Origin of the sequence: Rummeliibacillus sp. SL167 (assembly GCF_007896505.1) — a bacterium.
Taxonomy (GTDB): domain Bacteria; phylum Bacillota; class Bacilli; order Bacillales_A; family Planococcaceae; genus Rummeliibacillus; species Rummeliibacillus suwonensis.
Genome location: NZ_VCBM01000001.1, coordinates 1297756 through 1355426 on the forward strand (window position 1 = coordinate 1297756; position 57671 = coordinate 1355426).

The 57671-nt window shown below is 35.0% G+C and carries 47 protein-coding genes and 1 tRNA gene (1 of these 48 running past the window's edge); 12 read left to right on the forward strand and 36 right to left on the reverse strand.

Annotated features, from left to right (window positions below; translation table 11 throughout):
• Positions 1-171 precede the first annotated feature (171 nt).
• Positions 172-1272, reverse strand: coding sequence for an iron-containing alcohol dehydrogenase family protein (locus tag FEZ13_RS05870; protein ID WP_146551828.1), 1101 nt, complete (start codon positions 1270-1272; stop codon positions 172-174).
• Between the two features lie 446 nt (positions 1273-1718).
• Between FEZ13_RS05870 and FEZ13_RS19385 the strand changes: the two genes are divergently transcribed.
• Positions 1719-1889 carry a YfhD family protein gene (locus tag FEZ13_RS19385; RefSeq protein WP_186725786.1) on the forward strand — a complete coding sequence of 57 codons (171 nt, stop codon included), beginning with the start codon at positions 1719-1721 and terminating at the stop codon, positions 1887-1889.
• A gap of 527 nt (positions 1890-2416) precedes the next feature.
• Positions 2417-2490, forward strand: a tRNA-Arg gene (locus FEZ13_RS05875).
• Positions 2491-2800: 310 nt separating this feature from the next.
• Here the strand turns inward: FEZ13_RS05875 and FEZ13_RS05880 are convergent.
• Entirely contained in the window at positions 2801-7087 is a 4287-nt protein-coding gene (locus FEZ13_RS05880; RefSeq protein WP_146551829.1) for a DUF559 domain-containing protein, read from the reverse strand.
• Positions 7088-7201: 114 nt separating this feature from the next.
• Positions 7202-7402, reverse strand: a complete 201-nt coding sequence (locus FEZ13_RS05885; RefSeq protein ID WP_146551830.1) for a hypothetical protein — start codon at positions 7400-7402, stop codon at positions 7202-7204.
• A 473-nt stretch (positions 7403-7875) separates the two neighbouring features.
• On the opposite strand from FEZ13_RS05885, the gene FEZ13_RS19390 reads away from it, so the two are divergent.
• Together FEZ13_RS19390 and FEZ13_RS05890 are read left to right on the forward strand one after the other, a co-directional pair.
• Positions 7876-8037: a hypothetical protein gene (locus FEZ13_RS19390; protein ID WP_186725787.1), complete on the forward strand. Its 162-nt coding sequence runs from the start codon at positions 7876-7878 to the stop codon at positions 8035-8037.
• 909 nt (positions 8038-8946) lie between these two features.
• The gene (locus FEZ13_RS05890; RefSeq protein ID WP_146551831.1) at positions 8947-9756 is read left to right on the forward strand and encodes a YitT family protein; all 810 of its coding nucleotides are present in this window, start codon (positions 8947-8949) and stop codon (positions 9754-9756) included.
• Positions 9757-9980: 224 nt separating this feature from the next.
• Here FEZ13_RS05890 and nspC read toward each other — a convergent pair whose 3' ends face one another.
• The 3 genes from nspC to FEZ13_RS19395 form a co-directional block, all read right to left on the reverse strand.
• A complete protein-coding gene (gene nspC, locus FEZ13_RS05895; RefSeq protein WP_146551832.1) occupies positions 9981-11108 on the reverse strand; it encodes a carboxynorspermidine decarboxylase in 1128 nt (375 codons plus the stop codon).
• Between the two features lies 1 nt (position 11109).
• Complete coding sequence (locus FEZ13_RS05900; protein ID WP_146551833.1) at positions 11110-12312, reverse strand: saccharopine dehydrogenase family protein; 1203 nt, start codon at positions 12310-12312, stop codon at positions 11110-11112.
• Between the two features lie 748 nt (positions 12313-13060).
• Positions 13061-13231, reverse strand: a complete 171-nt coding sequence (locus tag FEZ13_RS19395) for a hypothetical protein (protein WP_186725788.1) — start codon at positions 13229-13231, stop codon at positions 13061-13063.
• 592 nt (positions 13232-13823) lie between these two features.
• On the opposite strand from FEZ13_RS19395, the gene FEZ13_RS05905 reads away from it, so the two are divergent.
• On the forward strand, positions 13824-14645 hold the full coding sequence (locus FEZ13_RS05905) for a plasmid pRiA4b ORF-3 family protein (protein WP_146551834.1): 822 nt from the start codon (positions 13824-13826) through the stop codon (positions 14643-14645).
• Positions 14646-14740: 95 nt separating this feature from the next.
• Here FEZ13_RS05905 and FEZ13_RS05910 read toward each other — a convergent pair whose 3' ends face one another.
• Positions 14741-15976 carry a D-serine ammonia-lyase gene (locus FEZ13_RS05910; RefSeq protein ID WP_146551835.1) on the reverse strand — a complete coding sequence of 412 codons (1236 nt, stop codon included), beginning with the start codon at positions 15974-15976 and terminating at the stop codon, positions 14741-14743.
• Between the two features lie 120 nt (positions 15977-16096).
• Between FEZ13_RS05910 and FEZ13_RS05915 the strand changes: the two genes are divergently transcribed.
• Positions 16097-16618, forward strand: coding sequence for a TetR/AcrR family transcriptional regulator (locus FEZ13_RS05915; RefSeq protein WP_146551836.1), 522 nt, complete (start codon positions 16097-16099; stop codon positions 16616-16618).
• A 513-nt stretch (positions 16619-17131) separates the two neighbouring features.
• Here FEZ13_RS05915 and FEZ13_RS05920 read toward each other — a convergent pair.
• From FEZ13_RS05920 to FEZ13_RS05995, 17 genes are all read right to left on the reverse strand, one after another.
• Positions 17132-17281 (reverse strand): YvrJ family protein, encoded by a 150-nt coding sequence (locus FEZ13_RS05920; RefSeq protein WP_146548991.1) that lies wholly within the window; start codon positions 17279-17281, stop codon positions 17132-17134.
• Positions 17282-17652: 371 nt separating this feature from the next.
• On the reverse strand, positions 17653-17913 hold the full coding sequence (locus FEZ13_RS05925; RefSeq protein ID WP_146548992.1) for a helix-turn-helix domain-containing protein: 261 nt from the start codon (positions 17911-17913) through the stop codon (positions 17653-17655).
• A 19-nt stretch (positions 17914-17932) separates the two neighbouring features.
• On the reverse strand, positions 17933-18529 hold the full coding sequence (locus tag FEZ13_RS05930; RefSeq protein ID WP_146551837.1) for a sigma-70 family RNA polymerase sigma factor: 597 nt from the start codon (positions 18527-18529) through the stop codon (positions 17933-17935).
• Between the two features lie 768 nt (positions 18530-19297).
• On the reverse strand, positions 19298-19978 hold the full coding sequence (locus tag FEZ13_RS05935; RefSeq protein WP_186725789.1) for a DUF4956 domain-containing protein: 681 nt from the start codon (positions 19976-19978) through the stop codon (positions 19298-19300).
• A gap of 20 nt (positions 19979-19998) precedes the next feature.
• Positions 19999-20706, reverse strand: coding sequence for a polyphosphate polymerase domain-containing protein (locus FEZ13_RS05940; RefSeq protein ID WP_146551838.1), 708 nt, complete (start codon positions 20704-20706; stop codon positions 19999-20001).
• A gap of 1 nt (position 20707) precedes the next feature.
• On the reverse strand, positions 20708-23815 hold the full coding sequence (gene pelG / locus FEZ13_RS05945) for an exopolysaccharide Pel transporter PelG (RefSeq protein ID WP_186725790.1): 3108 nt from the start codon (positions 23813-23815) through the stop codon (positions 20708-20710).
• 2 nt (positions 23816-23817) lie between these two features.
• Positions 23818-25233, reverse strand: coding sequence for a GT4 family glycosyltransferase PelF (gene pelF / locus FEZ13_RS05950; protein ID WP_146551840.1), 1416 nt, complete (start codon positions 25231-25233; stop codon positions 23818-23820).
• Between the two features lies 1 nt (position 25234).
• A complete protein-coding gene (locus FEZ13_RS05955) occupies positions 25235-27076 on the reverse strand; it encodes a DUF2194 domain-containing protein (protein ID WP_146551841.1) in 1842 nt (613 codons plus the stop codon).
• Positions 27060-27968, reverse strand: a complete 909-nt coding sequence (locus tag FEZ13_RS05960) for a hypothetical protein (protein ID WP_146551842.1) — start codon at positions 27966-27968, stop codon at positions 27060-27062. The genes FEZ13_RS05955 and FEZ13_RS05960 overlap by 17 nt, the downstream gene beginning before the upstream one ends.
• Before the next feature lies 1 nt (position 27969).
• A complete protein-coding gene (locus tag FEZ13_RS05965) occupies positions 27970-30159 on the reverse strand; it encodes an NAD-dependent epimerase/dehydratase family protein (protein WP_146551843.1) in 2190 nt (729 codons plus the stop codon).
• A 530-nt stretch (positions 30160-30689) separates the two neighbouring features.
• Positions 30690-32000, reverse strand: a complete 1311-nt coding sequence (locus tag FEZ13_RS05970) for a right-handed parallel beta-helix repeat-containing protein (RefSeq protein WP_146551844.1) — start codon at positions 31998-32000, stop codon at positions 30690-30692.
• Between the two features lie 752 nt (positions 32001-32752).
• Positions 32753-33820: a WG repeat-containing protein gene (locus FEZ13_RS05975; RefSeq protein WP_146551845.1), complete on the reverse strand. Its 1068-nt coding sequence runs from the start codon at positions 33818-33820 to the stop codon at positions 32753-32755.
• Positions 33821-33894: 74 nt separating this feature from the next.
• Entirely contained in the window at positions 33895-35124 is a 1230-nt protein-coding gene (locus tag FEZ13_RS05980; RefSeq protein ID WP_255473135.1) for an ATP-binding protein, read from the reverse strand.
• A gap of 228 nt (positions 35125-35352) precedes the next feature.
• Positions 35353-35511 (reverse strand): hypothetical protein, encoded by a 159-nt coding sequence (locus tag FEZ13_RS19400; protein ID WP_186725791.1) that lies wholly within the window; start codon positions 35509-35511, stop codon positions 35353-35355.
• A gap of 232 nt (positions 35512-35743) precedes the next feature.
• A complete protein-coding gene (locus FEZ13_RS05985) occupies positions 35744-36343 on the reverse strand; it encodes a GNAT family N-acetyltransferase (protein ID WP_146551847.1) in 600 nt (199 codons plus the stop codon).
• A 319-nt stretch (positions 36344-36662) separates the two neighbouring features.
• Positions 36663-37262 (reverse strand): NADPH-dependent FMN reductase, encoded by a 600-nt coding sequence (locus tag FEZ13_RS05990; protein ID WP_146551848.1) that lies wholly within the window; start codon positions 37260-37262, stop codon positions 36663-36665.
• 110 nt (positions 37263-37372) lie between these two features.
• The gene (locus tag FEZ13_RS05995) at positions 37373-37804 is read right to left on the reverse strand and encodes a MarR family winged helix-turn-helix transcriptional regulator (protein WP_146551849.1); all 432 of its coding nucleotides are present in this window, start codon (positions 37802-37804) and stop codon (positions 37373-37375) included.
• Positions 37805-38030: 226 nt separating this feature from the next.
• Here FEZ13_RS05995 and pdxR point away from each other — a divergent pair, with 226 nt between their 5' ends.
• Complete coding sequence (gene pdxR / locus FEZ13_RS06000; protein WP_146551850.1) at positions 38031-39404, forward strand: MocR-like pyridoxine biosynthesis transcription factor PdxR; 1374 nt, start codon at positions 38031-38033, stop codon at positions 39402-39404.
• Positions 39405-39422: 18 nt separating this feature from the next.
• Here the strand turns inward: pdxR and FEZ13_RS19405 are convergent, their stop codons facing one another.
• The 12 genes from FEZ13_RS19405 to FEZ13_RS06050 form a co-directional block, all read right to left on the reverse strand.
• Positions 39423-39560 (reverse strand): hypothetical protein, encoded by a 138-nt coding sequence (locus FEZ13_RS19405; RefSeq protein ID WP_186725792.1) that lies wholly within the window; start codon positions 39558-39560, stop codon positions 39423-39425.
• A 119-nt stretch (positions 39561-39679) separates the two neighbouring features.
• Positions 39680-40849, reverse strand: a complete 1170-nt coding sequence (locus FEZ13_RS06005; protein ID WP_186725793.1) for an MDR family MFS transporter — start codon at positions 40847-40849, stop codon at positions 39680-39682.
• A 637-nt stretch (positions 40850-41486) separates the two neighbouring features.
• The gene (locus FEZ13_RS06010; protein ID WP_146551852.1) at positions 41487-42146 is read right to left on the reverse strand and encodes an ABC-2 transporter permease; all 660 of its coding nucleotides are present in this window, start codon (positions 42144-42146) and stop codon (positions 41487-41489) included.
• Positions 42130-43014, reverse strand: coding sequence for an ABC transporter ATP-binding protein (locus FEZ13_RS06015; RefSeq protein WP_222434398.1), 885 nt, complete (start codon positions 43012-43014; stop codon positions 42130-42132). The genes FEZ13_RS06010 and FEZ13_RS06015 overlap by 17 nt, the downstream gene beginning before the upstream one ends.
• On the reverse strand, positions 42998-43381 hold the full coding sequence (locus FEZ13_RS06020) for a GntR family transcriptional regulator (RefSeq protein ID WP_146551854.1): 384 nt from the start codon (positions 43379-43381) through the stop codon (positions 42998-43000). Before FEZ13_RS06020 ends, FEZ13_RS06015 begins: the two co-directional genes overlap by 17 nt.
• Before the next feature lie 639 nt (positions 43382-44020).
• Positions 44021-44242, reverse strand: a complete 222-nt coding sequence (locus FEZ13_RS06025; protein ID WP_146551855.1) for a hypothetical protein — start codon at positions 44240-44242, stop codon at positions 44021-44023.
• Between the two features lie 71 nt (positions 44243-44313).
• Positions 44314-45798: an NCS1 family transporter gene (locus FEZ13_RS06030; protein ID WP_146551856.1), complete on the reverse strand. Its 1485-nt coding sequence runs from the start codon at positions 45796-45798 to the stop codon at positions 44314-44316.
• A 35-nt stretch (positions 45799-45833) separates the two neighbouring features.
• On the reverse strand, positions 45834-45971 hold the full coding sequence (locus FEZ13_RS19410; RefSeq protein WP_186725794.1) for a hypothetical protein: 138 nt from the start codon (positions 45969-45971) through the stop codon (positions 45834-45836).
• Positions 45972-46057: 86 nt separating this feature from the next.
• Positions 46058-47344, reverse strand: a complete 1287-nt coding sequence (gene preA / locus FEZ13_RS06035; protein ID WP_146551857.1) for an NAD-dependent dihydropyrimidine dehydrogenase subunit PreA — start codon at positions 47342-47344, stop codon at positions 46058-46060.
• A 19-nt stretch (positions 47345-47363) separates the two neighbouring features.
• Positions 47364-48707, reverse strand: a complete 1344-nt coding sequence (locus tag FEZ13_RS06040) for an NAD(P)-dependent oxidoreductase (RefSeq protein WP_146551858.1) — start codon at positions 48705-48707, stop codon at positions 47364-47366.
• 15 nt (positions 48708-48722) lie between these two features.
• Positions 48723-50126, reverse strand: a complete 1404-nt coding sequence (gene hydA / locus FEZ13_RS06045; RefSeq protein ID WP_146551859.1) for a dihydropyrimidinase — start codon at positions 50124-50126, stop codon at positions 48723-48725.
• Between the two features lie 16 nt (positions 50127-50142).
• Entirely contained in the window at positions 50143-51381 is a 1239-nt protein-coding gene (locus FEZ13_RS06050) for a Zn-dependent hydrolase (protein ID WP_255473059.1), read from the reverse strand.
• 169 nt (positions 51382-51550) lie between these two features.
• Here FEZ13_RS06050 and FEZ13_RS06055 point away from each other — a divergent pair, with 169 nt between their 5' ends.
• From FEZ13_RS06055 to FEZ13_RS06075, 5 genes are all read left to right on the forward strand, one after another.
• The gene (locus FEZ13_RS06055; protein WP_146551861.1) at positions 51551-52720 is read left to right on the forward strand and encodes a PucR family transcriptional regulator; all 1170 of its coding nucleotides are present in this window, start codon (positions 51551-51553) and stop codon (positions 52718-52720) included.
• A gap of 117 nt (positions 52721-52837) precedes the next feature.
• Positions 52838-54211: an aminotransferase class III-fold pyridoxal phosphate-dependent enzyme gene (locus tag FEZ13_RS06060; protein WP_146551862.1), complete on the forward strand. Its 1374-nt coding sequence runs from the start codon at positions 52838-52840 to the stop codon at positions 54209-54211.
• Between the two features lie 11 nt (positions 54212-54222).
• On the forward strand, positions 54223-55368 hold the full coding sequence (locus tag FEZ13_RS06065) for an iron-containing alcohol dehydrogenase family protein (protein ID WP_146551863.1): 1146 nt from the start codon (positions 54223-54225) through the stop codon (positions 55366-55368).
• Positions 55369-55707: 339 nt separating this feature from the next.
• Positions 55708-57093 carry an alkaline phosphatase gene (locus FEZ13_RS06070; protein ID WP_146551864.1) on the forward strand — a complete coding sequence of 462 codons (1386 nt, stop codon included), beginning with the start codon at positions 55708-55710 and terminating at the stop codon, positions 57091-57093.
• Between the two features lie 123 nt (positions 57094-57216).
• Positions 57217-57671: the 5' portion of a DUF4352 domain-containing protein gene (locus FEZ13_RS06075; RefSeq protein WP_255473060.1), read on the forward strand. Its footprint extends 199 nt past the window's final position; only the first 455 of its 654 coding nucleotides appear in the window; its start codon is at positions 57217-57219; the stop codon falls past the right edge of the window.

Below are 57671 nucleotides of genomic sequence, written 5' to 3' on the forward strand. Positions count from 1 at the left end.
AATAATATCCAAATTAATAAACCACCTTTAAGGTAGTATTAACTTTTTGGACCCAAAACCCTAAACGTAAATAGCGAAAATTTTCTTTTATACTAATGCAACACTAGCAGTGCTTTTTAATCAATCGAACCCCATCGCAAACCATTCCACATCTAATATGACTTCCGTATTTTAGTGTAAACTCAGTTGCGTTGAAAATTGTTCTAATTCAACCATTGCTTCACTGACCTTAGCTGGTGTAATCTCCCCAATTGGAATCACATGGATGGATTCTTGTGGGAGCGTTGCTTTTTCGGCTACTTGTTGAACCGCCTTATCCGTTAGCTCTTCAATGCCCAATTCTTTTAAGGATAGCGGTAAACCTAATTGTTGATAGAATGGGATAAGTGCCTTGATTTCATCCCAACGATTTTCCAATACTAATTGAACTAAAATACCATAAGCAACTTTTGCCCCATGCAATGCATGATGTGTTTCATCTAAAACTGTCAACCCATTATGAATCGAATGTGCGCCAGCTGTTCGTCCAAAATGATCTCCAAAGCCGCCGACCATTCCTGCGTAAACAATAATTGTCTCCACGACTTTAATAAAATCTTCATTCAATTTTCCATTTTCAATAGCATGAACAGCCGCAGCCGATGATTGTAACAATATGTCTTTACATTCCTTGGCAGCATAATGAGAAATCATCATTGGTACAGTTTTATGATCAATTGTTTTTAATTGAACATCTCCTTCGTACCATTTTGCTAATGTATCCCCTATTCCAGCTATAAACAAATCAATTGGAGCATGGACAAGTATTTCAGGCTCGATTAACAATAGGCTTGTAGAAACAGGGTAAATTTCAAAACCCTTGAAAGTACCAAAACTATCATATAATACGCTGATTGGGGTCCAAGGAGAACAATTAGAAGCTAATGTTGGGATTAGAATAACAGGTTTGTTGGTTTTATTTCCTGCTGCTTTCACCAAATCTAAAACCTTGCCCCCACCGACGCCAATAATTGCTTCATCATTATGAGCAGTGACTAAGTTTGAAACTTTCTCGATTTCATCCAATGAGCACTCCCCACTATATGTATACTCCTCTGTCTCGATTTCTTTTAAATTTGGCCAGTAATCTTTAGCTGCTGCCCATGATTTTACGCCATGAACGACCAAAACTTTTCTTAAATTTCTTTCTACTAATTTAGATTCTAAAAGTTCTAAAGCACCTTTTTGTAAAATATATTCACTCGGTGCACCATGTACATGAATTGTTTTCAATGCTTTCACTCTTTCTGTTATATAGAATACTTTACCCTACATTATAGAACTTCATTTGTATCTTTCAAAGATTATTTTATATATTTTTAAAATTATTTGATTATTTGAATCAATTTCATAATGCAAAATTCAGATAAAAAAACACGAACATTTCTTCACATATATACATCAATATTCAGATTTGTATGTTTCGTTCCAGACGGCGCTTTCCTTGTGCTTGGCTTCAATCTCCTCGAGTCAAATGAAACTTCACAAAGTTGGACGATTTTTTATCTCTGCTGTACATTAGACCGGACTTTACTGATTCTCTCATTATCTTCTTATTGAAATTTTGCAGTGGATATTTACGACTTTTGATCAATAGTATAGTCGCTTTTCTTATTTGAGTGATAAAAATTCATTTTAAAGCCATATTAAGGATGTTCTAAAAAGAAAGGAGAATTATGATGGGAAGAGACAACAAACAAGGTAAAAGTAAAAATAAGGCTTCATTGCCTCAGACACCTGCCAATCAAAAAATAGCTCCCTCTCAAGCAAGGGAAGAAGTAGCTAAAGAATTAGCTGAGCTAGAAAAATTGACCACTCACACTCACAATAGAAATCAACCAAAAAAGTAGGCTGTTTTCAATTGACGCACAAAGGACATCGTTACTTTACTAAAGGAATATCGAAGTGCTTGCTGCAGTAGATTCTCTGTCTGGATGATAAGGGGAAATTCATACAATCGGAACTTACTATTAAGATAAACCGCTTAGCAAAAACGGCTACAGTATGAAACATTGCCTTGAAGCAAGATCTGAATGAAAAAATGATTTGATACAAAAAAGTATCCCACAGACAATCCGTCTCGTGGGATTTTGTTATGATAAAATAACACTTTCTACAATTCATATTTTTAATAGAAAAAAAACCAATCTTTCCAAAAAGACAGATTACTCCCGTACACATAGTTTTTCGCAAAATTTACTATGTAAACAATAATTATTGCTACTACCTGAAATTTGTCTATAATTTGTGAACAAAACATGTTATAATATTATCTTGTAAAACTGATATAATAGAATGGTTAAGCTTTAATGGATATATTTTTTAGTATATAGCCATTTTGGTGTTCTTTTATATCTATGGTTCATTTACCTATTGAGCCCTTATAGCTCAGCTGGATAGAGCAAAAGTTTCCTAAACTTTAGGTCGCAGGTTCAAGTCCTGTTAAGGGCATCACCAAGCCATTCAAAGTCCCATTGGATCACATCCAATGGGACTTTTTCATTGATCAATCCTTTGAATTTATAAAAATCCACTCTTTCTGTCGATTTATTTGCCAAATAGATCGGCAAATTTATTTGCTCTTTCTCTGCGTTTATTCGCTAGTTTGATAGATTTATTCGCTCTCTCTATCTGTTTATTTGCTCTTTCCATACGTTTATTCGCTCTATTTAAAACTTTATTCGCCCTTACATCCATTTAAGTCATTGTTGCCGATCTAAAACTTTTTAGATTTTTGAAACAGTTCCATGCATTTTATTCTCTACTCAACGATTTTCGTATACCAAGCTGGATTGCCTTTTGTTGTTTGACTTCCTTTGCTCACATAGCGGAATGATACATTGCACGCTTCTAACTTTTCCATAAATGGTTTGATATCCTCATTGGCCACTACCCATAGACTACCATCTTGTAGTCGATAATCGACAATTTCAAAGCCTAAATCTTGTAAAAATTGAACGACTGAAGTTTTCCCTTGTATAACTACATTTTGAATGAGCTCTGACGGTATATCATTTAAATTTGAAATGGAGAAGATTTTAGATTCCTTATTTTTGTTCGTCAAAATGACGGCTGGAATTTTAGAAAGATCTTCTGTTTCTGTTGCGAATGCTTTGTTTAAAATCGCTTCTTCTTTTAGTGTGTCACGTTGGGTTACATGCTTTTGAGGATCTGAAAGTTCTTTTATTTTTTCTCTTGCACTAGATGAATGGGGTTTTTTTGTTTGGATCTGAAATTGTATACTAGGTTCTTGCTCATGTTTAACATTCAAATGGAAATCATGGAGTACTTTTTCATTTTCTTCTTCCCCAATTGGATAGATCCCCAATTTTGAAAGAGCTGCCCAAAGACCTTCCATCGTTTTTTCTTGATCAGCATAGAAATCTTTGCCGCTTACACGCCAGAATACCCAGCCAGCTTTTTCTAACGCCTCTTGTTTCAAGAGATTCTCTTCATATTTTTTGGTTCCTTGCCACTTTTCTCCGTCGCATTCAACAGCTAAGCGTTCACGAAGCCCTTCAATCACAAAATCAATTTTATAGTTTCCCACTTCAAATTGTGGAATCACATAATACCCTTTTGATAAAATCCATTTCAATACGTCGATCTCAAAAATCGATTCACACTGCGGTTCCAGCTGTTCTGCCCTTAATGGCAATTGCTCACGCACGAATGGAATATTTTTTGGAATCGATTGATCTTCGTCTTGTAATGTTAATTTACTGCCTTGCGGGAAACTTTGTTCACCAATCTTGAAAATCGAAATACCTCCATCATATAAAGAATTGTTTGGTACGTCTTGTATATAACGATGAATAAGTCCTGCCACTACATCACGATTAATATCGATTGTGGATGGAGGTGCTGACGTTTCTTTTCCTAAAATAATAGTCTTTTCGCCTCTTACTAAAACATTCAGAGTTGACAGATCATACTGAACGCTGCCATCTATAATAATAAGATCGAATTTTTCACTTTCAATTGGAAATGTTTGCAACACTTGTTGAATTGGCATGATCCAAACAGGAATAGTAGATTGAGCCTTTTTTAATGATTCGCGTGCTCCCTCTATAAACTTAAATGCATGCCTTCCCTTTCCAGATCCTATTTTTTTTCTGTAAAATTTCCAGTCTTTAAGCACGGATTTTTCTTCATCCGTCAAGCGCTCCAATTGAAATGCCCATGTTGCATCCTTGATAATCTTTTGTATTAAATTCTTTTGTGCTTTGCGTTCATATTGAAGCTGTTTTTTCAATGATCTGCTATTGATATCCCCATCCTCTTTTAACCATGTCTCCATTTTCTTCAGTGTAAATGCCTCTTGATAAAAAGTCGGTTCTAATTTGACTTCACCAAAATGATGGGTGATATACTCAACTGTCGATGGCAATTTCTCCGCTAGTTTATCTGCATGCTTTCTCCATTTGTCGATCGTCGGAATTTTTTGGTGTAGTTCTTTCAGATTTCGCAATAAAATTTGCCAAGTTTCAAAATCCTTTTCCAGCAACGCCGTTAAAAATTGATGGGTAATAGGATGAATATTTTCAATTTGCGTTAGATTTTCAAGTTTTTCAATTTCTTCCTCATAAGTTTGTTGCCATTTTGTAAATTTAATATAATTTAATGTATGATCAATTTTGACACTCAAATTTCCGTAAAATACTTCATCGAAAAGATCCCCTAACTGAAGGCCCTCTATTTGAAGCTTTGCAGATAACGCAGCATTTAATTCTACAATATCGATGATTTTTTCTAATATAGCCATTCTTTCTTCCATTAATTGAGGAAATTCCTGAGCGGTTATATCGATTTCTGGAATCCCAACTTCACTCATATTTTGATTGAATAATCTCGCTAACTTTGTAATCAGCCCTTTATATTCTAAATACTTTTCAAGGGTGATGATATCTTCTAATTTTCTAAGAGGCCTTCCATTTAGAACAGCTGTTTGGAATAAATATTTCGTTGATTTTCCTTTTCCAATGAAGAAAAAAGGATTCGGTTTTTTACCAGACAAAATACGTTCTCTCGCTATTTCTAAATCGTAATAAATCTCACTCATTAATTTTTTAGGCAATATGATTCTTTCATGTATTAAATCAGCATATAAAGAAGATGCTTTTTGATTATTTTGTACGATTTCATCAATAAGTTGAACCCAATACTCTTTTCGTTTCTCCGTTGAAAGTAAATCTCGGATAAAGGTTGTATAAACTCCGTCTTCTATTACATGGCGAGTTTCAATTATTTCTTCTACTATGTCCTTCATAATGAGTAATGTAGATTTTTTGGAAAATACGTCTTCAATAGGTAATATATAGTCCGTATCTATGTCTTTCGATATTTTTTCTTCTTCCTCTACTAATGTCCTAAATGCGGGTTTGCTTAAAAGATTATTTTGAATGGACGGTAAATTTATATGGAGTAACAATGCATCTTCTTTTGTCAATGAATTCTGTATCGTGCAAAATTCTGTCCATTCTTCAGAGCTTAATGGGAATTTCATAATAAGTGGGAGTTCATCTTTTAACCATTGATACGCCACATTTGTTTCTGCAAGACGTTTCGCAATATCATATTTAAACAATGGCCGATTGTCATGCAAAATAGGTGTCCCTTCCGATTTTGCATATTGTTTAAGGACTTTTTTACATATTTCTTCATTTTGAACACTTTGCTGTAATAATTGTTGGTTTCTTCGTACTTTTTCTTTCAATTCTTGAATATTGAGTGTTTCTGTCTTATCAGCAATTACTTGCAGAGACTGTTCAATTTCTTGATCAGAACTCTCATCATCTAATAGTGGGACACATAGATCTCGAATTTCTTTAGGTAATTGCTTCTTCAATCCACTCAAAGGGCTATCCTTTTGTGTGGTAATGAGGACCCTTTTTCCCTCCGTTAAATAATGGCTGACTAAATTGGCAACGGCAACCGTTTCGTCTGTATTAGGTGCGATTTGAACCGTCACGCTATGATTTTTTTCCACACGCTTCGCAATTTCCTTTTGTTGTTCAGAAGAAGATAATGGAAAATAGAGTTGATTAGCTAGTGTAGATTGTAGAAAATTAACCTTTTGTGATTTTGTTTTTGAGGCATTTCCTAAAATATTTCGTATGGAATTCGGTAGTTCCAGACTTTCTTGATCGATCGCCTTAATGATTTGCTTCAAATCACCTTTCAGAAGCTTATGATTATTTTGACGAACGATGAAATAGGATTGATCGATAATGACCGGAATATTTTTGCCATACAATCCACCTTCGTTTTCGATAAAACGCCCATTTGGATTTAAAAGCTTCGCTAATTTTTTCCACTCTTCTGTAAGTTCCGCTGTAAAATTTGTATTTTCTATTTTTTTAATAAAAGCCTTGAGATCATCATTATTTGGTATCGGTAGTTCATCCAATAAGTCTTCCTCGAATTTTAATCCTTTTGTTTCTTCTGTTAATACAATCATGTCCGTTTTTGCATTTTTTGAAATCAAAACTTTTGTCGTAAACAAAGGAAGCTCAATATCTTCTCCATCTGCTATCCCGCCCCATTTTAATAACCCTTTCGACAGCACTAATTCAATGCCATCACTTTCCTGTTCCCACTGATTGAAAATTTCAAGAAGTTCAGCATAAAAATGATTCGCACGATCAAACCGTCTTTTTTTGGTTGCCCATTCTTTCCACTCAGATAATTGTTGATCATTTTTGTTGTTTTTGCTTTCTTTAAAAATCTCTTCGATTTTTTTATGGTTTTGGATAGAAGCGATTCCTGATTGTTTATTTAGTTTAAAGTTTGACCATTTGACTAACTCAGGATACGGTCTTGGGCAAACAAGTACAGTATGTTTGAGGGTTGGTTTATGTATTTCCAATAAGTTGGATGGTTGCCCGCATTGATTACCAATCGTACATCCGTCAATTTCCGCTAGTTCATCAAAAGCCCATACTTTCTCATAATCCTGAATGGATCGAACTGTTTTATGATTCAAAGATGAAAGAGCTAATAAATATTCAAAAAAACGTTTCTCTTTATCATTTAATTGTTTCTGCACAATCAACACTCCTATCTTTTTTCAGGCATACACTAGGATCAATCATCTACACCCTTATAACTACTTAAATATATGCTTTAAAAAATGGACTATTCCTTGTTGCAGCGATAAATATCAAAAAGTGAAGTCTTCGTGCTTTATTATGTGAAATATTAATTTGAATAAAGTAAAGCTTCCATCAGTGGAGTTTTCTTCATCCCCCACCGAAATAATAGAGGAACGGAAGTGAAAAGCGCTACGTCCTGTGGCAACACCTGAGGGACCAACATCTTGCCCGACCGAACCAATCGGACTTTTATGGGCAATGGATCTCACCTATCATCTTTCTCGTTTCTTTCCAATCCTTTTGGTGGGAGTCTTACTGCTCGTTAATGCGGGATAAATAAACAACAGTTTGCACCCCGAAATGGTGTTCCTGAATACTTCTTAATATAAGATAAATGTTTACTGGACAAACGCATAGGCACATTTTTTTGTATAACATATCTTATACATATCATTTAAAAAGCATGCTAAATAAGCCATGTTCTTTTTTTAGAAAATTTTCTTTCTAAAGAAGGAATATTGACAAACGGGTAGAATATATTATTATAGTATTCAAAATTTTCTTTCTAATTATGTATTTTTCCATTCACCATGATTTAACCTAATAGCATTTCATCCAGTCATCTAGATGTCATATCAATGTCCATCATTTTTTCACAATCCTGAGTTCTATTTTTACTATTTCTGCAATATCATACATAAACAAATTTCTGTTTATGAAATTATAAAAGGAGATGATCAATATGAAAGTAGTTTTAATCAACGGCCAATATCTCGCAATTATCAATGATTCACAAGTAATCGAAACAAAAGAGTTACCAGAGGGAATGAATCTTGGCGTGATGGGAGAAGTCGAATATGACCACCAAACAGGACAGATCATTGTAGATGGACAGATTTTATAATCTGTATCCATCTTTTTTATTACTGAGGATTCGGCCTCTATCCACGGAAGACTCGGTTCTATCCACGGTTTAGACAATCCTATCCACGGAAAACTCGGTTCTATCCACGGTTTAGACAATTCAATCCACGGAAAACGCACTTCTATCCACGGTTCAGACGATCCTATCCACGGAAGACTCGGTTCTATCCACGGTTGACGATCCTATCCACGGAAGACTCGGTTCTATCCACGGTTGACGATCCTATCCACGGAAGATTCAGTTCTATCCACGGTTTAGACAATTCAATCCACGAATAAGATAGCCCAATCCACAGAATAAGCAAAACCTACAAATTTTTTACATAGCCTTTTCTGAATGTATATCTATCGTTAAAGTAAGCCTCACACAATGGCGATTTTCTTTATTCCTCACTGTATTTGACTCAAACCAATCAGGATCTTATAGGCAACGAACCTATGCTTATTTACTAGAATCCTATATATAGGATTTTACTCCTCACGTAAATGTAAAATAAAGTGAAGCTTCCATCAGTGGGGGTTTTCTTCATCCCACACTGATCTAGAAGAACAGAAATGAAAAGCGCCACGTCCTGTGGCAACGCCTGAGGGACCAACATCTTGCCCGTCCAAACCAATCGGACTATTACGGGCAGTTCATCCCCCATCTATCTTTCTCGTTTCTCTTTATATCTTGAGATTGGGGTCTTACTGTCCATTAAAGCGGGATAAATTGTATACATATCCACCATGATTTACATCTTTTTAAAGTCAATACATCAATCACATTCCAGCGAAAGATAAAGAATTCTTGATTTCAAATAAAAAAATTGGTTATCATAGGAAAAGGATTGATTTTTAACTATGATGTACATCTAAAGGTGTGCGGATAGCAGTTGGGAGAGAATATATGCGCAATATTATTACGATTATAATTTCCTCTATTTTGATGGGGTTTGCTTATAATTTTTTACTAATACCTCATAAAATCTTAAGTAGTGGATTAAGCGGGATTGCCATGATGCTTGGAATCATTACACCTTTCAATACAGGGATATTGAATTTTTTATTAAACTTACCTTTGCTGATTATCGGATACAGGAAATTAGGAAAACGATTTATTACTTATACTATTTTGTCAGTAGTCGTGATTTCTGTCAGTTTATTAGTAATACCCATTCGTGCCATATCAAATGAACCTATTTTAGCCTCTCTTTTTGGTGGTGTTATTATCGGAATAGGTGTTGGGTTGATCTTTCGTGCATCAGGTTCTTCTGGAGGATTCGATATTATTGCGATGTTGTTGACGAAAAAAAGGGATCTCCCTCTCGGCACAATTATTTCAATGATGAATGGAATTGTTGTGTTGATCTCAGGTTTTATCTTTAGTTGGGATGCTGCCTTACTAACATTGGTGTCCATTTACGCTTCTGGCAAAACAATTGATCTCATTCATACAAACAACATCAAACTTACACTTATGATCATTACTTCTAAAGGTGATGATATGAAGGACAAGCTACTCACGAAACTTCATCGAGGCATTACCATTATTAACGGTGAAGGTGCTTATACTGGCGAAAATCGTCAAGTTCTTATTACGGTTATTACACGCTATCAATTGTCAGAAGTAAAACACATTGTTCAAGAAGTAGACCAGCATGCATTTGTGAATATTACAGAAACAAAAGAAGTCATTGGAATGTTTAGTCGAGGATAAGAAGATCATGTGAAACTTCACACAGTGGAGGTCTTCTTTATCCTCCATCGTATGAGCTGAACCATTCGAACAATTTACAAACAATGGACTTCTCTTATTCTTTTGCTCGTTTCTAGAATCTTAACGAGCTATACATGGAAAAGATCGTTTTCCAATTAAAAAGAACCAAGAACTTTGTTGTTCTTGGTCCCCTTATTCTTAAAAGAATTATCACTTTTAGAGCGTTATGAAAGTCTTCCTTTAAAATCCTCATAATTAAACTGATGGACAATACGACAATCTCCATTTTTATCCTTGATCACAAGATTTGGTAATGCCATTCCATTAAATGTGTTCGTTTTAACCATCGTATAAATAGCCATATCTCCAAATACGAGTCGATCACCATTTTTTAAAGGCTGATCGAAAGAATAATCACCAATTATATCTCCTGTTAGACAAGTTGGCCCACCAAGGCGATACGTATAAGCTTTCTCCCCTTTTTCACCTGAGTCAAATAATGGAGGGCGATACGGCATTTCCAATACATCCGGCATATGGCAGCATGCAGAAGTATCCAGAATGGCAATATCCATATCATTTTGAAGCGTATCAAGCACTGTTGTCACTAGGACACCAGCATTTAGTGCAATGGCTTCACCTGGTTCAAGATAAACCTCTACATCATATTTTTTCTGAATTCTTGTGATACACTCTTCCAATAAAGGTATATTATAATCTTCTCTCGTAATATGATGCCCACCGCCAAAGTTGATCCATTTCATTTGAGAGAGCCATGGACCAAATTTTTCTTCAACCGCTTCTAAAGTAGTCGCCAAATCATCCGCATTTTGCTCACAAAGTGTATGGAAATGCAAACCTGAAACACCTTCAAGCCATTCAGGGCGAAATTGGCTGATTGTTACACCAAATCGAGAGCCCGGTGCACATGGATCATAGATCTCATGACCCACTTGTGTTGAGCATTCAGGATTGATGCGCAAACCTATGCTTTTTCCTGCGTTCAATACCTTATCTCGATATTTTGCTATTTGTGAAAAAGAATTGAAAACAATATGATCGCATAATTCGAGTATTTCATCAATTTCATCTTCGCGATAAGCTGGAGAAAAAACATGATTTTCTTTCCCCATTTCTTCATATCCAAGTTTCGCCTCATATAGGCCGCTACCAGCAGTACCACTTAAATATTCGCCAATCATTGGATACAATTCATACATCGAAAATGCCTTTTGTGCGAGAAGAATCTTACATCCCGTACGATCCATGACACCCTTTAAAATTTGAAGATTTTCTTCAAGCAGGTTTTCATCCACTACAAAACTTGGTGTAGGTATTTCATTAAACTTCATCTTAGTCTACAAGCTCCGGATCAAAACTTTCTTTCCATGGAAGTCCCCATTTATTGAGTGCATCCATGAATGGATCTGGATCGAATTCCTCAATATTGTAGACACCTTTTTTATCCCATGTACCTGTCACTAACATCATGGCACCAATCATAGCTGGCACGCCTGTTGTGTAGGAAACTGCTTGTGAACCTACTTCTTTATAGCATTCTTCATGATCACACACATTGTATAAATAGTATGTTTTGTCTTTACCATCTTTTTTGCCACGGAAGATACAACCTATATTTGTTTTACCCTTTGTACGTGGTCCAAGTGAAGCTGGATCAGGTAGCACTGCTTTCAAAAATTGTAGTGGGATGATTTGCTTTCCTTCAAATTCAATTGGTTCAATAGAAGTCATACCAACATTTTCTAGACATTTTAAATGGGTTAAATAGCTTTCGCCGAAAGTCATAAAGAAGCGAATGCGTTTAATACCTGGAATATTCAATGCAAGTGATTCAATTTCTTCATGATGCAATAAATACATATCTTTATCGCCGATTTCGGGGAAATTATAGACACGTTTGATTTCCATTGGCTCCGTTTCTACCCATTCACCATTCTCCCAATAACTACCTTTTGCAGAAACTTCACGAATATTGATTTCTGGATTGAAGTTAGTTGCAAATGGATAGCCATGATCCCCGGCGTTACAGTCAAGAATATCGATATATTCAATCTCATCAAACTCATGTTTTAATGCGTATGCAGCAAATACACTTGTGACACCTGGATCAAAACCGCTACCAAGAAGTGCTGTAATACCCGCTTCTTCAAAACGTTGACGGTATGCCCATTGCCAACTATATTCAAATTTTGCAGTATCTTCTGGTTCGTAGTTTGCAGTATCTAAATAATTTGTTTTCGTTGCAAGACATGCATCCATAATCGTTAAATCTTGGTATGGTAATGCAAGATTCATCACGATATCTGGTTTTACTTCGTTGATCAAAGCAATAAGTTCGTCCACATTATCTGCATCTACTTTTGCAGTTGTAATTTTTGTTTTCGTTTTTCCTTCTAATTTCTCTTTTAAAGCATCACATTTTGCTTTTGTACGGCTTGCAATGCAAAGCTCCTCAAATACCTCTGAATTTTGACAACATTTTTGGATGGCAACGGAAGCTACTCCTCCGCAACCGATAACTAATGCTTTTCCCATTTTTTTCTCTCCCAGCAAAGTAGATTTTCAAAGTATTTATGGAAACATAACAGGTAGAATACACACTGAATATTCCCGAAAACTTACTGTGAAATAGCCTAAAATGGATAATAAAAAAAGCAAATGAAAACGCATCATAGCGCATCACTTGCTTTCGATATAACGATAAGATAAAGAAAAGCATACACATACATGCACGGTACATCGTTCTCTATTTTCACCAAACAATGTTTTAGTAGATTCGCTCTTCTATATCCATTCATATCAATTTATATCATTTTAGATCAGAGTCTATATAGCAAACAATTACTTTTACCACTCTTATTGACCGTTTCACAAGTTGATGTGCATTTGCACTGGTTGTAAAGTAACCAACTTATAAAATTTGAGCATTTGCTCAATCAATAAGGCAACGAAAAAGTTGCCAATCGGCATTTGACCCGGCACACCGTTGCCTTAACTCTCCAAAGGAAAGTGGTCAAAATTATCTGCTTGGAAAACCCTGATACTTCAATATCTGCTTTCCAAAATCATAACTTCATCATCATAACAACTAATCACTCATTTAGCAATAGGAAAATAAATATTCGTTCAGAATAGGGATAAAACCGTTTGGCATGTGTATCAAAGACATTTTAATGATCTATTTTATATGAAATTCATTTTATCTAAGGCTTCATGAAACTCAATTTTGATTCGCAATGAAAAAGTCACTTCCTTATCGAAATAGAAGTGACTTTATCGATTATTAGAAATTTAATTTGTTAAATAATCGGATATGGAAAATTTTATGATAAATTACAAAATAAAGTACAGGTAACGCAATAAGCATCAACATTGAATACTCTACAGGTAATGATGTATTGATCACATTGCCGATGACAATAAATAGAAGCGTAGCAACCATAAATTTGAACATTTTTATTACCTCTTTTCAGTTAGTTTCATATTAACGATCATTTTACTCATGACTCAAATCACGATCATGTTTCAAAAAATTTATATATAATATCTGTATTCGTTTACATTTTACATCATTATGGCTGTTTTGTGAATAAAATGTGTAAAATTTATTTCAAAAAATCGAACATTTTTATTTGTTCTTAAATTTGTCAATAGTCAGGTGCTTGAAGCCATTTCATAATGCGGAATTCAGGTAAGCAATACGAACATTCCCCATCAATATGAACATTCATATTCAGACATATGTGTTCCGCTTCAGGCGGCGCTTTCTACGAGCTTGTTCTTAATCCCCTTGACCTAAGCCCAGAGTTTCTTCCGCATCGACAGCGTAAGCGACAAGACGTAAAGCCATTGTCACAGGACTTTACCAGAGATAGCTTTGAATAGGGTAGTTAATATGTGAGAAAATTAAACGCCTACTTTGTAAAAAACAGGTGATCAATCATTTTATCAAATACTGTAAATATCTATGATAGAATTATTAGCATTCAATCCATTTGCTTGTTACAATGATTTTGTAATGACTAAACTTATAGGATGTGATCCTCTTGATTAATTTGTTGATTTTAAAATTTTTAGAAGACATAAAAAATGCAAAAGAATACAGTCATTTTCCAAAAGCGGATCAGCAACGTTTAGATGAGATTATACAATTCGTTGAAAATGGAAAAGATGTTACATCTCTATTTCAAGAGGTACAATCAAACAATAAACAATTGGCTCAATTGACGCTTGATGATCTATTTAGTGATGAAACTGAAGATTTTGAACCAATTGAAGGCATTATGCAATTAAAGATTACCTTAAATGGAGCTAAACCCCCTATTTGGAGAAGAATTCTCGTTGATCCTAATATGACTTTTGATGAATTGTACAATGTCATTCAAGTATCCATGGGATGGACAAACTCTCATTTATATAATTTTAATTATAAAAATATTTATATCGAACCAGAAAATGATGAGTTTGAGTTTGACTTTGGTTCACCATTCGGTAAAGAGATATTAGATGCAGAAATAACCATAATTGGTGATCTTCTCTCACATGAAGGGGAAAGCTGCATCTACACTTATGACTTCGGAGATAATTGGGAGCATACAATCAAAGTAGAAAAAATAATTTCTGATGAAAAGTCAGAAAATGACGAATTTTTTGTTCCTCGCTGTATCAAAGCAAAGCGTGCATGCCCTCCAGAAGATTGTGGAGGTATTCCAGGATTAACTGAATTAGAAAAAGTGTTGGCTGGTCCACAAACAGAAGAACAAGATTCTCTCAAAATTTGGGTTGGTGAATCTTATGATAGTGAAAAAATAGATCTCGATGACATCAATCAAAATCTACAGAAATTATATAAAGAGCTATTCCTGTAAACTGGTAAACAAAAAACGCCTTCCTATTCTTGAACAATTGGTTCAATAGAGAATGGCGTTTTGATTAAAATCCAAAGTTTGGATGAAATATGCAATCATCCTAAAATGTATTTTTGCTGTTCGTCTTTTGGCACCATACTCCCGCCAGTTGCCCAGACGATATGGGTGGCATTTGGATTGTCGGCTGCGTCCTTCAATTGCTCTAGTCCAATAAATCCAGCCACTGCGGATGGCTCTACAATAATTTTTTCCATTTGATACAATGTTCGAACATATTGGGAAAGCCGTTCATCTGAAATTGTCATGATGCCATCTAGTAATGGTTCCATCTGTTGTCCAACAAACGAGGAAGGCCGCCCCACAGCTAAACCGTCCGCAATGGTTAAATTAGATAAACCAATATCTTGGACTGCGATTTTATCATGTAAACCAGTTGCCATTCCTAAAAGCATACACGGAGACTCTGTTGGCTCTACAAAATAGCCATGTACATTTTCTCCAAAGCTCTCTTTCAAACCATATGTCACGCCACCTGGCCCACCGCCAACCCCACATGGGATATAAACATAAAGGGGATGATTTGCATCGACCACAATGTTCTCTTCTTGAAGTTGTTGCTTTAATCTTCTACCAGCTACCGCATAGCCTGCAAACAATTGTTTAGAATGCTCATCGTCGATAAAATAACTGTTTGGATCTTTTAATGCTTCTTTCCTGCCCGCATCAACAGCTAAAGAAAAATCTCCACTGTGTTCCACAACCGTTACACCTATTTTTCGTAACAATTGTTTCTTCCACTCTTTTGCATCATGAGACATATGTACATTTACTTTAAACCCTAAAGTTGCGCTCATGATTCCAATACTAAGCCCTAAATTCCCTGTGGAACCGACCACAATTGTGTATTGGCTCAATAATTTCTGAATCGGTTTTGTGGTAAAAATCTTATAATTATCCTCTAAACTTACAAACCTATGTTCCATCGCAATTTTCTCTGCTGCATAAAGCACTTCATGAATCCCACCACGCGCCTTGATAGAACCGCTAATAGGCAACGCATCATCTCGTTTTACGTATAGTTTACCTTTAACCCCTAACTTTTGCTGCATGACTGGTACGGCTTGCAATACGGATTCTACTTTCCCATCTTGTTTTTTCGTTTCAGGAAAAACCTCTTGAAAATAAGGGGCAAATCGCTTTAAACGCCCTTCAGCATCATCAATCAGCGCTGAGTCAATTTGATAAATCTCTGACTTCTTTTTATTTTTCCAAACAATCATCTTTTTACTTTTCAATTCATCGATTAAGTTCTGAAAAGGTGATAAATCCATTTTTCATCCCACTCCCTTTCACCTCATATCATCACTTTATGAAAAATAGCCAAAAAAATCTAGTATTTCATCAACATTTTAAGATGAAATACTAGATGACTATTTAAATTTCTATATAAAGTGAAACTTCGCCCAGTAGGGACCCTCTCTATCCCCACTGAGTTAATCCATGAATCAGTCAAACGTTATATAGATGTTTCGATCCAAGATTTTCAGGTGTATATGCAACAAGAAGGTCCCATAAAGGAAAAAATCGAGCGAATGCAATTGCAAAATCAAGAATCATACGGAGTCCTATCTCCCTCTATGATAGAGCGGTTAATCGCTAAAGACGAAGAGATCGCCAGCTATATTCAAGAAGAAACTAAAGAAAGAATTATTCCACTCCTTGTTCAAATGATTGATACAGGGAAGAAAAATGGGGAAATATCCAAAAAAATAACAGCAGAAGGCTTTTTAGTATTTATTAACTTTATGATGCTGCATTATGAGGAACTTCTGGACATTGTTACACAACAGGATAACACCGACTTAATCAACAGTCTCCACCATATATTTTTATATGGAATATGTGGGAAAGAATGGAAATATATTGTCATTACTTACGATAGAACATGCAGTATGTTCTTCATCTCCCATTGAGTGCTAGTAAAACCATCGCCTTTTTAAGGCAGTCGATCCCACATTCTTATACTCTACTTATACTGGAATCTTAAGATAAGGTCCTACTTGCTGCCCATTAATATAGGATAAAGTGAAACTTCTTACATGCCTTACACTATGCCCACGAAATTGATTACATTAGATCAAAAAATAAAAGCGATTGTTAAGAATTTTATTTCTTACAATCGCTTTCTTAATCATATTTTGTTATAACTCTTATCAAATTTTTACAGATCCTTTTCCTTATGACTATTTGACATGATTTTCTACCCTTCTCATAGGATATCTGTATGATGGGCAAAATGGTTACTCCAACATCCACCATATGGCAAGTTATTTTAGGTAACATTGCTTGACGGGCAATCATATCATCTTCTTGTAATCCTATTAGATGTTTCAATAATAATCGATGAGCAATTTTTGAAAGCAGTTTTTGAAAGTTCATGGAAATAGTGAGATCCCTCTATACTGATAATGTTCTATTATTTTAGATTACTCCTTTCCCTTTGATAAATCCAAAATGACATTTTCAAGCTTTTCAAATTTCTTTTCAAAGCGAAGAAACAGATAAATGGTAATGGCAATCGGAAAACCAAAATTTCCTAGTAAGCTGACCCATAATGGGAAATCTGTAGCATTCATCATCTCACCTCCCTCTATGAATGTTGATATATCAACGGTTTGACCCGTTTTACATAATTTTAAAAATTTTTTAACATGACAATTTGGCATCAGGTTTCGCCTTTTCTAAAATTTTTATCAAACATATCAATCAAGAAAAATTAGGATCAATACTGGCTAATCACAAGTCAATAATTCTTGTTTCCAGTTCACTAGTTACGGATTGCTCAACTCTTCGAAAATGCATATGCATTCCCTTCATACGGTATTAATCAAAGAAGTAAATTCAAAGTCCCGCAAGAAAGCGAGCAATCCGCAGCGAAAATCAATTGATGATGCCTTTTATAATGGATAACACCAGATTATCAATATGCATGATTTTTTAAACATCATTACTTAACTACTTTATAACTCTCTTTATAGTGATTTTGCCTTTCGTAAAATCGCCAAAAGCCATCCAACTCATCTACTTCATACATTTTAATAATAGAAATCAGTTTAAGTTCTAGCTCTTGTTCGATATCTACTCTATTCTGGAATTTTGTTTGTTGAAGGGATTTTTTAATTTTAGGTTTGAAAGCTTTTAATATCTTTTCAACTGCTTCAGTGTCATTTTTGGAGTCAATTGCCAACTGATACAAAGTTTTCGCCATGAAATCTCCTCCTTTTTAATTAAAGAATACATTTTTCTAGTGTAATGTTTAAATCTCCTCTTATTCTCTTTAAGGCTTTATTCCGAGATTTTGAAACCGCTTGCTGAGATTTTTTTAAGTGTTTTCCAACTTCAGAATCAGTCCATCCTTTAATATACACAAGATAGAGAATATGTCTTTGATTTGGGGTCAACCTTTTCACTGCTTCATATATTTTGGAATCTGTTATATAATCTAAAATGTTATCTGATTTTAACTCAAAGTCCTCATGATAAATCGTCATATCCTTTAATGACATATCTGAATCTTCTTTTACAGGCTGATCCAACATTATTGGAAACTGATAATTCAATTTACGAATTTTTTTATCTAAATTAATTGCGTGAAAATAAAGTGTTGAAGAGATATACGCCGTAAAACGAATATTGAAATAAAACCCTCGGAATGCCTGATCTAATTGTTCCTTATTTTGACAAGTTGGATCACAAATGGACTGTTTAAGTAATTGATAATTCGCTTTTTTTGATAAAAAATCCTTAATAATTGGATTATTTAAAAACGTTTTGTTTTCCTCAATAAATTTGCGAAATTTATAGCAATCATTATTCTTTTCCAATTTTAATCCCCCTTTTCTAAAAGATCAGCTATCGTAAACACTGCAGCTACTATTTCTTCTCCTCAAAACCAAAATAGCAAATAATTATCAATAAATTATTGAAACCAGTTATTTTGAATTACTTTATTAAAAATAATTATTATTTTTTTTTGAACATTTAATAAATAAAAGAATAATCTAGAAGAAAAATAACAACCTCCCTTCAATACTTATAAATCTCTATAATAACATTTTAGTAATTTTTTTCAAAAACATGCAAGAATATTGGAGTTTTTTATGTTTATTCTTTCATTGATATTCAAATTCCTCCTTAAATGGTTTTTTTTACAAAATAAAACAAAAACGAAACATGTTGCTACTTAAAAAGCAATACTTTCTGACATTTGCTCGCCCTTTTTTCGACCTAATCATGATTCGATCATTTACTCAATCAAAAAACAACACGAACCTATACTCAACTGCACCTCCAATTGTTAGATCGTGTCTAACAATTAGGATGAAGTTCAACTTTACACATAGGCTGTGTTGTTTTTTGTAAATGCTTATTATCATACAATAACAGGCAATAGCCCCTACTCCAACTACTATAGATGCAAGTCAACTTTCATAGCAAATGCCCTACTCCCAATCTGTACAGAAAAAAGTGCAGGATCACTGCTTCCTAAAAGTCGATTCTTTGAACCAGCACCAGAGAAAATGATCACTAGGTGATGAAGTCTCACATAAACCCGATTGAATAGGAAAAACGCTTACTAGGTGAAGTCTCACTTATTGGGCGTAATCACCCGTATAGTTGACTAGTGAACAGGATTGCACACCTGCTGTTTGATCGATTGTTTTCATAAACGCAGTATTGTCATCAACGATATTGATCTCCAAAGTGATCTCTGTAAAACCATTTCGAATAGATTTAGATTTAAGTTTTGTATTAAGTTTTCGCAGTAATACTCGTAATTCATCTGTCGCTTCATCCGTATGACGTACTATTAGCAAATAAGCTTCATGTTTTGTTTTCTTTTTAGACAGCCATGCGATCACAATCCCAAAGACTAACGAGCCAATAATGGATAAGGGATACATTTTTGCCCCTGTTGCAATACCTGCAGCAATCGCCCAAAACATGTAAACAATATCCAAAGGGTCTTTTACAGCTGTTCTAAAACGAACAATACTTAATGCCCCTACCATCCCTAAAGACAAGATGATATTCGTGCTAATAGTCATAATGATCAATGTGGTGATCATTGTCATCAGTACAAAAGAGACATTGTAGTTGTAACTGTATACAACACCGCGAAAATATTTTTTATAAATCCAATAGATAAACATCCCAATTCCAAAAGAACAAGCTAAACCTAATAATATATCAATATAAGATACCGTCCCAAATGATTCAAGATGGAGTACACTTTTTTTAAAAAAATCCTTAAAGCTTAATGTATCATTCATATAAATTCCCCTTCAATTTTCTACTTAAAATTTTGTATGGTCACTTCTCTGCATAGAACATATTTAGAAATGGCTGAACGTACAATCCTTTCTGGCTGCAACAATTGACGGATGACATCAGGCAGAAAATGATCAAATTTCACCTCTAGAATCACTTGTTCAGGAAGCAAGACTTCTTGTGAAATTGGCTTGTCATCAAACAGATCAATTGTATTGACGGTCGCCTTCAATTGTTTATCAAATGTAATTCGGACATTCCCTGGTTCATAAATATATGCCTCTCGAATATAGTCAACGATTACGACAGGTTGAAAATTTCGATAAAGCAACTCTGCATAAAAGTCTCTTAGTAATGGCTTTTCTGTATCTGCAAGTATTTCTACATTGCCTTTTAAAATGGCATTATATTCTTTTTTCGTAAGAGGAGCAGATTCCTTGCATATAAAATCCCCCCTCTTACTTTTTCTTTCTAATGTAATTTTTTTGTCACTGCCATTGTAAATACGGATACGGTATTTTTCTCTATTGAAAATACCATTATTTTTATCATAAATGGCATGCTGATGAATTCCATCAAAATACAAACTAGAGATACGATACCCCTCTTCATCGTTTGAATAAGGGTCGAGCGGCAAAAATTCAGAAATTTTCCTTCTTAGCGCGTTATATTCAAGTGCATTTAAATAATATTTCAATTCATGTCTAAAACTCTTAGCGAAAATACTCATATCAATCAACCTCGAAATCTCTTATTCCATGAAACTCGTTTCCTTCTTCATCTGTATACATATCGAACGAAGATTGCTGATGACCTTTACGATCTCTTACTGTCACTTTCCAAAAATATGGACCTTCAGCAGGCTTTTTCATGATGAATTTATTGGCTCGTATATCTTTTTTCATGGCGATGATCTTTTTCATATATGGATCTTTTGCAACTGTAATCGTGTAGTATAAATCATCGCCCTGTAAATCGAATGAAACATCCCAAGTAAATAGAAGTTTCGTACTCGTTTGTTCGACATCTCCCATATAAAAAGGTTTAGGCTTTTGTAAATCTAGATAGTATCTTTTTTTAGCTCTTTCAGGAGTACTCGTTATTAATTTTATATCCTCTTCGTATTTTGCATTTTCAATCGGTAAATAATTTTTGTCGGGACTTTTTAAGATAAATGGCTTTACAATATCTTTATATTGGCTTATTTGAGCGGAAACGGTATTTTTATTAATCACTTTTGATAATTCTTCTACCTTATTAGAAAGTTTTTGAACATTCTTTTCTGAACGAAAATATCGGTTTAACAGTTTATTTCCCCAATAGTTACTAATACCCGCCTGATAAGGGCGAATACTTTTTAGTTTTCGTTGTAATTCCCATCCGCCATCATAATCCCAAGGTAAGATAAACCACTTCTCAGAATTTAAAGGCGAATACAGGTAAAAATTGTTGGCATCCGTATCCATATTGTCCATCAGAATATTCATAGCTGTCCAAGTTAATAAGTTATCTACATCAAAATGTTTTTCGATCACATCTTCTATCGGCATATTAAAATTATTGACATCATCTAGCATGGAGATTAACTTGTCATGATCTTCTTTGCCCTTAATCTCTAAGATGGATTCAAATTTTTGTTGATCATATTTGGGATCCGTATGCTTTCTAATTTGTTCTGGATACCGATCAAATTCAAAAAATGTCACCTTATACAAGTAGCCATTCGGATCTAACAAATGCGTTCTTAAGAATTTTTTATTGGGTTGCTCGATTTGCGTATATAAACCATAATCTTCATACTTCTTTTTCTCTCCATTCGTTAAATCTTTCACATATAGATGGACAAATTGTGTACGAAGACTTGTCATATGAGGAATATCTTCCATCAGATCAAAGCTCAATTTATTTCTTAAACGGCTTGGATCATCAATATGCTTGTTCAAATCGATCGTACGCTGTTCTTGCCATAACCCTGCATTATCAAATAATTTTATTTTATAGGATTTTTGTGCGGCACTTCTGGATGAGTTCCCGCGAATGCTGATTTTTGCATTGGGTTCTTCCGTATCGTATCCGAATTTACCTTTTTTTGGTCCTATTCCATCTTCCGTTCCCTCCGCGAAAATAATGTCCAACTTTTCTTTACTATAACGATCAGTCATCCGATTCAGAGCATACCAATCTACCTTTTCAGATTGATCAGGAACGATCGTAATATATAATGACTTAATAGAATGATCTTCATCCCGTTCATATAATCGTTTATCATCTTCCAACTTATCATTATTATTGGAGGTTTCAACAGCAACATTTGTTGTTTGTTCGACATCTGTTGTTTTTTTGTCTTTTTGCTCGCTATTTCCGCAAGCAGATAAGAGGATCATAGAAAGAATAATCATAGAAACCATTGATTTCGATTTCAACGAAGGTAATTTTTTACGTTTCTTTCGATTCATGGTCGTTAAAGGTTGTGAGCAAAATGTATAATAATCTATATTTTTGAGTACATAGAGCAATCTAGCCATTGATAAGATTAAGATTAAAAATGATGCAAAGAACATGCCAGTGCCATCAAAATTCAATTTCATCGATCCAAAAGTTAAAATAATATTTAATAAGATAAATGAACCACTAATAGATAAAACTCCCTTTCGATCATCAAAATACATTAGCACATGTAAAATAACAAATAAGATGATAAAGAAAAAGTAGGCCAAGCATAATAAAATGAATAGATCAAGCTGTTCCATCGTAAACCCTATTTTAGGTAAATAAATAATTCCTAAAGCTATGCAAAAAGTTGTAAATAATAATTGAACTTCCACTAGGAAAGTGATTCGTTGCAACAACACATTTTGCATCTTTTTCTTGGCATTGTTCATACTCTCATAAGTTCCACCATCGACAACATTTCGGTAATAATTTAAAAACTTCGCATAAAAATCTGTTTCAACAATGACTACAAACATAACGAGCGAAGGCAATACCGAGATATATGCATAAAAAACTGGAACATCGTAAAAAGGCATCCAAACAAAATGATTGGCAATCGTGAAATGTCGATCTGAGAAAATCCAGTAAACAAAATTGTGAATATACACCCCGGAATAGACAAACAATCCACTAAAAAAAATAGATGGGTACTTTTTTAAGTAGTTCAAAAAAGCAAAATAATATCGTTTTTCATCTCTTGGAAAAACTCGTTCAAAATGATACATCGACATTCCAACAATCACCGCAAACCCCACATCAATCCCAGCTAATGTGTTAATCGTTGGATCAATAGATAAAAACTTAAACAATAAAAAACTAACTACTATAGAAATAATGATGCCAATCGTAAACCCTCGGACAATTCTCTTATAATCCTTTAAAGCCGATAAAAAAACATTTTGAAGCCAGATTATTACTAATTCTATAAAAAATAAATAGGCAACGATTTTATACCAGATGTCTTCTTGTACTCCATGTAAAAATATAGTCGCGATAAGTCCAGCAATTGGCAAAACAACTGTCAATAGACCGTAAAAAGATGAAATAATTTTTTCATACATCTTTTGATAAATCATATCTGCGATGTACCTTGTCACAATCATTGAAAATCCAGATGTAATAATGATTGAAAAGATAAAGCAATAGACCATCGTTGCTATAAACAGTTCATTCTCTAAATAACTACTGTCATTCGCTTTCATCATCAGTTGTTCTACAAACATCAAAATAAGGCATAAGATCATCGGTCCAATGGTTGTTAAAGAAGAATAAACATATGCTCTCACATTTTGAACAAGCCCTTCTTCTCGATATAACTTTCTAAGTTCAAAACCTATTCCTGCCATAGTCATTCCCCTCCTAACGATTGATACAATTGACGATAGCTTGAAATAAATGCTTGTCTTGTATAATGATTTTTGACTCTTTCAAAACCATTTTTTCCTAATTGCATTCTTAATAGCGGATTCTGGCAAAGTTTCATCATATACCGTGCTATTTCTTCATAATGCATAACTGGTGTTATAAACCCAGCCTGACCATACAAATCATCCGGTCCTCCAACTAACAATTCCTTACATCCACCGACATTTGTACAGACAAAAGGTTTCGCACAGGCTAATCCCTCTAGAATGGCTAAAGGTTGTCCTTCACTAATACTCGTTAATAATAGAAAATCCAATTTGCCAAGATATTCTTTGATGTCTACTAAGCCTGTAAAAATGATATGCTCTACACCAAGAGCTGCTACTAGTTGAAGACATTCATCATAATATGTGGGGTCCTCTTCAATTGGTCCCATAATATACAACTCAACATTTGGAATCTCTTTTTCTACTAAAGCAAAACTTTGAATCATTGTTTTAATATCCTTTATAGGGACCACACGAACAATAGCTCCGATTCTAATGACTTGTTCTGCAGGTACGGAAACAATATTTTGATAGTCACTTACATCTACTCCATTGGGAATAATGCGTATTTTTTCTTCAGGGCAACCTAGTTCAATTTCTATTTCTTTATTACGATTGAAAAGTGTAATAACTTGATCAGCAGCAGCGTATATAGCACTTGATAATGTATAAAAGTAATTGATCCAAATATCCTTAAAATATCCTTTTACCCAGTCTGCCTTAATAATTTCTTCTTCCCTTTCACGAGAATAGATACCATGTTCCGTCAACAACAATGGTTTGCCATACAAATGCTTTGCCAATGCGCCAATAATTCCTGCATAACCCGTAGAAACAGCATGATAGACATCCGCTTTAGGGACATCATGTCGGATGATCGACAGTAATGGCAGTAGCATGGAACTTACTGTCCAAAATAATTCTGTAAATGGCACTTGTGTAAATTCTTCTCTTCCAATCCACTCGACAATATCGAAATAATCCTTACTTGATAAAAACTCTCCAACATTTGAAAATTGCTTACTTCTTAAGAAATCAAACAAGTCATTCCAGTTTACATTCTGCTGGTTATTTAATAATGTGATAAGACTTTCCTTTTGTTGTGATGTCAGGTTATATCTTTTCCCCCATTTCTTATCTTCCAATAAATATTCATCCAAAAAGATCTCTTTTAGTTCTACTAGATTAGGTGGCAGTTGATACTTGTACTTTCCTTTTTGTTTTGTTTCTGCTCCAATTGCATAAATGATAAATTCATGTTCTTTCATCGTTGTCATTAATCCATGAATCCAACTGGAAACACCCCCTGTAACATAAGGATAAGATCCCTCAGCAATCAAACATATACGCATTTTAGGATTCCCCCAAGTCTATTTTGAAATCTGCTTTTTTTGCTTCTACTAAATAAGTATTGGTATCAATCTTTGTCAGCTCGCAATTGTATAGTCTTTTAATTTTTTTGTCAGAACGAAAGATATAGTAAAGATTGGGCACATAATTGGTAATATGTCCTGCTATGCTATTTTCTTTCGTTGACCATTTCACTTGAGATTGCAATGTACTGGCCACATCTAAAGCTGCATCTGTCGAAGTCATTGAACGCAACCATGGATAAGTCTTTTTGACTCTTGACATATATTTATCATATTTTTCATACATTTCTCTCCAACCAAGATCATTACTTCTATCAGAACTAATAACATCATCAGGATGCACAAAGTGAGAGAAAAAACCTAATCCTGTCATTGTATTTGCCTCTGCCCAACGATCATACTTCCTTTCAAAATAGCCGGAAGTAACTCTCGGCATTTCTATAATTCCGTCTTTTGCAATTTCAAATTCTTGGACATATGACAAGCCGGTGATATCCTCAGGATAAAGTGAACTGATAACGGTTAGATCAGGCCAAGCAGCTTTTAATGCATTTCTTCCCTCCTGCGAAAGCACATTAGAAGGGGGTATATAAGAAGCCATTTTATAATTAGGAAAAGCATTATTTGCGTAAGACATAAGTTCTTTGATCGATTCCGACATATCCTCTTCACTTTCCCACGCATTATACCCAAAAGAATCTGCCACTTTTGGAACAAGTGTCAAGGATTGGTGGTTAAAGCCATGGAATCCTACTTCTCCTCCTCCTTTTAACAATTCACGACCAAATGCAATCAAATTGTATTTGTCTTTATCTTCTAAGTTGTTAAAAGGTGGTGTTACACGATCTGTGTATGATTCAATGATTCCCCCAGTGTATTTTAGATCATATTTTTTAGCCGTTTTTAGCATATTAGGCCACCAGATTTCGTTGAAAAATGTTGGCATATCCCGTTTATATTCTTGATAAATAGACGCATTCTTCCCTTTTGGAATGGGAGCGGGAAAATCATCAATATAAAATAATTTTTCATTGAATACAGAATAGATAAAATTAGGTTCTAATAAGCTTAAGGCCCCCGTAAAAAATCCACGGCTGATTTTTTCTTGTAAAATCGTACCATTAAAGACCATAAATGCCCCGTCTCCATATTCATTTCTCCATAATAGCGGTGTTCCACCCGCACTCTCCGCAAGCAATTTTGCTGTATCATCAAGATCAACGCTGATCGAGTCATTCGTGATAAAGTCGTTATCAAATTTTAAACCTTTCTCACCGATTAAAACATTGGATACGAGGTGAATTCCTTTTGTCTGGACATAATCACCAAAGCTCGAAATGCCAAGCTTCCTATATAAAATTTGATAACTGGTTTTGCCAATATCAAGGGTAGACATCAGGAGGATATAGCCACCTTTAAATACATAATGCTCAATATCTTCCGGTGTCCCTATGTCCTCCAAATAATCAGTTGTAAGGATTGTTACATGACATTTTCCAAGATTGATATTTTCATGTTCCCCCACATTCAACTCCGTTGTTCTTTTTTTCATATATTCCAGTGATTTCTGCGCATTATTTTTTAATTTTGTACTATACTCATTGTCAGAATTGTATAAAATACAGTAATTTTCCCCTGTCTTTTGTGTTATTTGATTACTTGTACGCATCGCTAAAATTTCATCTTTTTGTTCTATTAACTGTCTATTTTCTTGTGCCTTTAAGACGAATTGTGAACGAGAAACTTGTAAGGTGATGCCACATATAAATACAATCAATAGAATGATATATACTTTTTTTAATTCGCTACCTTTTAATTTCATTTTCTTGTCCTCCCGACCAATATCTAACGATGGTAAGGGCACGATTGGAAAATTGTATCGTTGAATTCATGAGTTCATCCAATACACGTTGCATGCTGATTTTAGATTTCGTTGTGTAATAATAATCCAACAGGCAAATATACGGCTCCTCAATCCCAGGAAAGTATTGTAAATATTGCAATCCTGTTTTTTCAGCATTTGCATACTCATGAAGTTCCATCTCCACTTTCATCTTTTCTTCGAATATGATCTGATCACCCTCTCCATTATCAATCAGTTGCTCTAACACTTGAATATATGTATATTTATACTTTTTCAACGTTTTTTCATCTAAGAAGCCGCTTTTCATATATTCTCTCAATACTTGTGCATACGATCTGGCAATCATCGAATGATAAGGATCCTTTTCAAATTCAACCGAAAAAGTTTGTAATGAAAGTGATAATTTCCGTTTCACTTCCATCACTGCTGCTACAGCAAAATGAGCCGTTTCTGAATCGTCGTTTAACACCGCCATTTTAATAACATCTATATACTGCATAGCATCTTTCTTTAATACATCTAACATGACTTTTCTTCTTGTTGTAAAATCACTTATAACCAATGCTTCCTCAATTGGAATAATGTTCAATTCTTTTTCTCGTTCAATTGTTTCCTCTTTTGCCAATAACTCGATTTCTATATCATCGTTTTGTTTCTTTAGATAACTATCTAAAGTTTCTCCTTTGTTTGGAATCAGCATTTTAGACCATATAATAGGGAAGAACCATCCAATAATAGGAACAAAAGATACAATGATTATTTTTAAAAACCATTCCTTCACACTTTTTTTAGCCATAAAACCAAGAACGATGGCAGAGATGATCATATACAAAATATAAATGTATATCATGTTAAATCTCTCCCTCTTTTAATCGCATTTGGATACCTTTCTCATAAAATCGAGATAACACAAATTGAACATCATTTTGATGAATATTAGAAAGAAGTACCCCGACTTGATGATTATCCAATTGTCCAATATAATCCGTTTCTCTTAAAAGGGCTGACAATTTAGTAGAATATGCGACTAAATCAGTATCCGTATTCGGTTTTTCTCCTTCAAGCACGACATATGGCATACCATACTTTTCCCTCGCTTCTCTCTTACTTTCTAAAATCTTTTGAAATACATCTTGTTTTAATACATCTGTGTTCGCAATAAAACGATCAGCTTCTATTGCATCAATATAGCTTAATGCCCTATCTAATGCTGATCCTGCAAGTTCAGTTGTCACTTTAAAGAGGTTTTCATGATAAAGTGAAATATTCTGAAAATTCAACCGATCGATCATGATGATTGCAGAAATTTGATCGTTATGATAAACAGGCGCAGCCATGATTGGTGTGTTCGGTAATAATTCTTTGTTGACAAAGATTTCACCTGTTTTTAACAATTTTTGGATATATACGGTATCCTCCAATTTCATCGAATTCTTATGGGAAGTTTCCAAAAAATTCGTGTTAGCCACTAATCTTAAAAATGTCTGATTTTTATTAAAAACATATATCGACACATCTTCAGCATCCATAATTTGCTGTACAACTTGTACGGCATTCGAAAATACCTTTTCAGGCTCTAATTCATCTAGTTCCTTTACAATCGAATGAATTTTTCCAAAACTATCTTCCGTATTTAATAGCCGTAATTGTAACTCATCTTTTATTTCTCGAACCTCTGTATGAATACCGTCCAAAAAATGGTAACGTTGCTTTAGCTCATCTATTTTTTGCTGTTGTTCTTGTAGTCGATTTGTTTTTCTTTGTACGGTATAACCAACCACTAATCCAATAAATAAGAATAGAGAAACTTGGAAAAAGAATGATGTATCATAAAGTAGAGATACAAACTCTCTCCCCTCACTCAATTTTTCTACAACTAATAGTCCAATCGATAGCCCGACGGATAAAATCGATTGTTTACTCCCGTAAAGGGCACCCATAATCATGATGTAAAAAGCACTAATATCAGTAGCGTTCAAAACCGATAACCTATGTGAGAGGACGAGCCAAGCAATGATGAGGAAGACAAATAAATTTTCGAGATATGCTTTGAATGGCTGAATAATATGAGTCCATTCCTTTGCCTTTTCTGTTTGGTCAGCAACACTTACAGCAACTTCTTTTTGTGCCTGATCTACTACTGCCCATTGATAAGTCTTTTCCAACCCCAGTTCTATATCATAAATCGGGCTCCAATCTAGGTCATCCATTACTTTTCTATTGCTCAACACGGAATGATCAATATCCCCTTCTCTTGCAGGGGAAAAATGTATATTGACTTCATCATGCATCTTTTTTAATATACTTACGACTTCATTTATAGTTGTTTTCTTGTTCGTGGATAAATTATAAACTCCACTAATGGAAGAATGGGATGCTCTATATATAGCATCTGCTATATCACCGACATAGATAAAATCTCTCGTTTGTTCGCCATCTCCATAAATTTGAAGTGCCTTTCCTTCAAGCATATGATTGATAAATATAGAAACAACGCCCCCCTCTCCATTACTGTTTTGCCTAGGTCCATATACATTTGAAAATCGAAAGCATACACTTTCAAATCCATACATCTCACTCCACTTTTGGCAATATAGTTCTCCTACCCGCTTACTAATGCCGTATGGTGAAATAGGTACACATTGATTTTCTTCTAGCAAAGGCAGTTGATCATTCTTACCATAGACAGCTGCAGACGATGCCAATATAAACTTTTTCACTTTATATTTTTGTGACAGTGTTAACATATTCACCAGTCCAACAATATTAGATTCTGTATCTGTTATTGGATTTTCAAATGATTTTGCAACGCTAACTTGTGCTGCAAGATGAACAACAACATCAAATTGGATTGCCTTAAATATTTCCTCGCAGTTTGGATCTTCAACAGATAGATGATAGTTTTTGTGTTTAAACGAGATATTATGTTTATTTCCCGTTTTCATATTGTCAATGATAAAGACTTCATCATCTTCTTTATAAAACCGTTCTGCTACATGAGAACCGATAAACCCATATCCTCCTGTTATTAATACTTTCATACTAATTCTCCTTTATATTACAGTTTACTGCATCCATAAAAATCTCTATACATGATAGATGTATAGTGAAACAAGCGTGTTGATTTTACAAAAAATAGGGGTGTCTGTTTAGTATAACTCTGTATTTTTAAGACCATTTATATAGATTGGAGCGGAGGCTTGCTCGACTCCCTCTTAAAATGTTGTTATATCAACGTTTGCTAGAGTTTTTTCGTGTGAAAAAAATTTTTTCTTGGCCAAGATAGAGTGAGAACTAGTTTGATATTTCCATTTGTTTAAATAAATAACAATGTTAGTGTACGCTCCCGCGGGAAAAGCGAATAGATGAGACCCCGCAGCGTAGCGAGGAGGCTCAGCATTCGCCCGCAGGAAAGCGAGCAAGCCGTAGCGGAAATCAACGAATCCCCCTATTTTTATGGATTAAATTGGATAATCAACACGCCTGATAAATTTGGTATTCTTATCGAAAGCTTGTGTATATGCCAGCACCCATTTTTCTATGAATAAATCCAATCACAGTTGTCCATATTCTAAAAGGACATTGATCGATAATCTCGAAAAATCGATATTCTGAAATATACCTTGTTGTTGTTAATCGTATTGCTTGTTTCTTTTTGATTCATGGATTGAATGAGCGTTATTGTTTTATTAATATAAAATTCGTTATTGATAAATTGATTCTTTGTTGCCTGGTGTTGGATGGTTATTTCCCCATACCCTTGAATACGTAGATCATTTAGCGAGAATTCATTTTCACGAATGATATTTTTATAGGCACCGCCATTTGAGGTAGATGCCCCACCTATGATTAAACCTGCTCCGTTATTATTAAAAATTTTATTTTTTTCAAGAATAATGTTGCTTGTTTTTTTTCCATAGTTTTCACTCGCTAACTCAATTCCAAAGTCATTTTTGAATACTAGATTATGGCTGATCCTAATATCACTTGCACCATCCGCATATATCCCTCCTGCAGCTAAATGCCCGTTATATGAAGGATTTTCCCCAGAACTATTGTTATAGACAATATTGTTACTGATCGTGCCATTTCTGACTTGGTCAATACAATTTCCTGTGCAAGCATTATAAAATCCAGCTACATCAATCCCAATATTATTGTTATCATGAACTTTATTTTTAGAAATATTGAATCTCTCAACATTGCCACTCAGCGTAAGTGCTTCACTATTTCCCAACGTTAAATGATGGATATGATTATTTTGGATCAAAATATCTTGAATAGGCTTTGATGTGTTTCCATAGATCAATATTCCATGAGCGTTCCCATCTATCGAATGATTTTCTATATGATGGATCTCATTATTAAGGAGTTGAATATGATTACTGTTATTTGAAACTAAAATTCCATCGGGATAATACTCCATACCACTAGCACTTAAATTTCTCATTTCAAAACCGTCAATCATAATATAATTGGCTTCAATAGTGAAAAATGCCGTATTCCCCTTTTTGATCGTTTGCTTTCCTGCATCAAATATTGGCTGCTCTCCAGGATAAGCTTTAAAAGTAATAAAACCTTTCCCTTTCGAACCAGAGTTTTTAATCGTAACAAACTCAGAATAGATTCCATCTCGAACATAAATGATGTCCCCTGGCTCTGCATTATTTGCAGCTTTTTGAACAGTTAACCATGGCTTATCAATAGTACCTGTATTTGCATCGTTTCCATTTTTAGCTACATAGAAAACACGAGAAGTTGAATCTTCGGCATTTACGTGAGTGTGTAATAGCAAAAATAAACACAAAAGAAACACCACTTTTCCCATTGACTTTATGCATTCTTTCATTTTCAAGACTATATTATTGTTTTTTTCAGACATTTATCTCTTCCTTTAAATATAATAATTACTTTTGACTCATTCATATATTAACATTTACATATTATCGTATATCGATGTTTCATAATACCTTTTATTTTTACATTTATTTACTCAATATATATTTTGATCTATTATACTGAACAATTTCTGAACAATGATATATATTTAATAAAATTGCATAAAAAAAGATTCCTTCTTGAAATATAAAACATTTACGAAACTAGGAATCTATTTGGTGGAAACAATATGATCTTCATATAATATATGCTACTCTTTTTAGGTTTGAATTACTGTACTTACCGTTTTAAACACTTTTTCGAGTGGATGGAGAAATGATGGTCGAAGAAAATGCTATATTCCTTTTATATCATTTTACTATTTTTTCAGAGGTGTTGATTAGGAAGAAATCAGGAAATATATTTGACATAATCTTTCACACATGTTGATTTGACAAAAATTAGAGGTGTCTGTTTGACATAGTTTTTGAAAAACTCTATATTTTTAAGACTATTTATATGGATCTTCGCTGCGGCTTGCTCGACTCCGACGGACAAAGCGAATAGCCGAGACCCTGTACGAAGCGATTGAAAGAACGGAATCTAGGAACGCCAAATCCTGCGACAAAGATTCCGTACCCAACATCCTATTGTCCTGAAACTGCTCAGCGTTCGCCGGCAGGAAAGCGGGCAAGTCGTAGCGGAAATCAACGAATTCTTCCTATTTTATGGGTATAATTGGATAATAAACACCTGTTATTTTTTATGAATAATACGGAACTTCGTTTCACCATAGTCGACAGAGCCAACAGCATAGCCATTATAAAAGGTCGAAGCCTGATAATATTTATTTTTTAAAAATGTTTTCTTACCTTTTGCATCATATACCACATTTAACAAATTTCCATTATAGGTACCGAATGCATATCCTTCAGAAAATTCATTGATCAAATTTTTTACTTGAAATAGCGTTTTTCCAGTCTTTAATGAAATATATCCCATAGACATTTTACCGGATGATCGTTGTATGAAGAATGGCGCTACTTCATTATTAAGAGGTAATATTTGGTCGTACTTTATCTCTAAAACGATCTTTCCTTTTTGATTAATAACACCATAAAAATAATTGTTTGCTTTCTGTAACACTACTCTAGCATAACCCTTGCTAAAACTTTCTACATCAATGTATTTATAAGGAATAACCAATTTACCAGACTTATTGATGTAGCCCCATTTTCCTTTACTTTTTACAGGTGCTAGTCCATTTTGAAAGTTATAAGCATCTGTATACTTAGCTGGAATAACCATTTTACCTTTCATATTCATGAACCCGTATTTTCCACCAATTTTAATCGGCGTTAATCCCTCACCAACAGCACAAGTTTCAGCATATTTTAAAGGGATGATGATTTTCCCTTTTTTATTGATAATGCCCCATTTTCCTTTTTTGGCAACCTGTGTATAACCCTCATGAAATGCTGGTGCTGCTTCTTCATATTCAGCCTTCACTATGAACTCCCCATTTGTATCGATATATCCCCATTTTCCATTATTCTTGACAGATGCCAATCCTTCATGAAAATTATGAGCATCTTCAAAAATTGCAGGAATAACGATTTTCCCTTTGGCGTTCATATATCCCCACTTTTCTTCCAGTTTTACTGCTAACAATTTCGATCCAAATGGCCGTACAACATGATCTACTTCCTCTACACTATAAACTTTACTTTCTGTAATAGTCACGGCTTTAGCTGATAGGATAGAAACACTTAATAGGCAAAATAGAAATAGCCCTGCAAACAAAGATTGTCTATATATTTTCAAATGGAATACTCCCCCCTATCTAAATGTTCTACCTCACCACAAAATAGTTTTTTATATGAACAAAACCGGGCTCATTAAACTGGAAAAGTAATCATAAATATTGTCCCCTTCCCTATTTTACTTTCTACTTCAATTGTGCCGCCAGCTTTATGAATGGCATTGTAAACCATGACCATCCCAAGACCTGTACCTTGCTTTTTGGTGGAATAATAAGGTTTCCCTAATGCGGAAATCTGTTCATCCGTCATCCCAATTCCTGAATCTTTTATTTTAATCAAGATATTTCGCTTTTGCTCAGAAACTTCAATTTCGAGTGTGCCTCCCCTTTCTTTCATCGCCTCTATACCATTTTTATAAATATTGATAAAACATTGTTGCATCTGACTTCTATCAAAATATTTATGCAAAGAATTATGGAAATGAATTTGTATATCGACATTATACATATGTGCGTATGGCATCAAAATGTTCTTAGCATACTCTGTTTCTTCTTTCAAATTGGAATCCTTCATATTTTCATATTGTGGTCTAGAGAAAGTAAGAAAATCGCCAACAATTTTCTCTGCACGCTTTAATTCCTGTAGGGAGTAATCGACGTAATTCTTTTCCTGTAATGAAATCGATTTTGATTGGCTCAATAATTGTAGAAATCCGTGAGTGGCAGTGAGTGGATTCCGTATTTCATGTGCCACGCTAGCGGATAATTCACTAATGATTTGAAAACGATCAGATTGCATGATCAATTTTTGCTCTCTTATGTTGGCAATAAGTCGTTCAATCATGCTTACTAAAATAAGCATCACCAATAAATACGTTCCTATTACATAGATGGATAGAATCCAAAACCCATGATTGAATGGAGCCCAAAAACTAAGTGTAAATAGATAAAACACCATGGATAAAAAAGATGCCGTACCAGAAAATAGAATTCGATACTTAATATCTAGAGAAAGAAATTTATGATTACATAAAGACATAACGATTAAAATAACAGTTGAAAACAGAAATGATTCGATTATCCCCTCTCCACCTATCAATAATTGATAAATATTAATAGCTAAATAAGGGATAAGTGCACTTTTAAATCCCCAATAGAGTGCAATAATGATAAAAGGAATATAACGTAAATCAAATATAAATCCACTTTGCAACTGAATAGGAAATAGCATACAACAAATCACTGAAATTGTAGCAAAAATCGAAAATATCAGATTAAAATGACGATAACTACTTGCATCAAAGAATATAAAATAGCCTAAAAAAGGAATCAGTAAAAACAAAAAATTTAGTAATAATATTTGCATCAAAATTACAATACGCCTTTCAAAAATTTTATGTCTTATCTATTTTTACCATATCTCAAGCTAGAATAATATGACTAATAAGTATTCTTAGAAGCCTTTTTAAGAAAATTTTACATTTGAATGAACTTTTTCAAAAATACAAGGATAAATTCTACTTCAGAATCGTTTATTATCCAGTTTAGTCCATATAAATAGGGAGAATTTATTGATTTTCGCTATGGTAATTTTTTACCCTTCTCTAAAATTTAAAGAAGAAATCTTACTGTCCATTTCAGTGTGGTTTTCCTCATCCCACACTGAAATAGAGGAACGGAAGTGAAAAGCGCCACGTCCTGTGGCAACACCTGAGGGACCAACATCCTGCCCGCCCGAACCAATCAGACGCATGCGGAAGTTGATCCCCCACCCACCTATCTTTCTCGTTTTTCTCTAAACCTTGAGGGGGGTCTTACTGCCCCGTTAAAGCGGGATAAATGGAGCTAAAATACCTGTTTTTTAGAATTACACCAAATTTGTCACCTATTTTTTCCTAATCAGCACACCTAATAGTCTTTCTTATACCCTGTTCTTTGTAAATTCTATCATGTACGACTAAATTCCTATGGTGAAGAACATTCATTTACCTTTTCAGCTTCAGCGCATCGTCCTGCCTCATTTTTTCTAATCGTTTCTTTGTATTGTTCCAATCCTTGTAGATGATACTATACATAACCGTATCACGTGTTGTTCCGTCCTTTCGGATCATGTGGCTACGTAAAATTCCTTCTCTTTGTGCACCGATCCGTTCAATTGCTTTTTGGGCTCGTATATTTTCATGATCTGTTTTGATTTCAACACGATTCAAATGTAATTCTTCAAAGCAATATTGTAGTAATAAGTATTTGCAATTAGTATTCATAGCAGTTCGCCAATAAGCTGGTGTCAGCCATGTGAAGCCGATTTCTAACCGATTATGTTTTGGCTCAATAGCCATAAATCTTGTTGAACCAATAATTTCTTGCGTTTTAGGATCTATCATAACAAATGGAAATTCAATTCCCAATTTCTTATTCGTTAACGCTGTTTCCACGTACTTTTGTACATCTTCAAATGTTTCTAGTGTAACAGATAAATAGGGCCAAATTTCTGAATGTATGGCAACTTTGAAGATTCCCTCCATATCGCTTTTTTCCATTGGTCTTAAAAAAACTTGATCATTATGTAACTCTTTAAACTTCATTTTCACTCACTCCTTTCTTTCAATCTATCCCATTTTTGATATGTATAACATAACCAAATGAAATAAAATTGACCATACCAAAAGACAGCAATAAGTAACTACAAAGCCGTAACCACTTTATGATTACAGCCAAAAAACGAGTATGGTTCCATTTTAAACTACAACCGTACTCGTTTTAAGTTTGTTCTATACACTTATTTAAAAAGGCATTCTACCAATTTATATTAAAAGGCATATTGGTTATCTGATTTTATCTAATAACATATAGAATATTCATTGATTTCAACTATGCAGTTAGTAATTCAACTGCATCTAAATATTATCGAATTGTTTTCAATGCTGTAGACCATGCAATGACTTGATCTAGCATCTGGTTGACTGAATTTTCTTGAACGTCTTTTGGTTTGAAGACTGTACCGTTTTCAAAATCTGTGAATAAAGATAATGCTGGATGCACACGAACATCTGCCACTAGCAATTCGCCTAAAATTCCTCGCAAATGTTCTGCTGCACGTGCTCCACCTACAGATCCATAAGAAACGATACCAGCTGCCTTATTGTTCCATTCTTCGCGCAAGTAATCTAAAGCATTTTTCAAAGCAGCTGTAATGGAATGATTATATTCTTGTGCAATAAAGACAAATCCATCACAGGCAGCGATTTTTTGTGACCAAGCGGCTGCACCTGACGCATCGACTCCTGGTTCACCTAATAATGGCAATTTAAAATCTGCAATATCAATAATTTCATAATCTGCATCCCCACGCTTATCAGCTAATTCTTTCACCCATGCACCAACTTGTGGACTTACTCTTCCTTCACGTGTTGAACCTAAAACGATACCGATTTTTAACATTTGATCTCCTCCTAATGTCTTTTCAGATTTATTCTTACCAAATAAATTATTGATAAAACCCATTACGAAAATTCACATCCTTTTTTATTTCTAATACATCTTACAATGAGTATTAGTGAAACCAATAGTTTGAATATATTCATCTTGAATTCAAGATATTTGTGTAAAAAAAATTATATTTTTTCAGCCTGATCGCCAATTTTCCCCATAGATTGAGTGATTTGATCGATTTCTTTTTCTTCAAGACATTCAAATATAGTGTGGATTTTTTCTAGATGTTGGGGCAGCATTTGTTTCATCAACTGTATCCCTTCTTCTGTCAGACTCGCATAAATTACACGACGATCATTCGGACAATCTTTACGAGAAATGAGCTGCTTTTTCTCTAATTTATCCACTACATATGTGATACTACTATTTGCGATTAATATCTTTTTACCAACTGTTTGAATTGGTTGATCTCCTTTATAAAAAAGAAGCTCAAGTACCGCAAATTCAGTTGCATTCAATCCATATGAAGCTGCCTCTTTACGAATGATATCTTGAATAGCTTGTACAGCATGAAATATAGCTGTTACAGCTCTTATTTCTTTTGTTGGTTCCATTCGCTTCACCACTTTTATTATCTTTAATCCAAATATCTTTAATTCGAGATAATAATAGCATGATTTATCGTTGAAAGTCAATTCATATAGTTGAAGAAAATAACGAATCTTTTTCACCACTTAAATTATAGAAGATTACTTTCTTTCATAGATGATTTTCTATGGTATTTGGTATGATTATTTTAGAACGATTTATTTATTTTATCCATACCAGAGGTGAACATATATGGAAATAGCCATTATTCTAAACCATCAATCTCCAAAATATGTTCAAATTTATGAACATATTAAAAATGCAATTATAACCAAAAAATTGTCTGCCCATAGCAAATTGCCTTCTAAACGTCGTTTAGCCGAAGATCTCAATGTTAGTGTACATACCGTAAAAGAATCCTATGAGCAGCTTGAGGCAGAAGGATTTATATACAGCATCGAACGATCAGGTTATTTTGTGTCACCATTTGAATTTGAATGGCAACAATTGACCGATATAACTGCTATTCAGCCAGTTCCCAAAATGAAACCTCCCAAAATAGATATTGATTTTCATAACGGGCATATCGATGTAGACTTTTTTCCTTTTACAACTTGGAAAAAATTATTTAAAAAGCATTTTCAGCCGGAAAATATGGTGAATTCTTCATGGCAAGGAGAATTCACACTTCGACAGGAAATCGCAAAATATGTGCAACGCTCTAGAGGAGTGCAATGCGATACTTCACAAGTTTTCATCTATGGAGGTACACAACATCAACTTCAAGCATTGTGCCACTTTTTCGGTTCTTCCAGTAAAGCAGGGATTGAAGAGCCTGGCTTTAAACGAGCTCGCACGATTTTCCATCAGTATTGCCAACATACCGCTCATATTGTTGTGGACGAATCTGGCGTAACTGTGCCAACTGAAAAGATAGACCTTTTATACGCGACACCAGCACATCAATTTCCATTAGGGATGATAATGTCTGCGGAACGCCGAGCCGCATTATTGCAATGGGCTCAACTAAATAACGCTTATATCATTGAAGATGATTATGATTCAGAATATCGCTTTAAAGGACAGCCTATTCCCTCTCTGGCAAAGATAGATCAATTACAACATGTCATTTATTCTGGCACATTTTCTAAAACACTTACACCATCTATACGTATCAGTTATATGATTTTACCACTTTCACTAGTTGAAGCATTCTCAATCTTTTATAAAGATCAAAAATCGGTGGTATCTAAAATTGATCAATTGGTTTTGGCAGATTTTATGGAGCAAGGATTGTTTGACAAACATCTCGCAAAAATGCGTACCCTCTATCGTAAAAAACAGCGCACATTAGTTGCAGCCATTAAAAACTATCTTCCAAAGACTTTCCAAGTTATTGGTGAAAAATCTGGTTTGCACATTATTTTAAAATTGCCTAACGACCTAACTGAACAACAAGCCATTCAAAAGGCAAACAGGGTCGGTGTGAAAGTTTATCCATGTTCTACTTCTTACTTTCATGCTTTGCATCACCAAATGATTATCATAGGATATGGAGGATTATCATTTGACCAGATTGACGAAGGAATCCAACGATTGAAAAAAGTCTGGTGTGATTCTCATTGAAAATAAAGCGAAACTCCATCAGTGGGGGTTTTCTTGATCCCTCACTGAATTAGAGGAACAGAAGTGAAAAACGCCACGTTCTGTGACAACACCTGAGGGACCAACATCCTGCTTCACCCGAACCAATCGGACGCATGCGGCAGTTGATCCCCCCATCTATCTTTCTCGTTCCTCTAAATCTTGAGATAGGGGTCTTACTGCCCGTTAAAGCGGGATAAAATCAATTACTGTATCTCCATTTACAACCAAATAGCAAACCTTTTCATCACTATAACTTATACAATACTTTTTTTCAAAAATGCTAATCGATAAAAAACAAGACTAAGTAGGAAAATACCAGCCATCACAACATAAAGCTGGGACTCAAAGTGAGCGAGCAGCCAACCGCCAAATACTGGTCCTATAAATCCACCTAGATTTTTAAACTGGGAAGCTCCTAAATAAGTGGCTTTTTGAGTTGCAGGGGCAATTTCCTCGATGAGCGCGTTCATCATCGGGAAAGCAAAAATCTCACCAATCGTAAAAATGATTATTCCCACAACAAATAACCAAGGAGCATTTGCAAAGTTAAAGATGCAAAAGCCCGCTGCAAAGAACAAAATACCTATAATCATGCTCTTCATGATGGAAATTCTTTCTGAATAAATGCCGATTGGTAACTGTAACGCTAATACCACTACCGCATTAAGAGTGATTAATACTGAATAGAGTTTCACCCCATTTTCAATATTTACATTTATGTATTGAGGTAAAGTTGAGTCAAACTGAGAGTAACCAAGACTGACTAACATCCCGCCAGCAAGTAAGTATAATAGTTTTTGATCCGCCAATATAACTTTGAACATTTTCATAAACGTTTGTTTCTTTATAGTCTTTTGAGGTTTTACTTCATACTTATTGAAAACCAAAATTAAAAATAGCCCATAGATGGCATACATCGATCCAGTGATTAAAAATGGAACCTTTGCACTTGATAAGCCTGAAATCCAAACGCCACATAACGGTCCTATAACAGCAGCAATGTTAATCGCTGTATAGCGAACTGAAAATAAGCGGCGACGTTTCTTTTCTTCTGTAAAATCAAGCATTAATGCCTGTGTTGCTGGTTCAAAAAATGAACGGCACAAGCCATTAATCGCATTAAGAAACATAAATAGTAGAACGACATGTACAATGGCAAATCCAACAAATACCGCACTCCAGATAAATATCGTTGTGAGAATGATAAATTTCCGTCCAAATTTATCGGTCAAATAGCCCCCTGTAAAACCACCGAACGTTGCACATAATTGAGCAATCCCCAAGGTCATACCAATCATTAATGGAGATGCATGAAACTCATTTTGCAAATAAATGGCTAAAAAGGGAATTGTCATAAAGCTTGCAATACGGGTAAATATCGTGCCATTTAAAATGATCCATACAATCGGATGGAAATAGGACATAAATCGCATCTCCTTCTATAGTATTTTCAGTGAGATGATTGATTTTTTATTCGTATTAAAATTCATTTGATAGTATCTCTTGTGTGATGATGAGTCCATGAACGTTGACACTCATGCATCATACTAAAGGACTTTTCTTTTTTCAAGCCCTCGAAGGAAATATTTTTAACAAAAGTGATTATTTAAGTATATTAAGGTAAAAAAAGATAGATAATGAAGCTCCCACAGGAAAAGCGAATAGATGAGACCCCGCAGCGTAGCGATTGAAAGGAACGGAATCTAAGAACGCCACTCCTGTCGCAACGATTCCGTGACGAACATCCTGTTGCCCCCAGCATTCGCCCACAGGAAAGCGAGCAAGCCCTAGCGGAAGTCAACAAATCTCCCCTTTTTATGGATTAAATTGGATAATCAACACGTCTGTTAAATTTATTTGATGTAAGTATTTGTTTTCAGTCTGTTTGAAATCATCAACAATCGTTGTTATAGTTTATTCAATTTTGGAGTGATTATCATATTACTTGAATAAGTGATGCTCAACCGATCCTAAATAACCTTTATCCTAAGAATTGTACTTATGTGTAACGAAACTACTAATCTATACTTAGCTAAACAGATTCCTTTCATGTATTCTTTTTTAGAACTCTCTATTTTTGTAAAAGTTTAACGAAAGAATATATGAAATAAATAGAACTATCACTACTGGAATCGAAATTAGCACTGCAATTTGAATATCTGATGATGTATTCAATAAGTTTACGATTTTTTGGCTAAAGATTGAATTCTCGTTTTTGCTAAGGTTATCAACTAAGGACAATCCTCCAGAGATGAATACGAAAAACAAAATTATACTGATTACTCTCGATTTAAGAAATCCATACTTGAATATTAGAGGTAAAGTTATTGAGCAGAATAAAGTTACTGCAATAATTGAGAAGAAAAGCGCATCAGATGTAAAAGGAAGGACTTTTATAGATAGGTTGAATTGATTAACGATTAAATAAATTAAAAAATTTATAAAAACTGCATAAAAAGCAAAAAAATATACAGACATATACTTTGAAAAAACAATGGTACTTTTTTTGATTGGAAGGCTAACGAGCATAATATCACTATTATTTTTATCCTCCACTGCACTTGCGCCTAGAACTAACATGTAAGTCACCGCCAAAATATTAACTACTAACCCAGAAGGTCCAATTTCTGATAAGGTAAAAGCAAAAAAGAGAATAAAAAGCAAAGACAGTCCTATTGTTTTTTTTTGCATTAAAATATCCTTTTTAATAAGATGAAACATGTTGTTCACTCCTCGTGGAAAAGATCATAATATCTTCTAATGTTGGTTTTTCAATAATAACTGAATCTCCAAGGCGTCGAATGACCTCATTCTTATTGTGTGATAATGCTTCAAAACCATATTGATTTTCCTTAATTCCAATGAAAATATTCTCTATTTCTGGAGAAAGGATATCCCTACTTCCTTTTACAATACAATATTCCTCTATGAGTTCTTCTTTACTTTTACTTAAAATGACCTCACCCTTATTAACTAGCGTTATGTAATCAGCAATTTTATCTAAGTCAGATGTAATATGAGTTGAAAAGAAAACAGATTTGTTCTCATCTTGAATTAAAGATTGTAAAACATCTAATAATTCACTTCTTATAAGAGGATCCAAGCCAGAAGTTGGCTCATCCATTATTAATAATTCAGCATTATGAGAAAGTGCAATAGCTAAAGAGAATTTCATTTTCATACCTTTTGATAAATGTTTGATTTGTTTTTTTAAAGGTAATTCGAAATCTTTCACATACTTTTCGAACACATTTTCGTCCCATTTATTGTAAAACGGGCTTATAATACCTTTCATTTCTTGAACTGTTAAATTCTCATAAAAATGGTTTTCATCATAAACAAATCCTATTTTTTCTTTAATAGTTATTTCATCTTTTATATTATCTAAACCCAAAACTTTTATTTGACCACTGTCCTTTTTTATTAGATTCATAATTAGTTTGATGGTAGTACTTTTACCGGATCCATTTGGTCCAATGAAACCCATAATATAGCCTCGATCAAGAGAAATATTTACATTTTTTAATGAAAAGTCCTTATAGCTTTTACATAGGTCCGTAATTTCTAATACTTTATTCACTCTCATCATCCTTATATAAAAGATTAAGCATTTCTTGTAGTTCTTCTAATGTAAGGCCTACTTGCTTTGCGTTTGTAATAGCCTCCATCAATCTTTCTTCTACCATTTTGACTTTAGTTTCACGGTACACTTCTTTGTTTATTGAAGCTACATATGAACCTTTACCAGCAACAGTAACTATAAATCCTTCTCTTTCAAGTTCGTCATAAGCTCTTTTAGTTGTAATGACACTTATTTTAAGTTCCTTTGCCAAATTTCGTATTGATGGAAGTGGTTTTGATTCTTCTAATTTTCCATTTATGATGATTTCCTTTAATTGATTTACTATTTGAAGATAAATTGGTTCCTCTGAGGAATTTGAAATAATAATATTCACATTTTAGCCCCTCAAACTGTTATATCTGTATATATATAATATATACAGATATAACATATGTGTCAACTAAATTTTTCTATATATTACTTTGTTATAAATTGATCTGTTGAAATGATGACACAATTAAAATATCCATAAACTTATAAGGTAAATGCCTAGTAAAATTGCACTAACTGTTAGCGCTTTTATTAATATATCTCTGAAAGTAATCGTTTGATTTTTTACTTTAATAACAACAATGATTAATACTAACAAAAGCATTATTATATAAAAAGGACTCATTTTGAATTCTCTACCTTCTTTTTAAATAGTGGTCTTTTTTAATAAGCTTTGAAGCACTAGTTCTTTATTAGTAAACATTTCCAATTCATCATCATGACTAATGAAAATACAAATTTGATCAGCAAGTAATTCTTCAAGAATGTGTTTAAATGATTTTCGGGTTTCCTTGTCCAAATAAGATGTAACCTCGTCAAATATTAATATTGTATGTTAGAATTTTGCGGGTAGAAGCTACTGCTGTTACAACATGGATTTTGATAAATAATATTCTCCTCTACAATGAAAAAAGTATAACCAGCAAGGGACAAAATCCTTTGCTCATTATACTTAAGGGGGGCGTTTTGAAAAAATGAAATTTTATATGAACGTTTTATACACCTGCTCGAATACTTTGACGGAGGCATATTTTCGCGCATTCGCTGTACCAATATGGATTTCTTGAAAATCTTCGCTTTCTGGATGATAAAATTCAAGCCTTGCGCCATCAAGATTTTCTGTAAAATTCTTCACACGATATTTTTGAAGTAATAATCGGTCAATTTGATCGATCTCATCTATTATTTGTAAGTAATCAGACATATGAATCAACTCCTTTGCCGTAAGAAAAACAGATTGTGCTTAGCCTGTGAAATTATAAACAACGCTATTCTCTAACTGTTTTTTGCACTTAAATTAGGGGAGAGCTCTGGGAGTGTAACTGGTTTTTCAAACGGTGATATTTCCCAATCTCTTCCGACAGTAATTCCCAAATATTTGCTATCACTTGGATCCATCATTTCTTTCTGAGGGTACTTTTTAAACCACCAATATTTAGCTAACACATAATAAAGAATTGCACCAACTGCAAACCCAACTAATGATGAATAAGTTGGCAATAAGTTCGCTATAATCCCCCCAATGATCCAAGAGGTCAATCCAGCTAAATTAAAACCATTCATATATCGATATTGCCCTGCTATTTCATAAAGTTCTTCTACATTTAATCGGCGTTTACGAAGCAGATAGTAATCGGCAAACATGATCCCAACGATTGACGTTAAAATTCCGCCGATAATCAATAAAACCGTGTTTAATATATCGAATAGACTCCAAGGCTGTGCTAATGTACCGATCACTCCAGCAATGACAACACCTATCCAAAAAGGTACTTTTGGTCCGCCGATATTGGAGAAAATCGTTGCCGCTGGGATAACATTTGCTGAGGTATTCGTTGACCATTGTGCTAATACAATCATCAATAGTAAGATTGCTAATATAAATCCACTTGCAGATTCTTGTAATGCGGCAATTGGATCGCCACTTGAAACAGCCATATAACATACAGCACCAATAACAATCATGAATGTATTGACAACAGGCATGACAATCAGGGAACCGATTAGTTGTGTTTTATTGCGCTTGAACCAATTTTTTTCATATTTTGGCGCTTTAAAAAATCGAGAAAGTGAAGGCATATCAGCCGCTAACGTTGCCCAGAAACCCATATTTGCCATGGCCACTACCATAAATGCTGTAAATGTAGCCATACCTGTAGTTGGAGATTCGACCCAAGTCCATACATCCTTGCCCGAAGCCGTGGCTTTGTCCGCAAGCGCTACGTACATCCAACATGAAATGAAAATAATAATAGGAGCAGCTAGATCAGCAAATCGTTCGATCGACTTAATTCCTAAAGAGGTATTCAATAATTGAAAAGCTGCAAAAAATAGGAAACAAATAAACCAGTTATCAAATTCAAATAAGATATTTAATATTCCATTAATCGCTAATGCCCCAAAATACGTATTAATACCAAACCAGCAAGATGCAGTGATCCCCCGCACTAGCGAAGGAAGATGCGTACCAAATGTACCGAATGGCGCTCGCATATAAACTGGGAATGACAGCCCATGTTCAACACCAATATCCCCGATCACTACCATGAAAATCCCAATCATTAAGGAACCCACTAAAGTAGCTAAAATAAGCGTAGGCATGGATAGATGAATAATTCCCGCAGCACCGATAGCGAATGCAGCTAGTACAATCGCCATTCCTACCCAAATGACTGAAAATCCGAAAACACCAATATTTCGATCCTTATAAGAAATAGGCAATAAATCAGGGGACTTTAAATAATCATTTCTTTGTGTCATCGACGAAGCCTCCAATATTTTTAATATCAATCTATTTAAGATAATGTGAAACTTCCTATGTGAGGGTTTTCTTCATCCCCCACTAAACTAGAGGAACTCAGATGAAAAGCGCGACGTCCTGTGGCAACATCTGAGGGACCAACATCTTGCCCGCCCAAACCAATCGGGCGCATGCGGCAGTTGTTCCCCCACCTATCTTTCTCGTTTTTCTCTAAACCTTGAGGTGGGGATCTTACTGCCCATTAACGCGGGATAAAAATTATCCTCCTATTATTTCAGCCGTTGTAGAAAAAGCTTTAAGACATTCTTGTCGTTCATTCCACGTCATAGAAGGTAGAGTATGTTCAACTTCCTTCATTGTAATAGCGCCTTCTTCTGGACAAACGATGGAACATAAATTACACCCTACACAGTCTTCCTCCCGCACCCTTAATTGTGAGAGTCCTGTTGCATCGTGATAAAGATCAATCGCTTGATGTGATGTATCTTCACAAGCGATATAGCATTTATTGCAATGGATACATTTGTCATTATTGATCTCTGCGACAATCTTATAATTTAAATCGAGATCGCCCCAGTCAGAGTATCTTGACACGGATTTACCGACAATATCCATAACGGATAAAATTCCTTTATCATCTAAATAGTTATTCAAACCATCGATCATATCTTCCACAATCCTGAAGCCATGATGCATCGCAGCCGTACAAACTTGAACACCTGCTGCTCCCATTAATAGAAATTCAGTAGCATCTTGCCAGTTCGATATACCTCCTATCCCCGAAATTGGTACGTTAATATGTGGATTTCTCGAACATTCACCTACCATATTGAGTGCGATTGGTTTCACAGCTGGTCCACAATAACCTCCGTGCGCACCTTTTCCACGTACATGAGGAATTGTATGCCATGTATCTAAGTCGACTCCCATTAGGCTATTGATCGTATTGATCATACTAATAGCATCTGCCCCGCCTTTTACAGCTGCTTCTGCTGTTGCCGTAATATCTGTGATATTTGGCGTCAATTTGACAATAACAGGCGTTTTGGCTACTTCCTTGACCCAATAGGTTTGCTTTTCTACAAGTTCTGGTACTTGACCAGATGCAGCTCCCATTCCTCGCTCCGCCATTCCATGTGGGCAGCCGAAGTTTAATTCCAGACCATCTATACCGACATCTTCTACACGCTTTACAATTTCATGCCATTTTTCTTGTTTCGGTTCAACCATCAAGGATGCAATAATGGCGTGATCTGGAAAACGTTTTTTGGTTTCATCCATTTCCTTTAAATTTGTTGCTAATGGACGATCTGTAATGAGTTCAATATTATTAAAACCTGCAACTCGTTGGCCATTGAAACTTGTTGCTGCAAATCGGGAAGAAACATTTAAAATGGGTTCACCTAATGTTTTCCAGACTGCTCCTCCCCAACCAGCTTCAAATGCACGTTGTACTTGATAACCAGAATTCGTAGGCGGTGCTGAAGCTAACCAAAATGGATTTGGTGACTGTATTCCTGCTAAATTTATTCGTAAATCAGCCATAGTATCCCCCCTCTTTCTGTTAGGCAATCTCAGATGTTTGTTGTAGCGCATCATGTAATGCATATGCACAGTCTTTTCCTTGTTGAACAGCTGAAACAACTGTTGCATCCCCATAACCTGAGCCATAAATCACATCACCGCATGCGTAGATCTGCGGACTAGATGTTTGAAATGTAATCGGATCTACGGAAGGAACGCCATTAAGATGTTGTAAGTTCATTTCGTTGATAAAATCCACATGACGTCTTTGTCCAATTGCACGAATAACAACATCTGCTTGTACTATAAAATTTGAATTTTCCACTTCGATCAGTACATCTTGTTGATCGTAGCGATCCATTAAATTCATATGGACACATTCAATCCCTACGACTTTCCCATCCATATTTCCCATTATTTTTTTAGGCATTGTTAGCCATTGAAATTCAATTCCTTCTTGTTTAGCAAATTCATATTCAAATGGATAAGCTGTCATTTCATTGGCAGTGCGCCGATATAATATTTTCACATGGGCCGCTCCTAATCGAATGGCACATGTTGCAGCATCGATCGCTGTATTACCTGCTCCAATAACAACCACTTTCTTCCCTTGTATATTCATTGGTAAAGGTTTTCGCTTAGTTGTTTTCACAAAGTCAATTGCATCTAAAACACCTTCTAACTTCTCCCCTTCTATATTTAAATGGGGGACTTCCCCCATACCAATAGCCATTATGATTCGATCAAATCTCTCCAATAGCTCAGTGCAAGTAACATCTATACCAACTCTCTTTCCTGTTAAAATAGTTGCTCCTAACTGACGCACTTGATCAACTTCCCATTCCACAACTTCTTGCGGTAATCTAAATGATACAATCCCATGCTGACTAAGTCCTCCAGCTTGTTTTTCAGCTTCAAAGATTGTAACCTCATAGCCTAGTCGGCACAATTCACGTGCAGCTGATAACCCTGCTGGTCCACTGCCAATAATGGCAATCTTATGACCATTTGCTGCTCCTCGCTTAAATAAAGAAATATTTTGTTCCTTCAGCCAATCCGTTGCGTATCGTTGAAGTGCACCGATTTTGATTGGTTTTTCATCTTTTTGTAACACACAAGCGCCTTCACAAAGTTCTTCAGTCGGGCAAACTCTCGCACAGCTCGCCCCCATTGGATTCGCCTCTAGGATTACTTTTGCTGAACCCTTCAAATTTGAAGAAGCAATTTTTTTTATAAAACTAGGAACATTGATCGTTGTTGGGCAAGCACGCATACAAGGCGCATCAAAACAATACAAGCAACGATTTGCCTCTTCTATGGCACTAGCTTTTAATAATCTCGGCGTAACTTCTTCAAAATTTTCATCTATTAAGACATTGATCATTCAATCACTCCCAACTTATTGAGCAACAGCTTCTTTTGTCTTCTTTTGAACTTGTCGTTTTATATATTGACCTCGCCCCAACGAACCCACAAATTCCTTATCTTTGATAACAAAGTCCCCTCGACTTAAAACACTGATAGGCTCTCCCGTCACTTTTAGCCCTTCAAATGCACTATAATCCACATTCATGTGATGCGTTTCGGCTGAAATAACACGTTCCTGATTGGGATCAAATAACACTAAGTCTGCATCAGAACCGATCGCAATCGTTCCTTTTTGAGGGAATAGTCCAAAGATCTTTGCTGCGCTTGTCGAGATCATATCGACAAACTCGTTGATTGTAATTCTTCCTTTCGCGACCCCTTCAGAATACAGAACGCTAAATCGATCTTCGATAAATGGACCACCATTGGGAATTTTAGAGAAATCATCAATACCTAATCGTTTTTTACCATTGAAATTAAACGAACATTGATCTGAGCCAATGGTTTGAAGTTGTTTTGCTTTTAATGCATTCCATAGAATTTCTTGATGCTCTTTTGGTCTTAATGGTGGTGACCAAACATACTTCGCCCCCTCAAAGTTTGGTTTTTCAAGTGCCGATTGATCTAATGTCAAGTATGGTGGACATGTTTCACCATATACTTTATAACCTTTTTGGCGTGCAGCAATAATTTCATCAACTGCTTCCTTGCAGGTCACATGCACGACGTATAACGCTGCATCAGCTAAGTGAGCCAGTTCAATTGCCCGTTTTGTTGCCTCACCTTCTAATTGAGGAGGGCGAGTTAGCGCATGATAAATGGGTTCTGTATGACCCAAAGTCTTGGCTTCTTCGACTAATTCATCAATGACTGAACCGTTTTCGCAGTGTACCATAACGATTGCGCCCGCTTCTTTTCCGACTTTGAACGCTTGATATAATGTACGATCAGTTGCTTGAAATTCTTTCGCATAGGCTAGAAATACCTTAATAGAAGAAATACCTTCTTGTTCCAATACTTTTGGCAATTCGACTAAAGTATCTTCGTTTAAATCTGCAATCATCAGATGGAAACCATAGTCGATCACTGCTTTGTCTTTTGCTTTTGCATGCCATTTATCCACCGCATCCATAAGTTTTGTTTCACCAGCTGTTAAGCAAAAATCTAAAACCGTCGTTGTCCCGCCAAAGGCAGCTGCGATTGTGCCTGTTTCCCAATCATCATCTGTTACCGTATTGTTGAAAGGCATATCTAGATGTGTATGCGGATCGATACCACCTGGAAATATATATTGTCCAGTCGCATCAATCATTTCAGCGTCACCAGCTACTATTTCCTTACCAATACTTGCGATCTTACCATCTTCGATTAACAAATCCGCTTTATACGTGTCTGCTGCAGTGACAATCGTTCCACCTGTAATTAGTTTTTTCATGGTATTCCTTCTTTCCTTATATGGTTTGTTTTTCTTTCGCCAACTTTTGTTGAAGAGAAAGTACGGTTTGAAGCATGACATTTGCTCCGTTTGCACAATCCTTAAAGCTTGTCAGTTCTTCTTCGCAATGACTTTTTCCATTTACACTCGGCACAAAGATCATCGCAGAGGGAATATAACTAGCCATAAATTGTGCATCATGGCCTGCCCCACTATACATTCGATAAGAAGAATAACCATATTCCTCACATGCAGCTTCAATCGATTGGCAAATATCACGATCAAATACGACCGTATCCCGACTCCAAAGTTTTTCAGATGAAAGAGCACAACCTTCTATTTCAACTGGGAAGTTATGAATAACATCCTCCACTTTAGAAATGATTTCTGGATTTTGATGTCGAGCTTCTAAAGTAAAAACAACCTTATTGGGAATCACTGTGTGAATATTTGGCGAAACATTCAGGCGTCCAATTGTAAAAACTAAATCATCGTCAATGGACGCAAGCTCTGTTTTGATGGAAGAAATAACATCGGTAGCTACAAACAAAGGATCTTTTCTCATCGGCATAGGTGTTGTTCCCGCGTGATCTGATTCACCAATAATCGTGATTTCATAGCACACCATTCCAAGTACTCCTTCTACAACTCCTATATCAATCTTTTTACTTTCAAGCACAGGGCCTTGTTCAATATGAAGTTCTAGATACGCAAGAGCCTCTTTCAAACGGTTTTCCTGCTCACCTTTATAACCACTCGCTTCTAACGCAGCTGAAAATGTAATTCCATTTTTATCTTTTGAATCAAGCATCTTTTCTTTATCGAATTTATGCGCTAGTACGCCTGAACTCATCATAGCTGGATCAAAACGAGCCCCTTCTTCATTTGTAAAATCCATAATGACAATTGGAGCTTCCATTTCTAAATCGAAATCACACAATGTTCTGACAACTTCAAGCGCTGTTAAAACACCAAGAACACCATCGAAACGACCTCCCCTCTCAACAGAATCTAAATGAGATCCTATTACGATTGGAGGAAGATCGTTTTTTCCTGGCAAAGTCGCATAAATATTAGCCATGTCATCAAAAGTGACATTCATGCCGAGTTCTTGGCAACATTCACAAAAATAATTTCTTGCAGCAACATCTTCAGGAGATAAAGATAACCTTGTGACTCCGCCATTTTTAGTGTGACCAAACTTACTAAATAGTTGAATCGTATCCTCTAAACGACTTTCATTACATGCTAACAATATATTACCTCCTATTTTTATGTTATTTTTTATTACATTTACTAACAATTCCAATTTTACTGTATTATAATGATATGGTATATAGTCATTTCTCTGAAAAAAATTGTGCATTTGCACAGCAAGCTGAAGGATTTTTTACTTTTCTGCTATAAAAAATGGGGGGATATTGATGATTACATTTCAGCATTTTTTGGATTCACCGCTATTTTACATGTTGAATTTAAGAGGTGGAGAGGATGGATTAAACCATGAAATTACTGGAATTAATGTGATTGAAAGTGTAGATATCTCAAAATTCTGTCAAGCCAATGAAATTATCATTTCTACAGGAATTCATTTCAATGGAGATATAAAATCCCTTTTAGAACTGATTACAGTGCTTGCTAAAAAGCGAACAGCAGGTTTAATCATCAATATTGGCCCTTACATCCCTGAAGTACCAGCTGCAGCAATAGCACTTGCAGATCAACTACAATTCCCTATTTTTGAAATGGAATGGCGTTATCGAATAGCCGATTTACTTAGACTCACTTTTCATTTTTTAAATACACATCATGAAAGAAAAATGGATCAAGAGGATTTAATGAGGAAGCTATTATTGACGGATGCTCAAGATTCTTCTTTGGATAAGTCATTAGAACAATTCGGATTTGCAAAAGAAGATGAAAAAGGAATTATTTTATGTACACCATATAGCAGCGATCATAATATAAAACCCTACGCAAATATTATTCATCAAGCATTTTCTGCTCGTTATAAAGTTTTTCTGCAACTTGTCGACAATAACCAATTGATTTACTTAATAAGCCGTTCTCACGTTCAAACACCAGACATTCCATTTTCAAGAACTGTTAACGCGATCTTTGATAAGTTACTTGAAAAGTTTTCAAATGCTCCTGTTCCCTTATCGATTGGAATGGGGAACTTTTATACAGAAGCGAAAGATCTTCAAAAGAGTTTGGATGAAGCAAGGACCGTTACAAAGCTTTCACAGCAGCACGGTAACCCTAACTTGTACAAATATAAAGAGATTGGTGCCTACAAAATTATTATGGGTGTCGAAAATCGGCAACTAATTCAAAGATTTTATCGAGACATGCTGGGCTCTTTAGTACAATATGATCAAATTCACAACACAAATTTTAAAAATTTTTTACGAATATTCATAGAGGAAGATGGCAGTACATCTCGAATTAGTCAAAGAGAATTTATCCATCGCAATACGGTTCTGTATAAAGTAAAAAAAATCGAAACGCTCCTTGATACAGATTTAAGCACTCCATTTACAAAAACAAATCTTACAATTGCCTTCATGATTGAGGACATTTTATCAAAATAATAACTTTGTGCAAATGCACAAAATATTTTGTCTGAATATTCATTGTTTTAAAATTTTGATCTTAGTATGCTTTATATGTTAGCTAAAATAACATATATTTATATAGGAGTGATTACAATGGAAAAAACGGCATCTCATCATATTCAAAAAGACCATCAACAATATGTTCTGACATCTTGGGCAAAGCAGCAAGGAACTGTTCCGAAGGTAATAACAAAAGCAGAAGGTGTTTTCTTCTGGGATGAACAAAATCACAGGTATTTTGATATGAGCTCCCAGCTAGTCTATACAAACGTTGGTCATCAACATCCAAAACTGCTCGAAGCTTTTCAGCATATCGGTGATATTCCATTGTCCTCACCTGGCTTTGCAAGTGCTTCTAAGTCTGCATTAGCCAAAAAGATCATTGAGCTTGCACCGAGTAATATGCAAAAAGTATTTTTCACTTGTGGCGGTGCAGAATCAAATGAACACGCGATCAAAATAGCAAGGATGGTAACAGGACGCTATAAAATATTCTCTCGTTATCGTTCGTATCATGGAGCAACATTTGGAGCTGGTAATTTAACCGGAGAAAATCGTCGCCTAAGTGTTGAACCAGGTATTCCTGGATTTGTAAAGTTCGATATTCCTTATTTATATCGAGAAGCCATCGATTTTGCGAGTGAAGAACAGGCTACAGACTTTTATCTAAAACGGCTACACCAACAAATTTTATACGAAGGTCCAAACACAATCGCAGCCGTTTTCATCGAACCGATTCCTGGAAGTAATGGCGTCATCATTCCACCAAAAGGCTATTTAGAGGGCGTTCGTGCATTATGTGATGAATTCGGGATTTTAATGGTTTGCGATGAAGTCATGTCTGGTTTTGGACGAACCGGAAAAATGTTCGCTGTTGACCATTATGATTTTGAACCGGATCTGATAACATTTGCAAAGGGAATCACTTCAGGCTATGCACCACTGGGAGGCGTTATCGTCAGTGATCAAATAGCTGCATACTTTGACGATCATGTTTTAATGACTGGTTTAACTTATAGCGGTCACACCATGTGCACCCAAATTGGATTAGAAACATTGAAAATTTATGAGGAAGAAAATATCATTGAAAATGCATGGGTAATTGGCGAGATTTTAGCCGCGCGACTCGATGAATTAATGAACTACTCTATAGTCGGCGAAGTGCGTCATATTGGTTTATTTGCCGCAGTTGAATTAGTAAAAGATAAAACAACTCGCGAGCCACTTATCCAATATGGTCTAGATTATGGGCAAGACCCTGTTCGATTGATGAATAAATTTATTGCCATGTTGCTGGATAAAGGATTTTATACTTATTCTCATGAATCGAGTGTCATCATTGCTCCGCCACTTATCATAACAAAAGATGAATTAAATGAAGCAATAGACATTTTCGAAACTGTATTGAAAGATTTTGAAAAGGAAGTTTTAGAAATTGATGAAACAAAAATTGTTTCAGCTAAATAAGGAGGAATTCGATGTATAATTTCTATTATGAACAGCCTGTACCGATTGACTTTGGTGCAGATAAGATAAAGGATTTACCTACTATTTTAGAAAAATATAAATTTCAAAAAGGATTACTCATTAGTGCCCCATCGATGGTACGAAATGGTGTTGCACAAAAAATAATGGACGCTTCAAATGGTAAAATTAAAGCTATTTTTTCCAATATACAACCCAATCCAACAGTTCAAAACACCGATGATTGTGTCGAGGCGCTTGTTGAACACAAATGTGATTTTGCAATTGCACTTGGTGGAGGCAGCATTTTAGATTGTGCAAAAGTGGCATGCTTCGTTGCAACAACTTCTTATACAACAGAAGTCTATTTTACAAAGCAACAGCCAATTACACATAAAGGATTACCATTGATCGCTGTTCCTACGACCTCTGGTACAGCAAGCGAAATTACAAACGTATCGGTTTTGACAGATACCAAGCGTGGGATAAAAGCTCCTCTTGCAAGTGAGTTTTTATACCCGATATATGCATTAGTGGATCCAATGTTAACGCTTAGCTGTCCTCAACAAGTAACTGCATCTAGTGGTTTAGATGTATTAGCACACTCCTTAGAAGCTTTTTATGGGAAGAAACATCAGCCTTATACAGACTTAGCTGCAGAGTATGCTGCTAAACTAGTGTTTGAAAATCTGTTAGTGGCTTATCACGCTCCTAACAATCTTGAAGCACGTATCAATATGAGTCTAGCTTCTGTAACAGCTGGCATGGCATTTAATCTCACACAAACAGCTGCTGCCCATGCTTGTTCCTACCCATTGACCCAAAACTTTGGAGTTTTTCATGGAGAGGCTTGTGCTTTAACCTTGCCTACTTTTTGGAAACTGAATAGCATCGGTAAGGAAAGCAAAAGACTTGAAGCATTTAGTCGCCGTCTTGGATTTGAAGATTCCATCGATTTAGCCAATCGTATCGATGAAATGAAAAAAGACATGCAAATGTGTCTAACAATTGAAGAGGCTGGTGTAAGAACAGAAGAAGATTTAAAACTACTAGTTGCTAATAGTTTTGCTCCTAATATGCAAAATAATCCTGTAGATGTCACACCTGAATTACTAAAAAATTTATACAAATCCATCTCAAGTATACATTCGAATAGTTAAGACATCAGGCATTTGTGTCAATCAAATATGAAAAGAAGAGGCTGTGAATTTATTTTTCACTGTCTCTTCTTTTTTTAAAGCTTTGAGTTATGAAATTAGTTTATGTAAGAGAATATCTGTGTTATCCATATACTCTCCTCATTCAAGGTGATTCCACCTATTAAATTTCTCGGGAAATATCCTGATGATGATTAGTTTTGCCATACTTTATCCCATCGTAATGCTCTTTATTCTTTTCTTTAAGACCTTTACATACCTTTATCACTCAATCAATATCAGCTTAATAGTTTTTCAATACAATATTATTGTAATTCATACTAATTAAAGGAGGCAATACCATTGAAAACATTCTTACCAAAGAAACTTATTTCGATTGCTGCAGTTTCTACACTTGCATTGAGTAGCCTAACTATTTTTTCATCAGAGGTTGATGCTAAAACTTTATCGAAGAAAAAACAAGTGAAAAACGTCATTTTCTTAATCGGTGATGGTATGGGGAATTCTTACACATCTGCATACCGCTATCTGAAAAACAGTTCAAGCACACAGTATGTCGACCAAACATCATTTGATCGCTATTTAGTCGGACAGCAAATGACTTATCCTGAAGATCCAGCCGAAAACGTTACAGATTCTGCTTCCGCAGCTACTGCTATGTCAGCTGGTGTCAAAACATACAACAATGCGATTGCAGTTGACAATAATAAGAAAAACGTGAAAACAGTCCTTGAGTCTGCAAAAGAAATGGGAAAAGCCACAGGATTAGTGGCAACTTCAGAAATCACGCATGCAACACCCGCAGCTTTTGGCTCTCATGATGAAACACGTAAGAATATGAATGGTATTGCGGATGATTATTTTGATGAACTCGTAAATGGAAAACATAAAATTGATGTGTTGCTCGGTGGCGGCAAAACTAACTTTGTTCGTCAAGATCGTGACCTGACAAAAGAATTCAAAAAAGCAGGATATAACTATGTAACAACAAAATCCCAACTAAAAAATAATAATAGTGCCCAATTACTCGGTCTGTTTGCTGATGGCGGAATGGACAAGATGATTGACCGTGGTTCTCAAACACCATCCCTTGCTTATATGACAAACACTGCACTCAAACAACTAAGCAAGGATAAGGATGGTTTTTTCTTAATGGTAGAAGGTAGCCAAATTGACTGGGCTGGTCATGATAATGATATTGTTAGTGCCATGAGTGAAATGGCAGACTTTGAAAAAGCATTTGAAGCTGCAATTGCATTTGCCAAAAAGGATAAAAATACTTTAGTAGTAGCGACAGCTGACCATTCAACCGGCGGTTTTTCATTAGCTGCAAATGATGATTATAACTGGTTCCCAGAAGCCATTAAAGCGGCTAAGAAAACACCTGATTATATGGCACAACAAATTGTTGCCGGTGCAGATGTAGAAGAAACATTAAAAAAATACAGCGGGTTAACTTTAACAGATGAAGAAATCAAATCTGTTAAAGATGTTACTTCTGGTAAAGTTACAGATATCGATAATGCCATTGAAAAAATATATGATAAACGTTCTAATACTGGTTGGACTACAGGCGGTCACACAGGTGAAGATGTAAACGTCTATGCTTATGGACCTGAATCCTCTCAATTTGCAGGACAAATTGATAATACAGATCAGGCAAAAATCATCTTCAATCTAATTGAGAAAAACAAAAAGAACAAAACAAAAATAAAAGATCAATCTTAATTCATTTGCTAAATTGGTTGTTAATGAGGCAATTTGCCTTGCTGATAGCATTCATTAACAACCATCTATTCTGGGCGTCTTCTATCGGCGTCCAGATTTTTTGCTATACGAGGAGGAACAATATTGAAAAAATCACTTTGCTCTTTATTTTTTAGTGCTTGTATTCTAGGATTCGTCTCAGGTTGTACATTTCAATCAGCTACTTCAAATAATTCACAAAATGAAGCGACAAACAACAAAGATTATTTCAAAAACTATCAAAGCAATCCTCAAGTAACAGATGATCGTACATTATTAAAAGCGGGCGACGAAATAACAGATGACCGAGGCTATGCAAAACTTAAAAATAGCAATTTTACACAAAAGAGCTATGATATTGGAGAAATCACTTTGACCATCCGAGATGTCAAACAAATTTATCTTGAGCCCACTTATAGTATGATCGATTATTTTCATACATTAACGCATGATGAAACATTTGATATCGTCAAAGCTTTTGTTGAAGTGACCAATAATAGCAATAAGACGCTTCACTTCTCTCCTGTTGCCATACTTACTGCAGATACCGGGCAAAAATG

Bases quoted from the DNA above. Each gene is read 5' to 3' on its own strand.
- FEZ13_RS19385 (WP_186725786.1), top strand. From the start codon at position 1,719: ATGGGAAGAGACAACAAACAAGGTAAAAGTAAAAATAAGGCTTCATTG.
- FEZ13_RS19390 (WP_186725787.1), top strand. From the start codon at position 7,876: ATGAAAGTAGTTTTAATCAACGGCCAATATCTCGCAATTATCAATGAT.
- FEZ13_RS05890 (WP_146551831.1), top strand. From the start codon at position 8,947: ATGCGCAATATTATTACGATTATAATTTCCTCTATTTTGATGGGGTTT.
- nspC (WP_146551832.1), bottom strand. From the start codon at position 11,108: ATGAAGTTTAATGAAATACCTACACCAAGTTTTGTAGTGGATGAAAAC.
- FEZ13_RS05900 (WP_146551833.1), bottom strand. From the start codon at position 12,312: ATGGGAAAAGCATTAGTTATCGGTTGCGGAGGAGTAGCTTCCGTTGCC.
- FEZ13_RS19395 (WP_186725788.1), bottom strand. From the start codon at position 13,231: ATGTTCAAATTTATGGTTGCTACGCTTCTATTTATTGTCATCGGCAAT.
- FEZ13_RS05910 (WP_146551835.1), bottom strand. From the start codon at position 15,976: ATGGATTTATCACCTTTTCAGAACTTAATCGATGAATTGAAAAGTAAA.
- FEZ13_RS05920 (WP_146548991.1), bottom strand. From the start codon at position 17,281: ATGAATGCTACAGATTTCCCATTATGGGTCAGCTTACTAGGAAATTTT.
- FEZ13_RS05925 (WP_146548992.1), bottom strand. From the start codon at position 17,913: ATGGCGAAAACTTTGTATCAGTTGGCAATTGACTCCAAAAATGACACT.
- FEZ13_RS05935 (WP_186725789.1), bottom strand. From the start codon at position 19,978: ATGAATGATACATTAAGCTTTAAGGATTTTTTTAAAAAAAGTGTACTC.
- FEZ13_RS05940 (WP_146551838.1), bottom strand. From the start codon at position 20,706: ATGAGTATTTTCGCTAAGAGTTTTAGACATGAATTGAAATATTATTTA.
- pelG (WP_186725790.1), bottom strand. From the start codon at position 23,815: ATGGCAGGAATAGGTTTTGAACTTAGAAAGTTATATCGAGAAGAAGGG.
- pelF (WP_146551840.1), bottom strand. From the start codon at position 25,233: ATGCGTATATGTTTGATTGCTGAGGGATCTTATCCTTATGTTACAGGG.
- FEZ13_RS05955 (WP_146551841.1), bottom strand. From the start codon at position 27,076: ATGAAATTAAAAGGTAGCGAATTAAAAAAAGTATATATCATTCTATTG.
- FEZ13_RS05960 (WP_146551842.1), bottom strand. From the start codon at position 27,968: ATGATATACATTTATATTTTGTATATGATCATCTCTGCCATCGTTCTT.
- FEZ13_RS05965 (WP_146551843.1), bottom strand. From the start codon at position 30,159: ATGAAAGTATTAATAACAGGAGGATATGGGTTTATCGGTTCTCATGTA.
- FEZ13_RS05970 (WP_146551844.1), bottom strand. From the start codon at position 32,000: ATGTCTGAAAAAAACAATAATATAGTCTTGAAAATGAAAGAATGCATA.
- FEZ13_RS05980 (WP_255473135.1), bottom strand. From the start codon at position 35,124: ATGCAAATATTATTACTAAATTTTTTGTTTTTACTGATTCCTTTTTTA.
- FEZ13_RS19400 (WP_186725791.1), bottom strand. From the start codon at position 35,511: ATGCGTCTGATTGGTTCGGGCGGGCAGGATGTTGGTCCCTCAGGTGTT.
- FEZ13_RS05985 (WP_146551847.1), bottom strand. From the start codon at position 36,343: ATGAAGTTTAAAGAGTTACATAATGATCAAGTTTTTTTAAGACCAATG.
- FEZ13_RS05990 (WP_146551848.1), bottom strand. From the start codon at position 37,262: ATGGGTTTTATCAATAATTTATTTGGTAAGAATAAATCTGAAAAGACA.
- FEZ13_RS05995 (WP_146551849.1), bottom strand. From the start codon at position 37,804: ATGGAACCAACAAAAGAAATAAGAGCTGTAACAGCTATATTTCATGCT.
- pdxR (WP_146551850.1), top strand. From the start codon at position 38,031: ATGGAAATAGCCATTATTCTAAACCATCAATCTCCAAAATATGTTCAA.
- FEZ13_RS19405 (WP_186725792.1), bottom strand. From the start codon at position 39,560: ATGGGGGGATCAACTGCCGCATGCGTCCGATTGGTTCGGGTGAAGCAG.
- FEZ13_RS06005 (WP_186725793.1), bottom strand. From the start codon at position 40,849: ATGTCCTATTTCCATCCGATTGTATGGATCATTTTAAATGGCACGATA.
- FEZ13_RS06010 (WP_146551852.1), bottom strand. From the start codon at position 42,146: ATGTTTCATCTTATTAAAAAGGATATTTTAATGCAAAAAAAAACAATA.
- FEZ13_RS06015 (WP_222434398.1), bottom strand. From the start codon at position 43,014: ATGATGAGAGTGAATAAAGTATTAGAAATTACGGACCTATGTAAAAGC.
- FEZ13_RS06025 (WP_146551855.1), bottom strand. From the start codon at position 44,242: ATGTCTGATTACTTACAAATAATAGATGAGATCGATCAAATTGACCGA.
- FEZ13_RS06030 (WP_146551856.1), bottom strand. From the start codon at position 45,798: ATGACACAAAGAAATGATTATTTAAAGTCCCCTGATTTATTGCCTATT.
- FEZ13_RS19410 (WP_186725794.1), bottom strand. From the start codon at position 45,971: ATGCGCCCGATTGGTTTGGGCGGGCAAGATGTTGGTCCCTCAGATGTT.
- preA (WP_146551857.1), bottom strand. From the start codon at position 47,344: ATGGCTGATTTACGAATAAATTTAGCAGGAATACAGTCACCAAATCCA.
- FEZ13_RS06040 (WP_146551858.1), bottom strand. From the start codon at position 48,707: ATGATCAATGTCTTAATAGATGAAAATTTTGAAGAAGTTACGCCGAGA.
- hydA (WP_146551859.1), bottom strand. From the start codon at position 50,126: ATGAAAAAACTAATTACAGGTGGAACGATTGTCACTGCAGCAGACACG.
- FEZ13_RS06055 (WP_146551861.1), top strand. From the start codon at position 51,551: ATGATTACATTTCAGCATTTTTTGGATTCACCGCTATTTTACATGTTG.
- FEZ13_RS06060 (WP_146551862.1), top strand. From the start codon at position 52,838: ATGGAAAAAACGGCATCTCATCATATTCAAAAAGACCATCAACAATAT.
- FEZ13_RS06065 (WP_146551863.1), top strand. From the start codon at position 54,223: ATGTATAATTTCTATTATGAACAGCCTGTACCGATTGACTTTGGTGCA.